General features: G+C 69.1%; 52 protein-coding genes, 1 tRNA gene and 2 pseudogenes (2 of these 55 running past the window's edge). 26 read left to right on the top strand and 29 right to left on the bottom strand.

The features are described 5' to 3' along the window. The 3 genes in view from IU450_RS16760 to IU450_RS16750 are tightly spaced (at most 3 nt apart) and all read right to left on the bottom strand, a layout consistent with a single transcriptional unit that may run on beyond the window. Positions 1–548: the 5' end (the start) of an NAD(P)(+) transhydrogenase (Re/Si-specific) subunit beta gene (locus tag IU450_RS16760; RefSeq protein ID WP_195150695.1), read on the bottom strand. It extends 871 nt beyond the left edge of the window; 548 of the gene's 1419 nt are visible here — the first part of the coding sequence; the start codon lies at positions 546–548; the stop codon falls past the left edge of the window. 3 nt (positions 549–551) lie between these two features. Then, entirely contained in the window at positions 552–878 is a 327-nt protein-coding gene (locus IU450_RS16755) for an NAD(P) transhydrogenase subunit alpha (RefSeq protein ID WP_195150694.1), read from the bottom strand. After that, positions 878–2155 carry a Re/Si-specific NAD(P)(+) transhydrogenase subunit alpha gene (locus IU450_RS16750; protein WP_324197701.1) on the bottom strand — a complete coding sequence of 426 codons (1278 nt, stop codon included), beginning with the start codon at positions 2153–2155 and terminating at the stop codon, positions 878–880. The genes IU450_RS16755 and IU450_RS16750 overlap by 1 nt, the downstream gene beginning before the upstream one ends. A 419-nt stretch (positions 2156–2574) precedes the next feature. Here IU450_RS16750 and IU450_RS16745 point away from each other — a divergent pair, with 419 nt between their 5' ends. Genes IU450_RS16745 through IU450_RS16735 form a run of 3 tightly spaced genes read left to right on the top strand, consistent with a single transcriptional unit; the run spans position 2575 to position 4525 of the window. Beyond that, positions 2575–3036 carry an HIT family protein gene (locus IU450_RS16745; protein WP_195150693.1) on the top strand — a complete coding sequence of 154 codons (462 nt, stop codon included), beginning with the start codon at positions 2575–2577 and terminating at the stop codon, positions 3034–3036. Beyond that, positions 3033–3869, top strand: coding sequence for a maleylpyruvate isomerase family mycothiol-dependent enzyme (locus IU450_RS16740; protein ID WP_195150692.1), 837 nt, complete (start codon positions 3033–3035; stop codon positions 3867–3869). The genes IU450_RS16745 and IU450_RS16740 overlap by 4 nt, the downstream gene beginning before the upstream one ends. Positions 3870–3874: 5 nt before the next feature. Beyond that, positions 3875–4525, top strand: a complete 651-nt coding sequence (locus tag IU450_RS16735) for a Type 1 glutamine amidotransferase-like domain-containing protein (RefSeq protein ID WP_195150691.1) — start codon at positions 3875–3877, stop codon at positions 4523–4525. Positions 4526–4567: 42 nt separating this feature from the next. Here the strand turns inward: IU450_RS16735 and IU450_RS16730 are convergent, their stop codons facing one another. Continuing rightward, entirely contained in the window at positions 4568–5077 is a 510-nt protein-coding gene (locus tag IU450_RS16730; RefSeq protein WP_195150690.1) for a GtrA family protein, read from the bottom strand. A 60-nt stretch (positions 5078–5137) separates the two neighbouring features. After that, entirely contained in the window at positions 5138–5458 is a 321-nt protein-coding gene (locus IU450_RS16725) for a hypothetical protein (RefSeq protein ID WP_195150689.1), read from the bottom strand. Positions 5459–5665: 207 nt separating this feature from the next. Here IU450_RS16725 and IU450_RS16720 point away from each other — a divergent pair, with 207 nt between their 5' ends. Together IU450_RS16720 and IU450_RS16715 are read left to right on the top strand one after the other, a co-directional pair. Beyond that, a complete protein-coding gene (locus IU450_RS16720) occupies positions 5666–7024 on the top strand; it encodes an FAD-binding oxidoreductase (RefSeq protein ID WP_324197700.1) in 1359 nt (452 codons plus the stop codon). Between the two features lie 37 nt (positions 7025–7061). Continuing rightward, a pseudogene (locus IU450_RS16715) lies at positions 7062–7355 on the top strand (GNAT family N-acetyltransferase); the annotation flags it as partial. Positions 7356–7459: 104 nt separating this feature from the next. Here IU450_RS16715 and IU450_RS16710 read toward each other — a convergent pair. The 4 genes and pseudogenes from IU450_RS16710 to IU450_RS40935 form a co-directional block, all read right to left on the bottom strand. Then, a complete protein-coding gene (locus IU450_RS16710) occupies positions 7460–7666 on the bottom strand; it encodes a DUF397 domain-containing protein (RefSeq protein WP_195150686.1) in 207 nt (68 codons plus the stop codon). Positions 7667–7741: 75 nt separating this feature from the next. Beyond that, positions 7742–7948: a DUF397 domain-containing protein gene (locus tag IU450_RS16705; protein WP_195150685.1), complete on the bottom strand. Its 207-nt coding sequence runs from the start codon at positions 7946–7948 to the stop codon at positions 7742–7744. After that, positions 7938–8168, bottom strand: a complete 231-nt coding sequence (locus tag IU450_RS40940) for a Scr1 family TA system antitoxin-like transcriptional regulator (RefSeq protein ID WP_324197699.1) — start codon at positions 8166–8168, stop codon at positions 7938–7940. The genes IU450_RS16705 and IU450_RS40940 overlap by 11 nt, the downstream gene beginning before the upstream one ends. Then, positions 8153–8491, bottom strand: a pseudogene (locus IU450_RS40935) (DUF5753 domain-containing protein). The gene IU450_RS40940 and the pseudogene IU450_RS40935 overlap by 16 nt, the downstream one beginning before the upstream one ends. Before the next feature lie 746 nt (positions 8492–9237). Between IU450_RS40935 and IU450_RS16695 the strand changes: the two are divergent. Together IU450_RS16695 and IU450_RS16690 are read left to right on the top strand one after the other, a co-directional pair. Next, positions 9238–9594, top strand: coding sequence for a hypothetical protein (locus IU450_RS16695; RefSeq protein WP_228834656.1), 357 nt, complete (start codon positions 9238–9240; stop codon positions 9592–9594). Continuing rightward, positions 9587–9808 (top strand): hypothetical protein, encoded by a 222-nt coding sequence (locus IU450_RS16690; protein ID WP_195150683.1) that lies wholly within the window; start codon positions 9587–9589, stop codon positions 9806–9808. Before IU450_RS16695 ends, IU450_RS16690 begins: the two co-directional genes overlap by 8 nt. Positions 9809–10044: 236 nt before the next feature. Here the strand turns inward: IU450_RS16690 and IU450_RS16685 are convergent, their stop codons facing one another. The 4 genes from IU450_RS16685 to IU450_RS16670 form a co-directional block, all read right to left on the bottom strand. Next, positions 10045–11202 carry an acyl-CoA dehydrogenase gene (locus tag IU450_RS16685; RefSeq protein WP_195150682.1) on the bottom strand — a complete coding sequence of 386 codons (1158 nt, stop codon included), beginning with the start codon at positions 11200–11202 and terminating at the stop codon, positions 10045–10047. A gap of 164 nt (positions 11203–11366) precedes the next feature. Continuing rightward, entirely contained in the window at positions 11367–12053 is a 687-nt protein-coding gene (locus tag IU450_RS16680) for a TetR family transcriptional regulator (RefSeq protein ID WP_195150681.1), read from the bottom strand. Between the two features lie 208 nt (positions 12054–12261). Then, the gene (gene purE / locus IU450_RS16675) at positions 12262–12777 is read right to left on the bottom strand and encodes a 5-(carboxyamino)imidazole ribonucleotide mutase (RefSeq protein WP_195150680.1); all 516 of its coding nucleotides are present in this window, start codon (positions 12775–12777) and stop codon (positions 12262–12264) included. Further along, positions 12770–13990: a 5-(carboxyamino)imidazole ribonucleotide synthase gene (locus IU450_RS16670; protein ID WP_416382874.1), complete on the bottom strand. Its 1221-nt coding sequence runs from the start codon at positions 13988–13990 to the stop codon at positions 12770–12772. The genes purE and IU450_RS16670 overlap by 8 nt, the downstream gene beginning before the upstream one ends. 39 nt (positions 13991–14029) lie before the next feature. Here IU450_RS16670 and IU450_RS16665 point away from each other — a divergent pair, with 39 nt between their 5' ends. Further along, positions 14030–14569 carry a GtrA family protein gene (locus tag IU450_RS16665; RefSeq protein ID WP_195150679.1) on the top strand — a complete coding sequence of 180 codons (540 nt, stop codon included), beginning with the start codon at positions 14030–14032 and terminating at the stop codon, positions 14567–14569. Between the two features lies 1 nt (position 14570). Here the strand turns inward: IU450_RS16665 and IU450_RS16660 are convergent, their stop codons facing one another. From IU450_RS16660 to IU450_RS16650, 3 genes are read right to left on the bottom strand one after another with little or no spacing between them, the layout of a single operon-like run. Further along, positions 14571–15875 carry a sensor histidine kinase gene (locus IU450_RS16660; RefSeq protein ID WP_195150678.1) on the bottom strand — a complete coding sequence of 435 codons (1305 nt, stop codon included), beginning with the start codon at positions 15873–15875 and terminating at the stop codon, positions 14571–14573. 1 nt (position 15876) lies between these two features. Next, complete coding sequence (locus tag IU450_RS16655) at positions 15877–16554, bottom strand: response regulator transcription factor (protein ID WP_043688083.1); 678 nt, start codon at positions 16552–16554, stop codon at positions 15877–15879. Positions 16555–16571: 17 nt separating this feature from the next. Further along, positions 16572–17117: a PH domain-containing protein gene (locus tag IU450_RS16650; RefSeq protein WP_195150677.1), complete on the bottom strand. Its 546-nt coding sequence runs from the start codon at positions 17115–17117 to the stop codon at positions 16572–16574. A 161-nt stretch (positions 17118–17278) separates the two neighbouring features. Between IU450_RS16650 and IU450_RS16645 the strand changes: the two genes are divergently transcribed. Then, positions 17279–18232, top strand: coding sequence for an acyl-ACP desaturase (locus IU450_RS16645; protein ID WP_195150676.1), 954 nt, complete (start codon positions 17279–17281; stop codon positions 18230–18232). Between the two features lie 66 nt (positions 18233–18298). Here IU450_RS16645 and IU450_RS16640 read toward each other — a convergent pair whose 3' ends face one another. Both IU450_RS16640 and IU450_RS16635 read right to left on the bottom strand, forming a co-directional pair. Further along, positions 18299–19105 carry a biotin--[acetyl-CoA-carboxylase] ligase gene (locus IU450_RS16640; protein WP_324197698.1) on the bottom strand — a complete coding sequence of 269 codons (807 nt, stop codon included), beginning with the start codon at positions 19103–19105 and terminating at the stop codon, positions 18299–18301. A 28-nt stretch (positions 19106–19133) separates the two neighbouring features. Beyond that, on the bottom strand, positions 19134–19325 hold the full coding sequence (locus IU450_RS16635) for a hypothetical protein (protein WP_195150675.1): 192 nt from the start codon (positions 19323–19325) through the stop codon (positions 19134–19136). Between the two features lie 215 nt (positions 19326–19540). On the opposite strand from IU450_RS16635, the gene IU450_RS16630 reads away from it, so the two are divergent. From IU450_RS16630 to IU450_RS16620, 3 genes are all read left to right on the top strand, one after another. After that, positions 19541–21181 carry an acyl-CoA carboxylase subunit beta gene (locus IU450_RS16630; RefSeq protein WP_195150674.1) on the top strand — a complete coding sequence of 547 codons (1641 nt, stop codon included), beginning with the start codon at positions 19541–19543 and terminating at the stop codon, positions 21179–21181. A 201-nt stretch (positions 21182–21382) separates the two neighbouring features. After that, entirely contained in the window at positions 21383–21706 is a 324-nt protein-coding gene (locus tag IU450_RS16625) for an acyl-CoA carboxylase subunit epsilon (protein WP_416382873.1), read from the top strand. Further along, positions 21703–22335 carry a nucleoside triphosphate pyrophosphatase gene (locus IU450_RS16620; RefSeq protein WP_195150672.1) on the top strand — a complete coding sequence of 211 codons (633 nt, stop codon included), beginning with the start codon at positions 21703–21705 and terminating at the stop codon, positions 22333–22335. Before IU450_RS16625 ends, IU450_RS16620 begins: the two co-directional genes overlap by 4 nt. On the opposite strand, the gene IU450_RS16615 is transcribed toward IU450_RS16620, so the two are convergent. After that, entirely contained in the window at positions 22264–23040 is a 777-nt protein-coding gene (locus tag IU450_RS16615) for a helix-turn-helix transcriptional regulator (protein WP_195150671.1), read from the bottom strand. The genes IU450_RS16620 and IU450_RS16615 overlap by 72 nt on opposite strands. A 169-nt stretch (positions 23041–23209) precedes the next feature. Here IU450_RS16615 and IU450_RS16610 point away from each other — a divergent pair, with 169 nt between their 5' ends. From IU450_RS16610 to IU450_RS16600, 3 genes are all read left to right on the top strand, one after another. Then, positions 23210–24127 (top strand): sulfurtransferase, encoded by a 918-nt coding sequence (locus IU450_RS16610; RefSeq protein WP_195150766.1) that lies wholly within the window; start codon positions 23210–23212, stop codon positions 24125–24127. Between the two features lie 197 nt (positions 24128–24324). Beyond that, entirely contained in the window at positions 24325–26130 is a 1806-nt protein-coding gene (locus IU450_RS16605) for an acetyl/propionyl/methylcrotonyl-CoA carboxylase subunit alpha (protein WP_195150670.1), read from the top strand. Positions 26131–26273: 143 nt separating this feature from the next. After that, on the top strand, positions 26274–27212 hold the full coding sequence (locus IU450_RS16600) for a patatin-like phospholipase family protein (RefSeq protein ID WP_195150669.1): 939 nt from the start codon (positions 26274–26276) through the stop codon (positions 27210–27212). Between the two features lie 57 nt (positions 27213–27269). Here IU450_RS16600 and IU450_RS16595 read toward each other — a convergent pair whose 3' ends face one another. Together IU450_RS16595 and IU450_RS16590 are read right to left on the bottom strand one after the other, a co-directional pair. Beyond that, complete coding sequence (locus tag IU450_RS16595) at positions 27270–29345, bottom strand: serine/threonine-protein kinase (protein WP_195150668.1); 2076 nt, start codon at positions 29343–29345, stop codon at positions 27270–27272. A gap of 174 nt (positions 29346–29519) precedes the next feature. Continuing rightward, entirely contained in the window at positions 29520–30905 is a 1386-nt protein-coding gene (locus tag IU450_RS16590) for a serine/threonine-protein kinase (RefSeq protein WP_195150667.1), read from the bottom strand. 189 nt (positions 30906–31094) lie between these two features. On the opposite strand from IU450_RS16590, the gene IU450_RS16585 reads away from it, so the two are divergent. Then, positions 31095–31439, top strand: a complete 345-nt coding sequence (locus tag IU450_RS16585; RefSeq protein WP_195150765.1) for a hypothetical protein — start codon at positions 31095–31097, stop codon at positions 31437–31439. Positions 31440–31473: 34 nt separating this feature from the next. Here the strand turns inward: IU450_RS16585 and IU450_RS16580 are convergent, their stop codons facing one another. The 3 genes from IU450_RS16580 to IU450_RS16570 all read right to left on the bottom strand — a co-directional run bounded on the left by IU450_RS16580 (position 31474) and on the right by IU450_RS16570 (position 34676). Beyond that, positions 31474–32697 (bottom strand): YncE family protein, encoded by a 1224-nt coding sequence (locus tag IU450_RS16580; protein ID WP_324197697.1) that lies wholly within the window; start codon positions 32695–32697, stop codon positions 31474–31476. A gap of 126 nt (positions 32698–32823) precedes the next feature. After that, entirely contained in the window at positions 32824–34158 is a 1335-nt protein-coding gene (lat, locus tag IU450_RS16575) for an L-lysine 6-transaminase (protein WP_195150666.1), read from the bottom strand. Between the two features lie 65 nt (positions 34159–34223). Next, positions 34224–34676 carry an Lrp/AsnC family transcriptional regulator gene (locus tag IU450_RS16570; protein ID WP_039796222.1) on the bottom strand — a complete coding sequence of 151 codons (453 nt, stop codon included), beginning with the start codon at positions 34674–34676 and terminating at the stop codon, positions 34224–34226. 112 nt (positions 34677–34788) lie between these two features. Between IU450_RS16570 and IU450_RS16565 the strand changes: the two genes are divergently transcribed. From IU450_RS16565 to IU450_RS16555, 3 genes are all read left to right on the top strand, one after another. Further along, the gene (locus tag IU450_RS16565) at positions 34789–36318 is read left to right on the top strand and encodes an aldehyde dehydrogenase family protein (protein WP_195150665.1); all 1530 of its coding nucleotides are present in this window, start codon (positions 34789–34791) and stop codon (positions 36316–36318) included. 63 nt (positions 36319–36381) lie between these two features. Then, positions 36382–36458: transfer RNA gene (locus tag IU450_RS16560), tRNA-Met, on the top strand. 390 nt (positions 36459–36848) lie between these two features. Beyond that, positions 36849–38315, top strand: coding sequence for a subtype B tannase (locus tag IU450_RS16555; RefSeq protein ID WP_324197696.1), 1467 nt, complete (start codon positions 36849–36851; stop codon positions 38313–38315). A 180-nt stretch (positions 38316–38495) separates the two neighbouring features. On the opposite strand, the gene IU450_RS16550 is transcribed toward IU450_RS16555, so the two are convergent. Next, positions 38496–41969, bottom strand: coding sequence for an indolepyruvate ferredoxin oxidoreductase family protein (locus IU450_RS16550; protein ID WP_195150664.1), 3474 nt, complete (start codon positions 41967–41969; stop codon positions 38496–38498). A 282-nt stretch (positions 41970–42251) separates the two neighbouring features. Between IU450_RS16550 and IU450_RS16545 the strand changes: the two genes are divergently transcribed. Continuing rightward, positions 42252–42731, top strand: coding sequence for a hypothetical protein (locus tag IU450_RS16545; protein WP_195150663.1), 480 nt, complete (start codon positions 42252–42254; stop codon positions 42729–42731). Positions 42732–43133: 402 nt separating this feature from the next. Beyond that, entirely contained in the window at positions 43134–44294 is a 1161-nt protein-coding gene (locus IU450_RS16540; RefSeq protein ID WP_416382878.1) for a lipase family protein, read from the top strand. 53 nt (positions 44295–44347) lie between these two features. Here the strand turns inward: IU450_RS16540 and IU450_RS16535 are convergent, their stop codons facing one another. Genes IU450_RS16535 through IU450_RS16525 form a run of 3 tightly spaced genes read right to left on the bottom strand, consistent with a single transcriptional unit; the run spans position 44348 to position 46280 of the window. Next, positions 44348–45184, bottom strand: coding sequence for an SDR family NAD(P)-dependent oxidoreductase (locus IU450_RS16535; protein WP_195150661.1), 837 nt, complete (start codon positions 45182–45184; stop codon positions 44348–44350). Continuing rightward, positions 45181–45684: a hypothetical protein gene (locus IU450_RS16530; RefSeq protein ID WP_195150660.1), complete on the bottom strand. Its 504-nt coding sequence runs from the start codon at positions 45682–45684 to the stop codon at positions 45181–45183. The genes IU450_RS16535 and IU450_RS16530 overlap by 4 nt, the downstream gene beginning before the upstream one ends. 50 nt (positions 45685–45734) lie before the next feature. Beyond that, the gene (locus IU450_RS16525) at positions 45735–46280 is read right to left on the bottom strand and encodes a histidine phosphatase family protein (protein ID WP_233065199.1); all 546 of its coding nucleotides are present in this window, start codon (positions 46278–46280) and stop codon (positions 45735–45737) included. Positions 46281–46387: 107 nt separating this feature from the next. Here IU450_RS16525 and IU450_RS16520 point away from each other — a divergent pair, with 107 nt between their 5' ends. The 4 genes from IU450_RS16520 to IU450_RS16505 all read left to right on the top strand — a co-directional run bounded on the left by IU450_RS16520 (position 46388) and on the right by IU450_RS16505 (position 54244). Beyond that, positions 46388–51295, top strand: a complete 4908-nt coding sequence (locus tag IU450_RS16520) for an ATP-dependent helicase (protein WP_195150659.1) — start codon at positions 46388–46390, stop codon at positions 51293–51295. Positions 51296–51361: 66 nt separating this feature from the next. Next, positions 51362–52144: an Fpg/Nei family DNA glycosylase gene (locus IU450_RS16515; protein ID WP_195150658.1), complete on the top strand. Its 783-nt coding sequence runs from the start codon at positions 51362–51364 to the stop codon at positions 52142–52144. 73 nt (positions 52145–52217) lie between these two features. Next, entirely contained in the window at positions 52218–53594 is a 1377-nt protein-coding gene (hpnE, locus tag IU450_RS16510; RefSeq protein WP_228834654.1) for a hydroxysqualene dehydroxylase HpnE, read from the top strand. Between the two features lie 74 nt (positions 53595–53668). Continuing rightward, positions 53669–54244: a TetR/AcrR family transcriptional regulator gene (locus tag IU450_RS16505; RefSeq protein ID WP_195150761.1), complete on the top strand. Its 576-nt coding sequence runs from the start codon at positions 53669–53671 to the stop codon at positions 54242–54244. Between the two features lie 85 nt (positions 54245–54329). Here IU450_RS16505 and IU450_RS16500 read toward each other — a convergent pair whose 3' ends face one another. Beyond that, entirely contained in the window at positions 54330–56063 is a 1734-nt protein-coding gene (locus tag IU450_RS16500; RefSeq protein ID WP_195150657.1) for a glycerol-3-phosphate dehydrogenase/oxidase, read from the bottom strand. A gap of 561 nt (positions 56064–56624) precedes the next feature. Here IU450_RS16500 and glpK point away from each other — a divergent pair. After that, positions 56625–57405 carry the 5' portion of a glycerol kinase GlpK gene (gene glpK, locus IU450_RS16495; protein WP_195150656.1) on the top strand. Its footprint extends 719 nt past the window's final position, so 781 of the gene's 1500 nt are visible here — the first part of the coding sequence; it begins with the start codon at positions 56625–56627; its stop codon lies off the right edge, out of view.

The following is a 57405-nucleotide window of genomic DNA, read 5'->3' as shown; positions in this document are numbered from 1 at the left end:
ATCACCACCGCGGCGACGACCGCGACGACCAGCAGCAGCAGGTTCAACGGTTGCTGAAGCTTCCCGACCCCGATCGGTTTGCCGGGCAGGATCTCCTGCAGCTTGCCGAACGCGATCAGCGAGCCCCAGAACGACACCGAACCGATGATCGCGGCGAACAACGACCCGACGATGATGTGCACGGTGGGTTCCTCACCGTGCTCGAACGCGGAGAAGCCGGTGGTGTCGAGGAACTCCGCCCAGGCGATCAACGCGACCGTGCCGCCGCCGACGCCGTTGAACGCGGCCACCAGCTGCGGCATCGCGGTCATCTTCGTGTAGCGGGCGGGCGGCACTCCGAGCACGACACCGATCGCGAGCCCGGCGACGATCAGGATCCAGTTCGACGTGTCGCGTACCGCGATCAACGTCGCCACCACCGCCAGGCCCATGCCGACCGCGGCGATCCAGTTGCCGCGCACCGCGGTCTTCGGGCCGGTCAGGCCCATCAGACCGTAGATGAACATCGCGAACGCGATGATGTAGAGGATATTGACGAGGTTGTCCATGGCTTACTTCCCCGCCTTCTCGGCGTCACCGGCCGCGACCGGCTTCTTACCCTTGAACATGCCCAGCATGCGGTCGGTGACCACGAAACCACCGATGACGTTCAGGGTTCCGAAGACCACCGCGACGAACAGGATGATCTGGATGCCGATCGACGGGTCTTCCATCTTGCCCAGGGTGACCAGCGCGCCCAGCACGACGATGCCGTGAATGGCGTTGGTGCCCGACATCAGCGGCGTGTGCAGCGTGTTCGGGACTTTGGAGATCACAGCGAAACCGACGAACCCGGACAGCACCAGGATCGCGATGTTCGCCAGAAGTTCGGTATACATCAGTTCTCCACCTTCGCCTCGGTCGCGTCCTGCACCTCAGCCGACTCCACCGACTCGGTGGCATCGACCGACCCGGTCGACTCAGCCGACTCGGTGGCCTCAGCCGACCCGGTCGCGTCGGCCGACTCGGTCGCCTCAGCGGACCCCGCCGTCTCGGGCGCGTCGGCCGCGTCACGGGTGACGCAAGAATCCGCCAGCACCTGATCGCTGAAGTCGGGCGCGAGCTTGCCGTCGACCAGCATCAACTCCAGCAGCGCCGCGATGTTCTTGGAGTACAACTCCGAGGCGTGCTCGGGCATGGTCGCGGGCAGATTCAACGGCGAGGCGATGGTCACCTCGTGCTTGACCACGGTCTGACCGGGCTCGGTCAGCTCGCAGTTGCCGCCGGTCTCACCGGCCAGATCCACGATCACGCTGCCGGGCTTCATACCCTCCACCGCCGCCGCGGTCACCAACCTGGGCGCGGGACGCCCCGGCACCAACGCGGTCGTGATCACCACGTCGAAGCCCTTGATCGCGTCCTCCAAAGCCTGCTGCTGCTTGGCCTTCTCCTCGTCGGTGAGTTCGCGGGCATACCCGCCCTCACCGGCGGCATCGATCCCCAGATCCAGCCACTGCGCACCCACCGACCGCACCTGATCGGCCACCTCGGGACGCACGTCGTACCCGGTGGTCCGCCCGCCCAGACGCTTGGCGGTAGCGAGAGCCTGCAAACCGGCGACACCGACACCGAGCACCAGCACGGTCGCGGGCTTCACAGTGCCCGCGGCGGTGGTGAGCATGGGGAAGAAGCGGGTCGATTCGGAAGCGGCCAGCAGCACGGCCTTATAACCGGCCACGTTCGCCTGCGAGGACAGCGCGTCCATCACCTGCGCACGCGAGATCCGCGGAATCGCCTCCACCGCGAACGCTTGCACCCCCGCCGACTTCAACGCACCGATCTGATTCTCGGCGTTACGCGGAGCCAGGAAACCGATCAGCGTCTGCCCCGACGACAGCTTGCCCACCTCGGCGTCACTGGGCGGGGCCACCTTCACGACCACATCCGCCGACCACGGATCACCGATCGACGCGCCCGCCTCCACATACGCTTCATCCGGAATCAGCGCGCCTTGCCCGGCACCGGCCTCGACGACGACATCCACGCCCTGCTTCACCAGGCTCGGAATGATCTTCGGCACCAAAGCGACACGTCGCTCGCCCGCGTTCGATTCGCGAACGACACCGACACGCGCGCCGCGCGGCGATGGATCGCCTACGCTCTGCGTTGTCTCCACTTGTCAGACTTCCTTCTCTTACCGGGCTTCAGGCAACGGGTAGACGCTCAGACGATGTTACTGTCGAGTAAGTTCGCCCAAATCCTCGCAACTGTACCTGGCCCGCGGTGAGCGTAGCTGAGATGCCCGTCACACACGCCGGACGAGTCGCGCCGATCCGCCGGATGCCCTCCGGTCGCCGCGGAGCGAGTTCGTACGCCGCCGAGTCACTGTTTGCCCGGTCTGCCCGTTTTCCCTTGTCGATCTGTGATCGTCGTCTCTGCAGGTGAACACGGCAAGACCGTACGGAGAAGTTCGTTACCAACCTCGAGGTTCGACACCTGGTCACGGCATCAGCCGGCCGCGCAGGCGTGACGGGCGTCATGCGGATCGGCGCTCCGGGGTGTTCGGCCCGGCTCGTACGCCGTATGGTCCAGCGTGTGAACGACTGCGTCTTCTGCCGCATCGTGGCAGGCGAGGCACCGGCGGCGAAAGTGTACGAGGACGACACGCTCTGCGCGTTCCTCGACATCCGGCCGGTGGCCCGCGGGCACACGCTGGTCATACCGAAACGGCACGCCGCCGAGTTGGAGGATCTCGATGCCGAGCTCGGCGCGCAGATCTTCCGTGCGGGGCATCGGCTCGCGCTGGCGATCCGGCGCAGCAGCCTCGCCGCCGACGGCGCCAACTTGGTGCTCAACGACGGCACCGCGGCGTTCCAGACCGTCCCGCACGTCCACCTGCACGTGATCCCGCGCAGGCACGGCGACACGCTGCGGTTCGCCAAGGGATTCCTGCTGCGGCGTCCGCACGACCCGCTCGGCACCGCCGCGGCCATCCGGGCCGGCATCGCGGCATTGGACAACGAGGGCGAAAGCTCGGAAAAGGAAATCGACGGATGACCGAGACGTTGGACCGGGCCACGCTGATCGGCCTGCTGTCGCGCCAATGGGACGCGATCGACGCGCTGGTCGCCGCACTGGATGAGGACCGCTGGCGCACGTCGTCGTCGCTGCCGGGCTGGACCGTGTTCGACCTGGTCGCCCACATCATCGGCACCGAATCCTGGCTACTGGGCGATCGGCCGCCCGCGCACGACCCGACCAGGGCCAAGACCGATGTGCGCACACTGCCCTACGTGCGCAACGAGACCGCGGTGCTCAACGAGATCTGGGTGGACCGGCTGCGCCCGCTGCCCGGCGCCCGGCTGCTCGAGCTCTATCGCGAGGTCGTGGACCGCAGGCGCGCGGCGCTCGCGGCGATGGGCGACGCCGAATGGGAGAAGGAGACGGTCTCGCCGATCGGGCAGGTGACCTATGGCAGGTTCATGCGGGTGCGGTTGTTCGACTGCTGGATGCACGAACTCGACGTCGCCGACGCGCTCGGCGTGACGGTCGAGGAGGGCGGGCCGCGCGGCAAGCTGGCGTTCGACGAGTTCGCGGGCAGCATCCCGCGGGTGGTGGTCAAGAAGGGCGGCGCGCCGGACGGCGCGCGGATCACCTTCGCGCTGAGTGGTCCGCTGGCCAGGACCTTGCGCATCCAGGTGGCGGGCCGGGCGAGCTATGTGGAGGCGTTCGACGAACCGGCCACCGTCGAGATCGGCTTGGACTCGCGTCTTTTCGTGCGGCTCGGCGGCGGCCGGACGACCGCCGAGGAGCACTTGGACGAGGTCACCATCCACGGCGACGGCGAACTCGGGCAGCGCCTGATCCGTCACTTGGCCTTCACCATCTGACCGCGGTGCGACTCTTCCTGTCCAGCTACCGCTTCGGGGCGCACTACGACCGGCTCGTCGCCCTCGCGGGCCCGCCCGGCCGGGTCGCGTTGATACCGAATGCCTGCGACGCCTGGCCGGAAGCGTGGGCCGGCGCGGTGACCAGTGACATGACGCCACTGCGCAAGCTCGGCTACACCCCGGAGGTGCTCGACCTGCGCGAGTTCGTCGGCCAGGAAGCCGAGTTGGAACGGACGCTGGCCGAATTCCCGCTGGTGTGGGTGCGCGGCGGCAACACGTTCGTGTTGCGCGCCCAGTTCGCCCGCAGCGGCGCTGACCGGGTCCTGCCCCGCCTGCTCGCCGCCGATGCGCTGGTCTACGCCGGATACAGCGCCGGGGCCTGCGTGCTGACCCCGGACCTGCACGGCCTCGAGTCGGCGGACGACCCTGCCGAGGTCGCACCCGCCTGCGGCGTCGAACCGCGTTGGGACGGGCTGGGATTGGTCGACCGCCGCATCGTGCCGCACATCGATTCGGCCACCGACCCCGACGGTCACTGCACTCGGCTCGCGGCCCGTTACCGCGCCGAAGGCGTCGAGCACTGGGCGCTGACCGACGACGACGCGATCGTTGTCGACGGTTCACGCACCGAAGTGCTGATCAATCCTGTGACGTGAGGAAAGTCCTGCGCGGGTGAGCGGCGCTCGAGCCCCTGCACCTCAGTTCGCGCCGGGTATCAGTTCCGGTCTCGGCTCGACCGAGCGGCGGAAGACCACCCAGCGCATCGCGCTGTACATATAGACGGCCTCGCACGCGCCCGCCAGCAAGCGGGACACGTGGTACTGCAGGCCGAGCGCGGCCAGTCCGCTGCCGACGCCGAGGATGAACGCGAGATAGTTCACGATGACCACCACGACGTACACCGCGGCCTGCCTGCCGACCGGCGCGTGCGAATGGAAATTGAACGTGCGGTTGAGCACGAAGCTGAGTCCGAACGCGCACACGTAGGCCACGGTCACCGACAACCAGATCGGCAGCTCGAACCAGCCGTGCAAGACGGTGAGCAGCGCCAGGTCGACAGCGAAGGTGCCGCTGTTGATCAGCGCGAAGCCGAGGAAGGTGGGCGGGACAAGACGATTCAGCCCGAACGGCAAGCGGCCGACCACGGCTTCGCACCAGTGGGTGAACCGATCGGCGATCGTGTCGGCGGTCTCGGACAGCTCGTGCACGCGATCAGCGTGCCAGCGGTAGGTGTCCGTCAGATGAGCGGGCGGCGACCGGCCGGTGGCTCAGCTGATCTGTGCCTGACCGGGGCCGTCGGCGCTGTGGTCCAAGCCGGACCAAGCCGCGAGGCAGCGTCGCCGCGCGACGTCGTCCGCCTCCGCCAGCAGCGCCTCCAGCAACTCACGGGGGTCGCGGCGCCAGGTGTCGGCCAGCTCGGCCAGCGCCTCCTTGCCGAAGACGCCCGAGCGGTCCAGCGCGTTCAGCCACTCCTCGTGCTCGCCCGCGTGCACCCGGCGCAGCACGTCGGGATCGATGCCGCCGTCGACGAACTCGCTGGAGAACATCGCGGCGACCAATTCCCGGCGACTCGGTTGTTCGCCCTGCATCCGTTCCATCCCTCCAAGTGGTACGCGGCGAGCCGCGTGGACTGCAGGCGCCATGGCATGGCGGCAAGCCCCTGTCGGCATTCTGGTCGTCCGAAGGCGGTAATACCACTGTGGCGGGTGACATCACATTCCGGGGCTTTCGTTTGCCACACGCGCAGGGGTCGGCCGATCAGCAAATTTCGGGCGCCGGAGGCTAGCGTGAAGGTTGTGGACCTGCATGACCTGATCGCCGCCCTCCCCGACGGCACGGTGCTCACCGACGCCGACCTGCTCGCCGGTTACCGGCAGGACTGGGCGCGCGATCCCGACGCGGGCACCGCCCTGGCCGTGGTGCGCGCCACCAGCACCGACGACGTGGCCGCCACCCTTCGGTGGGCCGCCGCGCACCGCGTCCCGGTGATCCCACGCGGAGCCGGTTCCGGGCTGTCCGGCGGCGCGACCGCCGTCGACGGGGCGATCGTGCTGACCACCGAGCGGATGCGCGAAATCTCCGTCGATCCGGTGACGCGCACCGCGGTGGTCCAGCCGGGACTGCTGAACGCCGAGGTCAAGCGCGCGGTCGCGGAGCACGGCCTGTGGTATCCGCCCGACCCGTCCTCGTTCGAGATCTGCTCGATCGGCGGCAACGCCGCGACCAACGCGGGCGGGCTGTGCTGCGTCAAGTACGGCGTGACCACCGATTACGTGCTCGGAATGCAGGTCGTGCTCGCCGACGGCGCCGTGGTGCGGCTCGGCGGCCCTCGACTGAAGGACTCGGCCGGGTTGTCGCTGACCAAACTGTTCGTCGGCAGCGAGGGCACGCTGGGCGTGATCACGGAGCTCACCCTGCGCCTGCTGCCCGCGCAACCGCCGCAGAGCACGGTCGTCGCGAGCTTCGCCACGCTCACCGCGGCCACCGAGGCGATCCTGACGATCACCGGTGAACTGCGGCCGTCGATGCTCGAGTTCATGGATTCGGTGTCGATCAACGCCGTGGAGGACGAGTTGCGCATGGGTCTGGACCGGCAGGCGGCCGCGCTGCTGGTCGCGCGTTCCGACGCACCCGGCGAATTCGCCCGGCGCGAGGCCGAGATCATGGCGGCGGCCTGCGAGAAGGCGGGCGCCACAGAGGTTTTCCACACCGAGGACCCCGGCGAGGGCGAGGCCTTCGCGGCCGCACGGCGTTTCGCGATTCCGGCCGTGGAGAAACTCGGGCCGCTGCTGCTCGAGGACGTCGGGGTGCCGCTGCCCCGGCTGGGCGAACTGGTCACCGGCATCGCCGAGATCGCCGAGCGCAACGCGGTGACGGTGTCGGTGATCGCGCACGCGGGCGACGGCAACACCCATCCGTTGATCGTGCACGACCCGGCCGACGCGGACCTAACCGCACGAGCGCACCGCGCTTTCGGCGAGATCATGGATCTAGCCATCGCCCTCGGCGGCACCATTACCGGTGAGCACGGCGTCGGACGTTTGAAGAAGGCGTGGCTGCCCGATCAGCTCGGCCCCGACGTGATGGCCCTGACCCGGCGCATCAAGGACGCGCTCGATCCCGACGGCATCCTCAACCCCGGCGCGATCCTGTGACCGCCGCAACGGAACATACCCCGCCGACAAGGAGTTCTACCCGAACATGACGACCAGGCTCGAGCACAACGCCGCCGACACCCGTTTCGAGATCTACATCGACGACACCCTCGCCGGGTACGCCGACTACGCCGAACGCGAAGAACCCAAGGTCCGCGACTTCCACCACACCATGACCTTCCCCGAATTCCGGGGCCGTGGAGTAGCCGCCCAAGTCGTCGAATACGGCCTCGACGACTCCCGCGCCGCCGGGTTCTCCGTCATCCCCACCTGCTGGTACGTGGAGAAGTACATCGCCGAACACCGGGAGTACGCGGACCTGGTCTCCTGACCGGCCCCGGCCAGAACCCCTCCCCCGGAAGCGATCCTTCCTCGAGCTACGGTCGGGCGATCGATTGGCGCGGCGTGCGCGCTTCTCCCGGACTCCTGATTGCTTCAGGAGCGCTCGAACTCGCCGTCAGCTATGTCAGCGGTGAAGGTATCCCACGTGTCCGGCGTGAACATCAACGCCGGCCCGCTCGGGTTCTTCGAATCCCGCACGCCGACATGGCCTCCCTCGAGGAAAGCGACCTCGACGCATGCTTTGTCGCCCCCGCTAAGGCTGCTCTTGAACCACTTTGCCCCGGACAGGTCGATATTCACGATGCATACTCCCTTGCTGTCTGCCGGAGCAGGTTCTTGCTCTGATCCGGGTCCAGCGCCGCACTCCCGATCGCTTCAAGAGCACTTGAACTCACCATCCACCACGCCAGCGGTGAAGGCATCCCAACCGCCGGGCGTGAACACCAGTGCCGGACCGGTCGGGTTCTTCGAGTCCCGCACGCCGACCATGCCCTCACCGAGAAACGCAACCTCAACACACTCCTTACCGGACTGGCTTCGGCTGCTCTTGAACCATTGTGCCCCCGATAGGTCAACGTCCACGCTGCTCATGCTCCCTTGCGATCTGCCTCAGCAGGTTTCTGCTCGAGTTCGCATCCAAGGCGGCTTCCCTGATGCTGTCGTACCTCTGAGTGTAGAGACGCACGTCGGCGGCATCTTCGAGGTACATATCGCCAACCGCGCCTTCGAGATAGACCACTGGCGGCTCGACCTGGTTCACAGGAACGCTTTCCCCGAACGCCATAATTACGAACGGCGGCATGGACACGCCTCCGGGAACCCCGCATGGAACGGCAGGACGCGAATCGTTACGTTGTCCCTGGTAGACATATTCGCCAGGTGCCGGTTTTGAGCGGCCATGATCGCGCTGCTGCCAGCCACGCGCCATAGAGCGGCTTCACCGATAACCATGTCGAGCACGACCGGCTGTGTCCTGCGGGTCACGATGTTCTGCCGCTGCAACTTGATCTCTACTCGTTGCTACCACTGTTGGGGCGTTTCGTCCGGCCACGCAAGCGGTGCGAGTGCGCGGTCGTAATCGGCGGTTTGCAGCAGACCCGGTATCAGATCCGGTTGGTACGACACCAATTTCACTGCCGCAGCTTCTAGTCGGACGTACACGTCGAACGTCTTGGGGATGAGATCACCGTACTGGTGCCACCAGCTTTTCACGTTGGCCTGCTTGGCTAGTCCGACGAGCGCCACCGTCAGCTCCTCCGGGACGCCGTACAGATCGCAAGCTGCCTGGATATCGCGAGACCTGATTCGCGAATTCTGTCCTTTCTCCCCCGTTGAAGACTGCTGGCTCCGATCTCCAACAGATGTGCGGCCTTCGCCTGGGTCATCCCGGCCCGCGTGCGCGACTCGGTCAAGTACCTCCCGAGCTGACGACGCGGCAGAGTCGAACCGGTATCTGGCAAGTCGACCTCCCCTTCCCCGTCACGGGTGCATCGAATTACCCGTCTCGCGTACATCTTCACACCGCTTGCGGTGCGTGTGCTGGGCTTCCGAGGGTCTTTTTTCGGTGCACCCGATTCGGGGTGCCCGCGCCCACGAGTCGTTGTCTGATGACGATGCGCACCCGGCCGAGGTCGAGATGGCAACGGCCACAGATCAGTTCATTCCCATCCGTCTACATGCCGGGGGATAGCGGCCGGGCGCACCTTCTACCCGTCGATGCGACTCGAGGTCTTCTGATGGATGAGCCGATAGCTTTCGGAGACACACCACTGTCTCGATGCCACTACTACCGACGAGTGTGCAACCTACCCGCGATCGTGGACCCGCCCCAGATCGGTCGAATCGTCGTCCGAACCGGAATGGTCTGGGCCGTGACCATGCCCGCCGTGCCGGGACAGCACGTGAAGGTGTGGATGCGCCACCACGGCCACGAGCTGGGGCTGATTCTGTCCCACCCACGGTCGAAACGGTGGACATTCATCATCCGGCCGGATCTGCCGGACGACGTGCCGCTGTTCGCCGAGATGTTCCGCTTGAACGTGTCGATCATCCGCTACGGCGGGATCATCGCGCTGCTGAGCCCCGCGGATCGAGGAACCAAGTTCCGTGCATGGATATCGCGCCCTCACACGGCATTTCGCCCCTCCGGCCGAGTAGTCGTCGCGGCGATCCGCAGTTGTGTGGCCGCGAAGGTCGCGCGCCGCCGACGGGTGATCACGAATGCCTGACCGCGCAACGTCCCCGATCCCGTCCGAACCGGATGTCCACCTGTCGGTCTTCTGGCACGGCGCCCGCCTCGACTACGTCGCCTGCGTCACGGCCGCATACCTGTTCGACCAGGAATGGCGCACTCGGCACTGGCACGACGCGGTGGAAGTATCCACAGACGATACCGACGGCTACCCGAGATTGCCGTGCGAACGGCTCTATCTGCACCCCTGACATCGACTTGCCCACATTCTGTGGAGACGAGCCGGAGTCGCCCGATTCAGTGTCATACATCCCATGACCCAACACCGGATTCGGAGAACCGGATGGCAGCGTTCGGTGCCGTCGAGCTACAAACGCACGCGTCGGGCGATCGACAGGTGTTCGGGCGGCCTGTGCACCTCGACGGCCTGAAAGGGCCTGAGATGCGTTGCCAGGCACGCCCGAACATCCGGCGACCTAGAAAAACATCACTTGAGCAGGGCGCGGCTCATGACCAGACGCTGGATCTGGTTGGTGCCCTCGTAGATCTGGGTGATCTTGGCGTCGCGCATCATGCGCTCGACCGGGAAGTCGGTGGTGTAGCCGGCGCCGCCGAACAACTGGACGGCGTTGGTGGTGACTTCCATGGCGACGTCGGAGGCGAAGCACTTGGCGGCGGCGGAAATGAAGCCGAGGTTCTGCTCGCCGCGCTCGGCGCGGGCGGCCGAGGTGTACACCATCAGGCGGGCGGCCTCGACCTTCATCGCCATGTCGGCGAGCATGAACTGGGTGTTCTGGAAGTCGGCGATCGACTTGCCGAACTGCTTGCGGTCCTTGGTGTAGGCGATGGCCGCGTCCAGCGCGCCCTGGGCGAGGCCGACGGCCTGCGCGCCGATGGTGGGGCGGGTGTGGTCGAGGGTCTGCAGCGCGGTCTTGAAGCCGGTGCCCGGCTCGCCGACGATGCGGTCACCCGGCACCCGGCAGTTCTCGAAGTACAGCTCGGCGGTGGGCGAGCCCTTGATGCCGAGCTTGTGCTCCAGCGGGCCGACCACGAAGCCCTCGTCGTCCTTGTGCACCAGGAACGCCGAGATGCCGTTGGCGCCCTTCTCCGCGTCCGTCACCGCCATCACGGTGTACCAGGAGGACTTGCCGCCGTTGGTGATCCAGCACTTGGAGCCGTTGATGACCCAGTCGTCACCCTCCTGCTTGGCCCGGGTGCGCATGCTCGCCGCGTCGGAGCCGGCCTCGCGCTCGGACAGCGCGTAGGAGGCCATCTCGCCGTTGACGATGTCCGGCAGGACCTTCTGCTTCAGCTCCTCGGAGCCGTTCAGGATCAGGCCCATGGTGCCGAGCTTGTTCACCGCGGGGATCAGCGACGACGAGCCGCAGACCCGGGCGACCTCTTCGATCACGATGCAGGTGGCCACCGAGTCGGCGCCCTGGCCGCCGTAGGCCTCGGGCACGTGCACGGCGTTGAACCCGGAGGCGTTGAGGGCGGTCAGCGCCTCCTCGGGGAAGCGGGAGTTGCCGTCGACGTCCTTGGCGTGCGGGGCGATCTCCTTCTCCGCGAGAGCACGGATCGCGGCGCGCAGCTCGTCGTGGAAGTCCTCGAGCTTGAACAGGTCGAAATCGGGGTTTCCCGCCATCGGGCTCACTCCTGGTCGTCGGTGGTGATCGCTGATTTCCGCCGAGCGAAGTCAGCGCATCGGCACTCAGTGCCACATTTTGCTCCAGTATAGCCACATGGACGCCATCCACATGCGTATACAGCGTGGCACTCAGTGTCAGATCGGTCGCACTTAGATCCAGGTCACAGGGTACCGAGCTTGCGGACCAGCAGGTCCGCGATCTGCCTGGGTGGTGCGTCCCGAGGGAACACGGCGACCACCAGCTCGTCGGCGTTCGCGGCACGCCCGGCGCCGCGCGGAATCGCGGACAGCTCCACCCGCAGGTCCGCGGCGCCCGCGTCCGACTCGCCGCGCACCATCCGCCGCAGCAGATAGTTGTGCGTCGCCGTCACCGCGGCGGTGAACTGCACCCGTGCCAGATCGGGGACGTCGGGCAGCCGCTCGCGCAGGTACTCGGTGAACAACCGCTCGTAGCGGAACACCGTGACGATCTCCCGCTCCCGCAGCGCGGGCACCCGGCGCACCACCTGATACCGGCGCGCCGCGATCTCCCGCCACTGCGTGAATCGCTCGAACACCAGCACCACCGCCGCGCACACCGCCTCCCACGGATCCTCGCGCGAGGCGGATAGGAACTCCGCCGCCTGCGCCAGCTGTGACTCGTGATCGGCGAAGATCACGTCCTCTTTCGACCGGAACTGCCGGAAGAACGTCCGCCGGGAGATCCCCGCCGCCTCCGCGATCTCGTCCACGGTCGTCGCCTCGTACCCCTTCTCGGCGAACAACCGCAACGCCTGATCCACCACCGTGAGCCGAAAATGCGCGGTGTCGTCGCCTCCCCGCGTCCGAGCGATATCCCCTGTAGTCACGCACCCACCGTAGTCAGGGGCCGAAGGCACAAGTTCCCCCCTGGTGAAGTTCCAGCGCCCCGAGCATCACAACGCGGCTTCGAGTTCGGCTCGGCGCTCGGTGCTCGGTGACCCACCGATACTCGGCCCGGATGCGGGCGGGCACACCATCCGCTCGAAGACGCGGCACCGCGGGTCACCTACTGCGGCGGCGGCTTCGATTCCGCGCTCAGCCCAGGAGCTTGGTGCGCAGGGCGTCGTCCTTCTCCAGGACCATCTGCTCGAGTCCGGCCTGGAACTGTTCCATGCGGGTGCGCAGGGCTGGGTCGTGGGCGGCGAGGATGCGGGCGGCGAGCAGGCCCGCGTTGCGGGCCCCGCCGATCGAGACGGTGGCGACGGGGACGCCCGCGGGCATCTGGACGATGGACAGCAGGGAGTCCATGCCGTCGAGGTACTTGAGCGGAACCGGCACGCCGATCACCGGCAGCGGGGTGGCGGAGGCGACCATGCCGGGCAGGTGGGCCGCGCCGCCCGCACCGGCGATGATGACCTTCAACCCGCGGCCGGCGGCGTCGCGCGCGTAGTCGAGCATGCGCTGCGGGGTGCGGTGCGCCGAGACGACGCCCACCTCGAAGCGGATACCGAACTCCGCCAGCGCTTCCGCGGCCGCCTCCATGGTCGGCCAGTCGGAGTCGCTGCCCATGATCAGGCCGACCGCCGGGGTCACAGCCCCTGCTTCACTCATGCGGATCCCATCCATCGGTCCATACCGCGTGCGACATCCAGTGCGCCGCCCGCTCGGCCTTCTCCCGTACCTCGGCCACGTCGTCGCCGAGGATGTTGACATGCCCGATCTTGCGGTCGGGACGCTCGCCCTTCCCGTACAGGTGCACCTTCGCCTCGGGAATCCGGGCGAACAGGTGGTGCAGCCGCTCGTCCATCGACATCGCAGGGGCCTGCGGCGCGCCGAGGATATTCGCCATCACGGTGACCGGCGCCAGCGGCGCGGTGTCGCCCAGCGGATAGTCGAGCACCGCGCGCAGATGCTGTTCGAACTGCCCGGTGCGCGCGCCGTCCATCCCCCAGTGCCCGGAGTTGTGCGGGCGCATCGCCAGCTCGTTCACCAGCAGCTTCCCGTCGGCGGTCTCGAACAGCTCCACCGCCATGACGCCGACCACACCGAGTGCCCGGGCGAGGTTCAACGCCATGGTCTCCGCCGCGGCGGCCGTGTCCTCCGGCAGGTCGGGCGCGGGCGCGATCACCACGGCGCACTGTCCCTTGCGCTGCACGGTCTCCACCACCGGCCAGGTCGCCGCCTGCCCGAACGGTGAACGGGCCACCATGGCCGACAGCTCTCGTTTCAGGTCGATCTTCACCTCGGCGAGCAGCTCGACGCCGTGCGCGAGCTGGTCGGTGACGATCGCCTCGGCGGCCTCGGCGGACTCGGGCATCCAGACGCCACGCCCGTCGTAGCCGCCGCGCACCGCCTTCAGCACGATCCGCCAGCCGTGCTCCTCGCCGAACCGCACCGCGTCGTCGACCGAGGTCACCGGCGTGAACGCGGGCACGGGCAGCCCGAGCGCACTCAGCTTGGTGCGCATGGCCAGCTTGTCCTGCGCGTAGACCAGCGCTTGCGGCGGCGGCTGCACGTTCACGCCCTCCGCGACCAGCGCCTCCAGGTGCTCGGTCGGCACGTGCTCGTGATCGAAGGTCAGCGCGTGCGAACCGACCGCCGCCTTGCGCAGGGCGGCCAGGTCGGTGTGGCTGCCGAGCACCACCTCCGGACTCACCTGGGCGGCCGGGTCCTCGGGGTTCTCGGCGAGCACGCGCAGCCGCTGGCCCAGCGCGATCGCCGCCTGGTGGGTCATGCGCGCCAATTGGCCGCCACCGATCATGGTGACGGTGGGCATGGCCGATGGATCGAAGGAACGTGCGCTCACGTCGGACAATATTGTCATGTCCGGCGGGAATGATCGGTACCGGTACACTCCGGTCTTGTGTCATTCGTCGACGACGTGGTCAGCGTCCTCCCCAAGCCGCTGCAGGATATCGCGTACCGGCATCGGGAACTGATCAAGTTCGCGATCGTCGGCGCGACCACGTTCGTGATCGACAGCGGCATCTTCTACGCGCTGAAGTGGACGGTGCTCGCGGAGAAACCGGTGACGGCAAAGATCATCTCCGGCGTCATCGCGGTCATCGCCTCCTACATCCTGAACCGGGAATGGTCGTTCAAGAATCGCGGTGGGCGGGAACGTCATCACGAAGCGCTGCTGTTCTTCGGCGTCAGCGGTGTCGGCGTAGTGCTGGCCTTCACGCCACTGTGGATTTCCAGCTACGTCTTCGACCTGCGCCAGCCCAACGTGAGCTTCACGGTCGAGAACATCGCCGACTTCATCAGCGCCTTCATCATCGGCAATCTGCTGCAGATGGCGTTCCGTTTCTGGTCGATGCGCCGCTGGGTCTTCCCGGACGAGATGAGCGAACTGGAAGCCGAATTCGTGGATCTCGTGGAAGAGGAACTCGGCCGCAACTGAGTCACCGCGGCTCGGGCGCCACCGAGTTGGCCGGCCTGACCTTCGAGGACCCGAGGAACACCGCGAACAGCGCGGGCCTGCGCCGCTGCAATTCCAGCCGCCCGCCGTCCGCCTCGACCAGCGCTCGCGCCAGCGCCAGCCCCACACCGGTGGAACCGCCCGCGGAGAAGCCCCGATCGAAGATGTGCGGCGCCAGCTCGTCGCGCACCCCGTGGCCTTCGTCGGCCACCTCCACGCACACCAGCGGCTCACGGCCGACCCCCGGCCGCACCGTGCGCACCGACACCGTGCAGGTCCCGCCGCCGTGCATGAGGGCGTTGTCCACCAGCACCGCCACCGCCTCGCGCAATCGCGACCCCGTGATCGGGGCACGCAGCGACTCGTCGCCGGTGAGGGTCAGCGTCCGGCCCGCCTCGGTGAACGGGTGGGTCCATTCGGCGACCACACCGCGCAACTCGGCCATCACCGGCACCGGATCGCGATCGGCCGCGTCTTCGTCGCGGGAGGCGCGGACCAGGTCGTCGATCGCGTCGGTGAGCCGATCGACCTGGGCCATCGCCTCCTCGGCCTCGTGCACCACCTCCGGATCGGCATGCGCGGACAGCTCGTCCAGCCGCAGCCGCACGGCGGTCAGCCTGCTGCGCAACTGATGTGAGACGTCCGCCACCAGCGCGTGCTCGCGCTGCAACCGTCCGGCGATCTCCACGGTCGCGGAGTCGAGCACGTCGGAGACGCGATCGAGTTCCGCGATGCCGTGCCTGCGCGGGTCGGGCCGGAAGTCACCCATCGCCAGCCGCGCCGCGCGCGCCGCCACGTCCCGCAGCGGATCGGCCACCCGCCGCGCGGTGACCACCGCGACCGAGACCGCCGCGCCGAGCGAGGCGAGCACCGCCAGCGCGACCACCGCGACCGCCTGGCGCTGCATGGCGTGCATCGGGGCCGAGGGCACCTCCAGGCGCAGCGACCCGGACGTGCCCATCGACAGCGACTCGACCAGCGGGTCCGCCACCTCGTCCACCCCGATGTCGCGGCGCGAGGCGTTGTCGGTCCGTGACGGATAGACGATGGTGAGCCTGCCGTTCTCCGGCACCAGCGGCGCCACCGAACGGATCTCCAGCTCGCCGGACACCATGCCATCGCGCTCCTGCGCGATGATCTCCGCTGCGATGCGGTCCAGCCGGTTCTGCAGGTCGTTGCGCGTGATGTCCTCCACCCACAGCCACGCCGTGTAGATCAGCGGCACACCGAGCACCACCGTGGTGAGGGTCAGCACGGTGAGCATCGAACGCAGGATGCGGCGGCGCACGTCAGTCGGTGTTCAGCCGGAATCCGACACCGCGGACGGTGACGATGCGGCGTTCCGCCATGGGCCCCTCGTCGCCGATCTTGCGGCGCAGCCAGGACATGTGCATGTCCAAGGTCTTGGAGCCGCGCAACTCCGCGTCGCCCCAGACCTCGCGCAGGATGGTCTCGCGCGCCACCACCTGACCCGCCCGGTCGATCAGCACCTTGAGCAGCTCGTATTCCTTGTTGGCCAAACCGATTTCGACCCCGTTGACCAGCACCCGGCGCGCGGCGGGTTCCAGACGGATGCCGCCGACCTCGACCGTGTCGTCGCCGATTCCGCTGCGCCGCAACAGTGCTCGCACCCGGGCGAGCAACTCGGCGAGCCGGAACGGCTTGCCGACGTAGTCGTCGGCGCCCGCGTCCAGCCCCACCACGAAGTCCACCTCGTCGGTGCGCGCGGTGAGCATCAGCACGGCCAGGTCCGCCCCGCGGGCGCGCACCTGGCGGCAGACCTCCAACCCGTCCATGCCGGGCAGGCCGAGATCGAGGATCAGCAGGTCGTGGCCGCCTTCCAGTGCCCGCTGCAGCACGGCGGGGCCGAAACTCTCGACGGTCACCGAGTAACCCTCGCGGCCGAGCGCGCGCGACAGCGGGGCGGCGATGGCCTCGTCGTCCTCGGCCAGCAGTACAGCGGTCATACGCCCAGGTTACGGGCTCACCGGTAGCTGCGACGGTCGTCCCAGCGCTCGTCGCGGCCGTCCCGGTGGCGCTCCACCTCGAACACCTGGTGGTACAGCAGCGCGTGCACCTGCTGGACGGCCGGGATGTCGTCGTACTCCAACGGCTCCGAGGAGGACGACTCGATGACCAGCGTGCCGGTGCCGAGCAACCGGTCGAACAGCCCGTGCCGGAACTGCACGCTGGAGACCCGGCTCATCGGGATGTCGATGCCGCTGTGGGTGATCACGCCCTGGCGCACCAGCACCCGCCGGTCGGTGACGATGAAATGTGTCGACTTCCAGCTGACAACCGGTGCGAGACAACGCCATAGCAGAATCGCCACATACACCACGAGCACCGTGATCAGCAGCACCGAACGTGTGGTGCCCTCGGCCTTCTGTGAGGCGAGCCCCCCTGCGAAACCGGCCAGCGCCGTGGCGACGATGAGCGTCACGATCGGCCAGAAAAGCATTTTCCAATGCGGATGGCGATGCAGCAGCAACTGTTCGTCGGGCGCCAGCACATCCTCCGGGTAACCCATGCCGAAAACCCTACCGCGTGAAGATCCCGGATCGGCTGACACCGCAGCGCGTCATACTGCACAATCAGCAGCCTGCGTGTGACGATTCCGCGCAGTGGCTCTCTGTGTATCGCGCAACGCCCGGATCACCATCATCACCGATTCCGACCGTGGAGGAACGCGTGACCAAGGACCTGACCCCGCTGCAAATCCTGACCGAACTCGAACCGGTCGCCGAGCAGAATCTGAATCGGCACCTTTCCATGGCGAAGGACTGGAATCCGCACGATTACGTTCCGTGGAGCCAGGGCCGCAATTTCGCCGCCCTGGGCGGCGTGGACTGGGCGCTGGAGCAATCCAAGCTCAGCGAGGTCGCCCGGGTCGCCATGATCACCAACCTGCTCACCGAGGACAACCTGCCCTCCTACCACCGGGAGATCGCGCAGAACTTCTCCGAGGACGGCCCGTGGGGCGTCTGGGTGGACCGCTGGACCGCGGAGGAGAACCGCCACGGCATCGCCATGCGGGACTACCTGGTGGTCACCCGAGCCGTCGATCCGGTCGCCCTGGAGGAGGCCAGGATGGTTCACATGAGCAACGGGGTCCAGTCGCCGGACGGCTGGGGCGGATTGCTGGCCAGCGTCGCCTACGTCACCTTCCAGGAACTCGCCACCCGTGTGTCGCACCGGAATACCGGCAAGGCGTGCAACGACGCCGTCGCCGATCGCATGCTGCAGCGCATCGCCGCCGACGAGAACTTGCACATGATCTTCTATCGCAACCTGTGCGGCGCGGCGCTGGACCTGGTGCCCGACCAGGCGCTGCCCGCGATCACCAGGATCCTGACGAACTTCCTGATGCCCGGCGCCGGGATGCCGAACTTCCGCCGCTACGGGGTGCTGATGGCCAAGCACGGCATCTACGATCTGCGCCAGCACCTGGAGGAGGTCGTCCAGCCGGTCCTCAAACAGTGGAATGTCTTCGACCGCACCGATCTCGGGCCGCGCGGCGAGCAGGCGCGCGAGGAACTGGGCGAGTTCGTGGAGAAGCTGGCCAAGGACGTGATCAAGTTCGAAGAGCAGCGCGACCGCTCGCTCGCCCGCGAGGCAGCCCGCGGCGTCGGCCAGTACACCTGAGGCACACCGCGCGCTGTCCGGCCGAGGAGCGATCCAGGGAGCGCGCCCCGGCGCGAATCCGCGCGCTCAGTACTGAGCGCGCAGATGAGTGACGTCGCCCGCGGACACCGCTTCGCCGCCGATGAGCAGGCGACCGTAGTCGTCCACGTCCGCGGCGACGCCGGTCAGTGCCCGGCCGCCGGGCAACTCGGCGCGGACCTCGGTGCCGATCGTGGCGCACCGCTCACGGTAGGCGGCGGCCAGTTCGTCGATCGCCCAGTCCGCGTCACGCCAGGCGGTGAAGCGACGGGCGAACTCGGTCAGCAGCGATCGCACGAGCACCGTGCGATCGGTCTGCCGCGCGCCGGCGAGGGTCAGCGAGGTGGCGTGCGGCACCGGCAGTTCTTCCTCGGTGAGACTGACGTTGAGCCCGAGGCCGATCACGACGGCGGGCGCGCCGCTGCCCGCGCCCGCCGCGACCTCGGCCAGGATGCCCGCGACCTTGCGGCCCTCGATCAGCACGTCGTTGGGCCATTTGAGTTCCGCGGCCACGCCGGCCGTGGTTCGCAGCGCGTCGACCACGGCGATGCCGGTCAGCAGCGCCAGCCAGGCGAGCGAGGCCGGGCCGATCCCGGGCAACCGCACCAGCAGTGACATCGCGAGCTGGGCACGGGGCGGGCTGACCCAGGTCCGCGCGTGCCTGCCGCGGCCCTGCACCTGGGTCTCGGCCAGCAGAACGACGTGGTGGGCGTCCGGATCGGCCGCCAGCGCGATCAGATCCGCGTTGGTGGACCCGGTCGACTCGACCACGTCGATCCGCGAGAAGAACGCCAGTTCGGGCGTCTCGACGGCACTGCGCCGCAACTGCTCTGCATCCAACGGTGGCCTCTGCACACCGGCAGGCTACTCGCAGTCGAGGGCACTACCCGGCCAGGTCGTACCCGGAGACGATCGGGTCGCGTGCCGCCATGTCCGCGCCGTCGCCCTCCCGCGGCTCGCCCTCGGCGGTCTCGGCCCAGTACTCCGGATCGCCGTACTTCGGCGCCGTCTCGGTGGTCTGCGTCCACGCCGCGGCGGCGGCGTATTCGGCGAACGCTCTACCCCATTCCCACATGACGCGCTCCTCCCCTGAGCCCGGAAATCCCAAAAATCACTCGCCCCCAGGCTATCCGGGGCCACCCGGCGAGCGATACTCATTTTCCGCCTTCCCAACCCTGCTACCGACCAGGAAGTTTGTCCGGGAAATCTGATCTAGCTGCGGTTTTCTACTCGCCGGTAGCACCGTCTGGGTTAGTAAGGACGCACTGGTACTGGTTACACTCCGAAGCCATGACGAGTGTCCAGCAGCAGCCCGCGTCAGGTCCGGCGGGCTCCCCCGATATCCACACCACCGCCGGGAAGCTGGCTGACCTGCGGAATCGGCTGGAAGAGGCCAAGCACCCGATGGGTGAGGCCGCGGTCGACAAGGTGCACGCGAAGGGCAAGATGACCGCCCGCGAGCGCATCCTCGCCCTGCTGGACGAAGGCTCCTTCGTCGAACTCGACGCACTGGCCCGCCACCGCAGCGTGAACTTCGGACTGGAGAACAACCGTCCGCTCGGCGACGGCGTGGTGACCGGTTACGGCACCATCGACGGCCGCGACGTCTGCATCTTCAGCCAGGACGTCACGGTGTTCGGCGGCAGCCTCGGCGAGGTCTACGGCGAGAAGATCGTCAAGGTGATGGACCTGGCGCTCAAGACCGGCCGCCCGCTGATCGGCATCAACGAGGGCGCGGGCGCGCGCATCCAGGAAGGCGTGGTCTCGCTCGGCCTCTACGGCGAGATCTTCCACCGCAACATCCAGGCCTCCGGCGTGATCCCGCAGATCTCGCTGATCATGGGCCCGGCCGCCGGTGGTCACGTCTACTCCCCCGCGCTGACCGACTTCGTCGTGATGGTCGACGGCACCAGCCAGATGTTCGTCACCGGCCCGGACGTCATCAAGACGGTCACCGGCGAGGACGTCACCATGGAGGACCTGGGCGGCGCGAACACGCACATGACCAAGTCCGGCGTCGCGCACTACGTCGCCTCCGGCGAGCAGGACGCGCTGGACTACGTCAAGGACCTGCTGTCCTACCTGCCGAGCAACAACCGCGCCGAGGCGCCGCGGTTCCCGGCCACCGACCCGATTCCCGGTGCGATCGAGGACTCGCTCACCGACGAGGACCTCGAGCTCGACTCGATCATCCCGGACTCGCCGAACCAGCCCTACGACATGCACGAGGTGATCCGTCGCCTGCTCGACGACGACGAGTTCCTCGAGGTGCAGGCCGAGCGCGCGATGAACGTCATCGTCGGCTTCGGCCGGATCGACGGCCGCAGCGTCGGCATCGTCGCCAACCAGCCCACCCAGTTCGCGGGCTGCCTGGACATCGACGCCTCGGAGAAGGCCGCGCGTTTCGTGCGCACCTGCGACGCGTTCAATGTCCCGATCATCACTCTGGTCGACGTGCCCGGGTTCCTGCCCGGCACCGGGCAGGAGTACAACGGCATCATCCGGCGCGGCGCGAAGCTGCTCTACGCCTACGGTGAGGCCACTGTGGGCAAAATCACGATCATCACTCGCAAGGCCTACGGCGGCGCCTACGACGTCATGGGTTCCAAGCACATGGGCGCCGATGTGAACCTCGCCTGGCCGACCGCCCAGATCGCCGTCATGGGCGCTTCCGGGGCCGTCGGATTCGTCTACCGCAAGCAGCTCCAGGAGGCCGCCAAAGAGGGCGGAGACGTCGATGCGCTGCGGCTCGAGCTCCAGAACGAGTACGAGGACACGCTCGTGAACCCGTACGTCGCCGCCGAGCGCGGCTACGTGGACGCGGTGATCCCGCCGTCGCACACGCGCGGCCAGATCGTGTCCGCGCTGCGACTGCTCGAGCGCAAGATGGTGACCCTTCCGCCGAAGAAACACGGCAACATCCCGCTGTGATCTAGCGATACCCTCGATAGGCCGCGCACAAAGGGTGGCATCAGACTCGGTACCACTTACCCTGGCGTGTACCGCCTTGTTGCAAAGAGGCAACAAGTGAATCCGAGGATGATCGCTTCATCCATAGCTTGTCGGAAAACGGGAACAGCCTGATCAGTTCACCTGATCGAGGCGAAGAGAGGACCTGGCACTGTGACGACCGTGGCAGAAGAAGATGTGTTGAGCGCCGTCGAACTGGATCTCACAGTCGACCCCATCGCGGACGAGGACGGTGCGTCCACCTCGAACGCGGCCGCGCTACCCGCCGAGGCCACCGCTGAGCCGTTCTTCCGTGTCGTGAAGGGCTCGCCCACCGATGAGGAGCTCGCCGCGCTGGTGTGCGTGCTGTCCGCAGCCGCGAACGGCGCCGCGCCGACCGGCCCCGCGGGCCCGCCCGACATGTGGGGCCGTCCCACCCTGATGCACCGCGGCTCTTCGCCGTTCTCCCCGTACGCCTTCCCACAGTTGTCCCACCTGCGCGGGTGACCCGCCTCATCCTGGCTTCCGCGTCCCCGGCCCGCCGGGAGGTTCTCCGCTCGGCGGGCATCGACCCGATCGTCCGGGTCTCCGCCGTGGACGAGGACGCGGTCGCCGCCGCCCTTCCGGAGGGCACGCCACCCCAAACGGTGGTGGTGGAACTGGCCCGCGCCAAAGCGGCCGCCGTAGCCGCCGACATCCCCGAACTGGCCGCCGATTGCGTTGTGGTGGCCTGCGATTCGATGCTGCTCGTCGACGGCGAGCTGCAGGGCAAGCCGCACACACCGGAGGTCGCCCGCGCTCGGTGGGGTGACATGGCCGGGCGCAGCGCGGATCTGGTCACCGGTCACTGCGTGCTGCGGATGCGGGACGGCCAGATCACCGCGGAAGCGGTCGACTGCAGCAGCACCACCGTGCATTTCGCCAAGCCGGAACCGGACGAGCTGGACGCCTACATCGCGACCGGCGAACCGCTCCAGGTGGCAGGCGCGTTCACCCTCGACGGACTCGGCGGCTGGTTCGTCGATCGCATCGATGGCGATCCCTCCAGCGTCATCGGCATCGGGCTACCACTGCTGCGCCGACTGCTTGGCGATATTGGGATCGGCGTTACGCAGCTGTGGGGCCACACGGCCTGACGGCGCGGTCAACGCCTCGGCGTCACCGCCCGTGGGCATCGTCGCCGCCTCCGCGGTTTCCGCGCGCCGCGCGGCGATGAGTTCCAGTCGAGCCACGCACAACTCCGGCTCGACGAAAGGATGCAGCCGCACGTCGATCGCGCCGCGCGAACCGCCCCGGTCGAGCACCTCTTCGATCAGGCCCAGGTGCACGCCGCAGACCACCTCGGAGTGCGTCCGCGCGAGTTCGCGCAGCGGACACGCCGTCAGCCGGATCAGCACCTTGCCCTCGGTCTCGGCGGACGGGTCACGCTCGGGCGCGAAGCCGAGTTCCGACATCAGCGTGATGGTCAGGTCCTTGGCGTCTTCCAGCGAATCCACCCGATGGTCGCCGACGTCGAGTCTGGAGCCCCACGCGCGGCCCGCCGCGACCGCGGCTTCCGATCTGCGCCGCGGATCCGGACCGAGCTGATCGGCGAGCACCTGCGCCAGATCCTGGTAGCCGACCGATCGCTGCACCGCGCTGTACCCGATGCGCGGCCGCCCGCGGCCGCGCGGCGGCTGCTGGAACTGCCGGACCAGGGATTCTCTGGTGAGTACATCGAGGTGGAACCGGACCGTGGTGACGTGCTGTCCGGTGATTCTGGCCAGTTCCTGGGCGTCGAGAGGCTCGCTGGCGCCACGTAGGATCGCGAGCAGTCGCCGCCGCGGCCAAGAATCGGACATAGCTCACCCCTCCTCCCGGGAGACTTTATCGGATGTAGGTGCCCTTTATTCGGCCCTCATCCGATTTGTGATCTGAAACGAGAGTCACTGTCGACTCACACCTACCATCGCTGTGAGACCCCGAACCGCTGCCACCACCGTCCACCCATGCGTGAAGGACCCAGACACCGTGCCCGTCGCCCCGGACCCTCATCCCTCACTCGGTTCCTACGCACATCCTCACCGACTAGTAACCACGGAGTGGCTGTCGGCAAACATAGGCGCGCGGGGACTCAAGATCATCGAGGCCAACGAGGACACGCTGCTCTACGACATCGGGCACGTTCCGGGCGCCACCAAACTGGATTGGCGAAGCGATCTGAACGATCCGGTCACGCGCGACTATATCGACGGAACCCGCTTCACCGAACTGATGCGCGCCAAAGGGATAGAACGTGACGACACAGTCGTGATCTACGGGGATCGGGACAACACGCAAGCGGCGCACACGGCGTGGGTGTTCACCCTGTTCGGACACGAGGATGTGCGGCTGCTCGACGGCGGGCGCGCGGCCTGGATCTCCGAGGCCCGCGACACGACCTTCGAGCCCGGCTACCCGGTGCGCAGCGGCTACCCGGCCGTGCGCCGCGACGACAGCACCTTCCGCGCCTTTCGCGAGGACGTGCTCGCCCACCTCGGCAAGCCGGTGATCGACGTGCGCTCGGCCGAGGAGTACTGCGGCGCGCGCACCATGGCGCCGGGCACCCCCGAGGACGCGGCGCTGCGCGGCGGCCATATCCCCAGCGCGTCCAATATTCCGTGGACCGAGGCGCTCACCGCCGATGGGCGATTCCGATCGCGCGCCGAACTCGGCGAGGTCTACGGCGAATCGACCGGTCCGGACGAGGTGATGGTCTACAGTCGAGTCGGCGTGCGATCCAGTCACAGCTGGTTCGTGCTGACCTATCTGCTCGGGCGTCCGGGCGTGCGCAACTACGACGGTTCCTGGACCGAGTGGGGCAATTCCGTGCGCATGCCGATCGCCAAGGGGAACGAACCGGGCGAGGTACCCCCGCGGAGTGGCACGCGACGCATGCGGAGCAGGTAGGGCAGGGTGAGGTCCCAAACACAGCCCGGAGACGTTGTGATCCGCGACCTACTGCTCAGTAGGTCTAGCCGAGTGCGGCGTCTGTTGGCAGACTGCCTACACTCGCCCGAGACGTAAGTTTGTCGATTACGGGAGCGGAGCCTGCGCAGCAACCATCCCCCGGCGAAGCGACCAAAAGAATGCACACAGGAGGCTCAGTGCCCAGCCATGCCAGCGCGCGGATCACGAAGGTACTCGTAGCTAACCGAGGCGAGATCGCCGTGCGCGTGATCCGGGCGGCCAAGGACGCCGGCATCGGCAGCGTCGCGGTCTACGCCGAGCCGGACGCCGATGCCCCGTTCGTCAAGCTCGCCGACGAGGCCTTCGCCCTGGGCGGACAGACCTCGGCGGAGTCGTACCTCGTGTTCGACAAGATCCTCGACGCCGCCGCCAAGTCCGGCGCCGACGCCATCCACCCGGGCTACGGCTTCCTCTCCGAGAACGCCGACTTCGCCCAGGCCGTCATCGACGCCGGGCTGATCTGGATCGGCCCCTCGCCGCAGTCCATCCGCGACCTGGGCGACAAGGTCACCGCGCGGCACATCGCCGAGCGCGCGAAGGCGCCGATGGCCGCGGGCACCAAGGACCCGGTCAAGGACGCGACCGAGGTCGTGAAGTTCGCCGAGAAGTACGGCGTGCCGGTCGCCATCAAGGCGGCGTTCGGCGGTGGCGGCCGCGGCATGAAGGTCGCGCACTCCATCGAGGAGATCCCGGAGCTGTACGACTCGGCAGTGCGCGAGGCGACCGCCGCCTTCGGTCGCGGCGAGTGCTTCGTCGAGCAGTACCTGGACAAGGCCCGCCACGTCGAGGCGCAGGTCATCGCCGACAAGCACGGCAACGTCGTGGTCGCGGGCACCCGCGACTGCTCGCTGCAGCGGCGCTTCCAGAAGCTCGTCGAGGAGGCCCCGGCGCCGTTCCTGTCCGACGAGGTCCGCGCGAAGATCCACGCATCGGCCAAGGCCATCTGCAAGGAAGCCGGCTACTACGGCGCGGGCACCGTCGAGTACCTGGTGCAGGGCGAGACGGTCTCCTTCCTCGAGGTGAACACCCGCCTGCAGGTGGAGCACCCGGTCACCGAGGAGACCGCGGGCATCGACCTGGTTCGCCAGCAGTTCCGCATCGCCAACGGCGAGAAGCTGGAGATCACCGAGGACCCGACGCCGCGCGGCCACTCCTTCGAGTTCCGCATCAACGGCGAGGACGCGGGCCGCGGCTTCCTGCCCGCCCCCGGCCCGGTCACCGTGTACCGGGAGCCCTCCGGCCCCGGCGTGCGCGTCGACTCCGGCGTGGTGGAGGGCAGCGTGATCGGCGGACAGTTCGACTCGATGCTGGCCAAGCTGATCGTCACCGGCGAGAACCGGACCCAGGCGCTGGAGCGGGCGCGGCGCGCGCTGGCCGAGTTCGAGGTCGACGGCCTGGCCACGGTCATCCCGTTCCACCGGGCGGTCGTCGAGGACCCGGCGTTCGTGGGTGACGGCGAGAAGTTCGAGGTCTACACCAAGTGGATCGAGAACGAGTGGGTCAACACCATCGAGCCGTTCGCGGGCGCGGGCGCCCCGGCCGAGGAGGACGAGGATCTGCCCCGGCAGAAGGTCGTCGTCGAGGTCGGCGGACGCCGGGTCGAGGTTTCGCTGCCCGGCAACTTCACCGTCGGCGCGGGCGCGGCAGGCGCGGCGGGCAACGGCGCGGGTGTGATCCGCAAGAAGCCCAAGCCGCGCAAGCGTGGCGGCGCGGGCGGCGGCGCGGCCTCCGGTGACGCGGTCACCGCTCCTATGCAGGGCACCGTCGTCAAGGTCGCCGTGGAAGAGGGCCAGTCGGTCGAGGCAGGCGATCTGATCGTGGTGCTCGAGGCCATGAAGATGGAAAACCCGGTCAACGCCCATAAGGCGGGTGTGGTCACCGGCCTGTCCGTCGAGGCGGGCGCGGCGATCACCCAGGGCACGGTTCTCGCAGAGATCAAGTAGTACCCGGCGAAGACCGCACGGAGCGGGCGCGCGACGACGGAGTCCGCGCCCGCTCCAACTGTTTACGAGGTGGCCCTTCCCTGGTCACGTGCGCTGCCTCCGCCGGACCCGATCCGCACACTGTGGTGTCGTATCGTGATCCGGTGACCAGCTCGACAAGCGTCTCCCCCGTCGCGGAGCTGCTCCGCGCGCGCCGTGCCACCTCCAGCCGGGCCGACGGTCACCGCTTGGCGCTGGTGGTGGAGGGCGGCGGCAGCCGGGGCGTGTACTCCAGCGGCATGGTGTCCGCGCTGGAGGAGCTCGGACTGGCCGGGGTTTTCGACGCGGTGTACGGCACGTCGGCGGGCGCGATCAACGGCGCCTGGCTGCTGTGTGGGCGCGCGATTCCCGGCATGCGCGCCTGGACCGATCCGGTGATCATGCGCCGCGCCATCGACCCGGCCCGCCTCCTGCGCGGACGTCCGGCGTTCGATCTGCGGTATCTCGTGCACCAGGTGTACGACGGCATCGAACCGATGGATTTCGAGGCGATCCTGGCCAACGCCACCACGTTCCATCCGATCGCCACCGATATCCGCACCGGGCAACCGGTCGACCTGCATCCGCACATCACCGACAAGCGGACGCTCATGCGCGCGTTGCGCGCGTCGGCGGGCCTGCCCATCCTGGCCGGCCCACCGGTCGCCCTGGGCGACTCGGCCTACTTCGACGGCGGCCTCTCCGAAACCGTCCCGATCCGCACCGCGGTCCGGGCGGGCGCCACCCACGCCGTGGTCCTGCGCACCCGGCGGGTGGACGAAAGGCGTCCGCCCGCTTCGCGCCTGCACCAGATCGTCGGCGGCGGCTATCTGCGCGCGGTGGCGCCCGGCGCGTACCGTGCCTGGCTCGAACGCCCGCGCCAGCAGGACATCGAGGACCGGGCGCTCGCCGGACTGGGCGACTCGGTCCTGCAGATCCACCCGCCCGTCGGCTCTCCCGATATCGACAGCGCCGCCCGCGACACCACCCTGCTGGCCGCTGCCCTGCAGATCGGCCGCCGAGCCGTCCTCAGCGCGCTCTCCGCCGTCCTGCCTGCCGTCTGACGCGTCCGCTCGCGCCCTGCTTCGCAGGGCGTCGCGAACACAGCAGTGCGAAAGCGGTCAGTCGAGGCGGACTCGGACGCCGTTGGACAGCACGAAGTCGTGGAGTTCGAGGTGGCCGGGAGTGACGGTCGCGGGGAGGTCGAAGACGAGCTGCGTGGTCGCGGATTGCCCGGGGCGCAGCTCGAAGGAGTAGCCGAGGCGCTGCTGGGTGTTCTGCCATATCGTGGCGGTGGCGTTGTGGTCGAAGGCAGTGCTCTGCGTGTCCAGCAGGCGCTGGCCAAGGGGAAGGAACCACTTCGTCTCGTCGGAGATGTTGCGCACGGCCAGTGTGACGATCAGGAACGAGCCTGCGGCCGTCTGCAGTCCGACCCGTGACACGCCCGCGTCGACCTTCGTCACGACGAACTCGAACTTGCCGTCGCGAACGGGTGTGCCCACGGCCGGGTCGGGCACTCGATCGTCTCCGGGCGGTCCCGGGTGCTCCACGGCCACCGCCGAAGGCGGCAACGAAGGCCCTGGCGTGCCCGCGTCGCCGGTTCTGCTGCCCGCCGCGATCAACGCGACGCACCCTGCCGCGAAAGCGAAGGGGGCAAGGAAGACGACGACAAGCGCGCCGATCATCTTCGACAGCAAGCTGCGGCGACGCCGCGGCCGTCGGCGCGGGACCGGGACGCGCGGCCGCCGCTGTGCGGACTGCGGATAGCCCGGCCGCTGTACCGCCGGGAAAACCTTCCGCGCCGGTAGACCCGGACTCCGATACGGCGGTACGACCGGACCCGGCTTCGGGGTGAGCACGCGCGACTGCAGCGCGAGAAACCGGCCCTGCCAGCCCGGCTGTCCGCGCCGGGCACTTCCAGCGGCATACGACCCGTTCTGATACCACCGCCGGGGCGCTGAATACGGCTGCCCGGCAAACGGATAACCATTGCCTACCGCACGCTGCGGATCGGAGTATCCCCGCACCGCCGAGCCCGGCTTCGAAACGTGCCCGCCCGGTGCGTAGTTCGGGCTGGGCGCGACCGAAGACCAGTCGAGCTCGGTCGCCACGAGGGTCGGCGTCGGTCCTGGCTGCGGCAACACTTTGGTCGGGTTGGGCGTTTGCCGTGGTTCCGGCTCCGGGTCGAAATGTTCCGGCGTGCCGCCTTCCGCGACAGCGGATTTCGAGTCCGACGGCGAATGCTGCCCCGGTGCGGCTGGATTCGCCGGAACACCGCCGTCGGGCCGATGCGCGTCGCCCCTCTGCGGTGGCACGGCCGCCCCTGTCACCGGCTTTGTCGGCGGACGGAGCGGCATCGGCGGCACCGCTCGCGAGTCAGGCGCGGAAGCGCCGATCGCGGCGCGCGCGGCCGCCGCGAATGCTCCTGCCGTGGAGTACCTTTCGTTCGGCTCCTTCGCCAGTCCGCGCGCGATGACGGCGTCCAGCGCGGCGGGGACGGCGGCGCACACCGCACCGGCTCGTGGCGGCGCCGCCATCAGGTGAGCGTGCATCTGCTGCGCGGGATCGGTGTCGCCGTAGAGCCGGGAGCCGGTGAGGCATTCGTAGAGCACGCAGGCCAGCGAGTAGACGTCGGCGCGCCCGTCCACCGTTCCGCCGAACCGTTCCGGCGCCATGTACGCGAGGGTTCCGATCGCCATGCCGGTGGTGGTCACGGCCGTCCGGCCGAGGGCGTGCGCGATACCGAAGTCGATCAGGTAGGTGAAGCCGCTGGGATGGACGACGATGTTCGACGGTTTGACGTCGCGGTGCACCAGTCCGGCCCGATGCGCCACGTCGAGCGCGGCGGCGACGTGCCCGATGATGCCGACCGCCACGGCCGGTGGCATCGGCCCCTCGGCCGCCAGCTTGCCCGCCAGGTCGTCGCCCTCGACGAATTGCATGTCGATGTAGAGCCGCCCGTCGATCTCGCCGAATCGGTGGATTCTGGGTACATGCGGGTCGCGCAACCGCGCCACCGCCTCGGCCTCGCGCTCGAATCGCTTGCGGTATCCACCGCCGGCCGCCAGGTCGGCGGGCAAGAGTTTCAACGCCACCCGCCGTGCCGCCACCGTGTCGTACGCCAGCCACACCTGGCCCATGCCGCCCTTGCCGAGCAGCCGTTCCAGCCGGTAACCCGCGAATCGCACCTCCCCCATCGCGAACCTCCAGTCACCGTCGACGTCTGGTCGGCCCGGCCTCCACCGCGGAGCGGACAACGCGAATCAGCAGATCACCGCGGGAATACCGAAGACGTGGCCTCTTTCGGAGCGTAACCCCACCCCGCGTCACGCACCACTGTGTGCTGGGCGACAGTCACGCGACGGTCCGGCCTACTTGTTCGGTTTGGGCTTGTCCCTGCCGTTGCCCTGGTTCGAATGGCCGGGCTTGCCCCGGTCGCGCTTGTCGTCCGAGCCCTGCTGCCCGGAGTCGTTCGCGTCGCCTTCGGCGCTCCCCGTTGCGACGCCGGTGGAGGCCGCCACCGCGGGCAGCCAGCTCGCCCGGCCCGCCACCAACGGCGTACAGGTCAGCACGAGGCCGTCGACGGTGACGCTGTGCACGTCCACCGCCGGGTCGCACGGCTGCCCCGCGCCGGGCAGGACCAGCAGAGGCGCGGAGATGGGCACCGGTGGGGCCGGGGCATGCGACGGCAGCACCGGTTGCGCGGCGGCTTCCTGCTTCGAAGACGGAATCGGCGAGTCGTCCGGGCCCGCGACGGCCACCTCGGGCCTGCCGAGCCACAGTGTCCCGGCGACCGCCACGGCGAGCGTTCCGAAAGCCGCCAGCGCGAGGCGCGGGCCGATGGACGCCCGCGCCCGGGGCGGGCCACCGGTGCGGGCCCTCCAGCGCGGTGGCGGCAGCACGGCGGTCGGCACCGACGACGACAGCTCGACCGTCGTCGCGTCACGGCCGGTCACGGCCGCGTACCCCACGGACGCCAGCTCCCCCGCACTGGACCACCGCCGAGCGGGGTCTTTCGCCATGCCGCGCGCGATCACCGCGTCCAGTTCCGGCGGCACGGCCGGATTCAGCGCGGACGCGAGCGGCGGGGTTTGCATCAGGTGGGCGCGCAACAGGCGCGGCGGATCGCCGCCGTCGAACGGCCTGCGCCCGGTGAGGCACTCGTACAGGACGCAGGCCAGCGAGTACTGATCGGACCGAGGTCCCGCCGTGCCGTCGAACCGCTCCGGCGCCATGTAGGCCAGCGTGCCCACCACGTTGCCGGTGGCGGTGATCGAGGGCTGGTCGCTGCGGTGCGCGGTGCCGAAGTCGATCAGGTAGACCGTGCCGTCCGGCGTCACCATGATGTTGGAGGGCTTGACGTCGCGGTGTACCAGGCCCGCGCGATGCGCGATATCGAGGGCGGTGGCCGTCTGCGACACGATCTCGATCGCGCGCTCGGGCGCCAGCCGCCCCTCGCGACGCAGCAGTGCGGCCACGTCCGAGCCTTCGATGTATTCCATATCGATGTACAGGCGGCCGTCGAGTTCACCGAAGGAATGGATCGACACCAGGTGCGGCCCGCGTACCTGGGCGGCGAGCCGAGCCTCTCTGGTGAATCGCTGCCGGAATCTCGTATCCGCCGCGTACCCGGCGGCCAGTACCTTCAGTGCGACGGTACGGCCGGCTGTGGTGTCGTGCGCGAGCCAGACTTCGCCTGTGCCGCCGCTGCCCAGCAACCGGTCGAGGCGGTAGTGGCCGAACCATAGCTCGTCCATATCGATAGAACCTCCCGCTAGCCTTTTCCGCATGATCGAGCTACCCGAAATTCACGTCCGCACCGCGGAAAGCGCAAAAGCGACGTCGCGGCCATCCGATCATGTCGCAGCGAGGCCGCTCGGCGTCGGGGAATTCGCGGGTGCGCTGGTCGCGGTACCGGGCAGCGAACACGGAACGGGCGAGTGCTGATGGAACCGATCGAGATCAATGCGGGCGCCTGGTATCTGCGCGCCCTGCGCGCCGACGATCGCATCGATGACCGCCCCGCCCTGGCGGCGGGCGGCATCACCGAACCGGACTACGTGGCCCGGCGCACTGCGGGCTGGGCGGAGGAGACGCACTTCTCCTGGGCGGTCTGCGAACCGACTACCGCAGAACTGGTCGCCGAGATCGGGGTGACGCCCGCAGGTGACGGCACCGCGAACGTGCGCGGATGGGCACGCCCGGGCTACGAAGCCGCTCTGGACGCCGGGCTGGGATCCGTACGCCGCTTCGTCGAAGGCGGTTTGGGGCTGCGCCCGGTCACGTCCTGACCGGCGCGCAGGGGTTGCGGTGGCACCGGCGGGTTCAGCGCATGACGCCGGTGTGCCCGGTCGAGTAGCGTCCGGGCTGCGGCCAGATGGTGAGTCCGTGCGGTCCTCTGCCGACGGGGATGCGCGCCAAGAGTTGCCAATTGACGATGTCGATGGCGTACACCTCGCCGTGATGACGGCCGGACGCCCAGAAGACGCGCCCGTCGGCGGAGATGTTGCCCATGTCGGGACTGCCGCCGCCCGGCACGAACCACTTGTACACCAGCCCCTTCGCCGCGAAATCCCACACCGAGACGCTGCCTTCGTGCCGGTTGGTGATGAGCATCCGGGTGGAGTCGCGAGTGACGTAGAGCCCGTGGGTCCCCTTGCCGGTCGGCACGAATCCGGTGTTGTCGAAGGTGTGCGCGTCGAAGAGGTAGACGCCGTCGGCGGCCATGTCGGCGACGAAGAAGGTGTGCCCGTCCGGCGACAGCTTCACATCCTGCGGCTTGCCCGAGCGGCCGCCGGGCAGGTCGATCATCTTGACGATCCTGCGTTCGGCCACGTCGAAAGCCAGCATCCGGCCGATGAATTCGCACGAGGCCAGGGCGAAGCGACCGTCGGCGGTGAAGTCCATGTGGTCGACGCCCGCGCAATCGGGCACCGCCAGGGCGTGCGTCTTCTGCCAGGTGCGCGGGTCGTAGAAGTCCAGCGACTTGTCCGCCTCCGCGACGACCAGCGCGTACCGGCCGTCCGGCGTGTAATACATGTTGTACGGATCGCGGACGGGAAAGGGTTCGCCCGGCTTGCCGGTCCGCGGATCGATCGGAAGCAGGCTGCCGCCGCCCAGCGGCATGTCGTTGGTGACGTAGAGCGTCTGCATGTCGTAGGACGGCACGACGTGCTGCGGCTCGAACCCGCCCGCGGGGAAGGTGTCGATCACCCGGAAGGTGTCCGGATCGATCACCGAGACCGTGTTCGACTGGCTGTTGGGCACGTAGACCAGCGGGCGGTGGTCGGCCACGGTGGGGCTGAACTCGCGGTTGGCCGCGTACACGTCGGTCGGTGAGAGCGGCGGCGGCATCCCGGGCAACAGATCGGTCATGTGCGGCGGGAACACATCGGTGGTCGGTGCGGCCACGGTGGTCGCGGCGGCCTGGCTTCCCTCGGTGTCCACCGTGCCTGCGTCACTGGCGGCGCAGCCCACCACGGCGGACAGCACGACGAGCGGGACCACGAGGTGCGGCGCGCAGCATCGGTACGTGCGCTGTCGGTTCACGCGCCGCACCTGCTCGGGGAGTGGTGAAGACGAGAGGACATGGCTGCGAAGCCTAGGAGGTGGATCCGGGATTCCGGTGGACCCCGCGCCGGGGGCCACCGGAATGCCCGGATCATCCTGTTCGGGCTATTCGAGGCTGGTCAGCACCCTATCGAGCGCGTCGACGGCCTCGTCCAGCTCGGCGCCGGTGACCGTGAGCGGGGGACGGAACCGGATGCCTCGCTCACCGGTGCCGAGGATCAGCACGTGCTCGCGCTCGCGCAGCGCGGTGAGCACCTCGTCGCGCAGCCGGGACGACGACAGCGTGATCGCGCACATCAGTCCGCGCCCGCGCGGCTCGCTGACATCGAGGCGGCGGGCGGCGAGCGCGCCCAGCCGGTCGAGCAGGTGCGCACCCAGCGGGCGGGACCGTTCGATCAGCTCGTCCCGCTCGAGCACCTCCAGGATGCGCCTGCTGCGCACCATGTCGGCGAGGTTGCCGCCCCAGGTCGAGTTGAGCCGGGAGCTGACCGCGAAGACGTTGCCGGGCACCTCGTCCACGCGCCCGCCCGCCATGACGCCACACACCTGAGTTCGCTTACCGAAAGCGACGACGTCCGGCTCCAGGCCGAGTTGCTGGTAGGCCCAGGTGGTTCCGGTCATGCCCACGCCGGTCTGCACCTCGTCCAGCACGAACAGCGCGTCGTTCTCGTGACACAGCTGCTGCACGGCTTGCAGGAACCGCGGGCGCAGATGCCGGTCGCCGCCCTCGCCCTGGATCGGCTCGGCGATGAAACACGCTATGTCGTGCGGACTTTCCTCGAATGCCCGCCGCGCTTGGGCGAGCGCGCACGCCTCCGCCTCCTCGACGTCGAAGGCGTCGGTGAGGTAGGGCGACTTGATGCGGGGCCAGTCGAACTTCGGGAAACGCGCGGTCTTCACCGGATCGGTGTTGGTGAGCGACATCGTGTAACCGGTGCGGCCGTGGAACGCCCCGGTCAGGTGCAGCACCTTGGTGCCGAGTTCCGTTTCGCGGCCGTGTGATTCGTTGTGCCTGCTCTTCCAGTCGAATGCGACCTTGAGGGCGTTCTCCACCGCGAGGCCGCCGCCGTCGATGAAGAACAGGTGCGGCAGCCGCGGATCACCGAGCACCCGCACGAACGTCTCGACGAAGCGGGCCATCTCGACGGTGTAGATGTCGGAATTGCTGGGCTTGTTCAGTGCCGCGGTGAGCAGTTCGGCACGGAACTGCGCGTCCTCGGCCAGGGCGGGATGGTTCATGCCCAGCGCGTTGGAGGCGAAGAAGCCGAACATGTCGAGGTAGGAGCTGCCGTCTCGTTCGTCGACGAGACGGCAGCCGCGGGACCGGTTGAGGTCGAGAACCAAGTCGAAGCCGTCGGCCAGGATGCTCGCCGACAAGATCTCACGAACCCGGGCAGCGGGGGTGACCGCCGGGCGGGTGCGTTCCAGTTCGATGGTCACGCCCCTGAGGGTACGTAAAAATTTACGGAACCTCTACAACAAAACGGATTAATTACGAGCAAACCCTACCTGTCATAGAATGTCTGCAAGATGATGGTGCTTCGGGTTCGCACGTTGGCGGTGGCTCTGATCTCCTGGAGCAACTGCTCGAGGTGCCGCGGGGACGCCACTCGCACCAGCAGGATGTAGCTCTCCTCGCCGGCCACCGAGTGGCACGCCTCGATGCCGGGGATGTGCTGCAGGACCGCGGGAGCGTCATCGGGTTGCGACGGGTCGAGAGGAGTGATCGCGACGAATGCCGACAGCAGTTGGCCGAGCGCTTCGGGATCGACGTGCGCGGTATACCCGCGGATCACACCGCGTGCCTCTAATCGGCGGACCCGGGACTGCACCGCGGACACCGACAGACTCGCCTTCTCCGCCAGGTTCGACAGGGTGGCCCGTCCATCGGCCATCAGTTCACGAATCAGCAGGCGATCGATGTCATCGAGTACGGGTCTTGCCGGTGTATCCGCCATCAGCGAAGGCTAACTCAGCCGACCCGCCTCGTGTCCGAAACCTGACCTCCATCCTCCCGCTATGTGGGACAGACACGCCGCGACGCGGCCGAAAGGTACGGCGGAACAACACATGACCGAGGTACTCGACGACCAGACCACCCAGCGCCTCGCCGCCCGCGCGGAGGCGGCGCTGCGCGAATTCGCCGCGGGTCCACCGGAACCCGGCGACCTGCCCGCGCGCACTCCGATCACCGGAGGGCAGCTGATGACCCTGCGGTCCAGCTCGCTCACCGAGGTCGACGCCGCGATCGGACGGGCCGCCACCGCGTTCCGAGCCTGGCGCGGCGTTCCGGCGCCCGTCCGGGCCGCGGTCGTGCGCAGGCTGGGGCAGCTGCTCACCGCGCACAAGAGCGACCTGGCCGAGCTGGTCACGCTGGAGGCGGGCAAGATCCCCGCCGAGGCCGCGGGCGAGGTGCAGGAGATGATCGACATCTGCGAATTCGCCGTCGGCCTGTCCCGCCAGCTGTACGGCCACACCATGCCCTCGGAGCGCCCTGGCCACCGGCTGATGGAGACCTGGCATCCCCTCGGCGTGGTCGGGGTCATTTCCGCGTTCAACTTCCCGGTCGCGGTCTGGGCGTGGAACACGGCGATCGCGCTGGTCTGCGGCGACACCGTGGTGTGGAAGCCCTCCGAGACGACGCCGCTGACCGCGCTGGCCTGCCACGCGCTGCTGCGGCGCGCGGCAGGCGAAGCCGGCGCGGATCCCGAAGTGCATCAACTGATCCAGGGCGGCAGCGACGTCGGGGCGCGACTGGTCGACGACGAACGAGTGCCGTTGGTCAGCGCGACCGGCTCGGTGCGGATGGGGCGGCTGGTCGCACCGCGGGTGGCCGAGCGGCTCGGGCGCTGCCTGCTGGAACTCGGCGGCAACAACGGCGCGATCGTCACCGCGTCCGCCGACCTGGATCTCGCGGCGCGGGCCATCGTGTTCGCGGCGGCGGGCACGGCCGGGCAGCGGTGCACCACGCTGCGGCGGCTGATCGCGCATCGTGACGTCGTCGGCCCGCTGCTGGATCGGCTGGAGCGGGCGTACCGGCAACTGTCCGTAGGCAATCCGCTCGACGAGGGGGTGCTGGTGGGGCCCCTGATCGACGGGAAGGCCTACACCGGGATGCGCGCCGCGCTGGACAAGGCGGTGACCGACGGCGGCGAACTGGTCTGCGGCGGCGAGCGAGTCGAAGGGTTCGGCGACGACGCCTACTACGTGCGGCCCGCCATCGTGCGCATGCCCGCGCAGACCGCCGTGGTGCGGGAGGAGACCTTCGCACCGATCCTCTACGTGCTCACCTACGACGACTTCGACCGCGCGATCGCCCTGCACAACGAAGTGCCGCAGGGCCTGTCGTCGGCGATCTTCACCACCGACCAACGCGAGGCCGAACGCTTCCTCGCCGCCGACGGGTCCGATTGCGGCATCGCCAACGTCAATATCGGCACCTCCGGCGCCGAGATCGGCGGCGCCTTCGGTGGCGAGAAGCAGACCGGCGGCGGACGCGAATCCGGCTCGGACTCCTGGAAGGCCTACATGCGGCGAGCCACCAACACCGTCAACTACTCCACCGAACTGCCCCTCGCCCAGGGCATCGAATTCGGCTGAGCCACCCCGCCCCACCAGGCGATTCGGTGTTCGCACCCACCCTGTGTAGTGTTATCCGTACGACGCGGGGTGGAGCAGCTCGGTAGCTCGCTGGGCTCATAACCCAGAGGTCGCAGGTTCAAATCCTGTCCCCGCTACCAGAGGGCCCGGGTCGGCGGTTCACACCGCCGACCCGGGCTATTTCTTTTGCCGCCGTCGCGATCGCCCGGTGCGACACCCGCGCTGCCCGCCCGGCGGCCGTCACGCGGTGCCGGCGTTCGACCCATGATCGGCAGTTCCTTCGGCGCGCTCGACCCACGCCCGGTTGCCTCCGAGGCCCCTCCCGCACACCGGCACGGTAGCCAGCAAGTGGCTGATTTGGTCTCTCACCGCTTCGCGCAGCCGGAGATATGCGCGAATGAGTGACTCCGCGCCGCTATTCTTCGATATCGGCTGACTGATCGCCAGATGAGACGTTTCGACGCAAGTTCCAGCGACGCCGTCGCGGCCCGCGATGCCCGCGGTTTGCCACGAACGCGAAGGAGAGAGCCGTGCAGCGCAGAGCGATGCTCAAGGGATGTGCGGCGGCCGTCGCCGTGCCGATGTTTGCCACGGCCTGCGGCGTGCTGGACGGCGATGCGAAGGCGGTGGACGAGCTGGCCTTCGACCCCGACGCGTTCACAACGGAGAAGAAGACGGTCGCCACCTTCGATCGCGACAAAGAGGTGACATATCGCCGCTACGCGGAGGTTGTCTATGTCGCGAAACCGGTCGACAAGGCGTACCAGAGTCTGAACGTCAGCGTGCCCGTCGAGATCGATGGCCGCTCCGTCGACGCGAGCAAGGCGCCCATCCTCTTCAGCAACTCCGTCGCGGGATATCTGTCGTCGTCGGTGACGAACGGCGAACCGGAGGACGGGGGTGATCGGACCAGGAACCAGGATCTCGCCTTGGCGGCGGGTTACGTCGTCGTCGACTCCGGCGCTCGCGGCCGCGACCTGGTCGACCCGGACGGCACATACTACGGCGTGGCGCCGGCCGCCATCGTGGATCTGAAGGCCGCGGTCCGGTACCTGCGGCACAACTCCAGCCGCGTGCCGGGGAACACCGACCGGATCGTGGCCACCGGGGTCAGCGCGGGCGGAGCGCTGGCCGCCTTGCTCGCCGTGTCCGGGGACAGCCGGATGTACGACCGGTATCTCGCCGAACTCGGCGCGGCGGACGCCGGCGATGTCGTCTTCGCCGCGGCCCCTTACTGCCCCATCACGGATCTCGAACACGCGGACATGGCCTACGAGTGGAATTGGGGCGCGAACCCGTTGCGCTCGGGGGCACTCGACGCCGTGGCCTCACGCGACCTGAGCGCGGCGTTCACCGGCTACCAGGCTTCGCTGGAACTACAGGGCCGGAACGGATTCGGGCGCCTCACTGCCGCAAACTACGGCGACTATCTCGTGCGGACCTACCTGGAACCGGCGGCGACCGAGTACTTGACCGCGCTGCCGGACGCCGACCGCTCGAGCTACCTGGCGGACAACACGTGGATCACGTGGGCGGGTGATCGGGCGGAGTTCACCTGGCCGGACTGCCTCGCGCACGTCGGTGAGCGAAAGAAGGGCGTGCCCGCGTTCGATGCCTTCGACCTGTCCTCGGGCGAGAACAACGAGTTCGGTGGCGGAACCGTCAAGGCCAGGCACTTCACCCTGTTCAGCCTGCGGCGAGCGACCGGCGACCCCGGCGCGCGACTCGACAGCGACCTGCCCGAGAAGATCAGCATGATGAACCCCATGTTCTTTCTCCGACAGCGCAATCCCGCCCGAGCGAAGCACTGGTGGATCCGCGTCGGCACCAAGGACACCGATACGTCGCTGACGATCGTGGGCAATCTCGCCGCGAGCCTGGAGAATCTGGGCGCCGACGTCGACGCCGCGATGTACTGGGACGCGGGGCACGGCAGCAACGAGGACGCCGCGGATTTCATCGCGTGGATCGGCAAGGTGACCGGTTACGCCGGGTGAGTCGTTCGCGAACCGGCCATCACACACGCGGGCCGATGGGCCACCACGCGGCATCGAGATCGGATCACGAGCCCGAGGACTGGCGGCCACGCCGGTATCGCCTGCCCGGGCCGTGCTTCTCGTCTGCGACGGCGACCAGTGACCGACCGGCGTCCGGGCGACGCGGCGTGCGGTACCCCGTCACCATCGCGGCGGCTCGATACCGAGTTCCCGCAGGCGTTCGGCGTACAGCGCGACGTTGGCGAGCTTGATGTCCTCGTATCCGCGCACCACGTCGGCGAGAGCCGCCGCCTGTACGGCGCGGTCGTAGCCCGATCGGTCCAGCATGTCGGCCAGGTTCGTCACCATCCCGGTGTAGTGCGCGCGCAGATCGCGTTCCACGCGTCGCACGTGCGCGTAGCCGAACGGATCGAACGCGGTGCCGCGCAGTAGCTTTCCCTTGGCCAGCAAGCGGAGGGCGAAGTGGCTGCCCGGCCGCATGCCGATCTTCTTCTTCCGTCCCATCGCGCGCAGGAGCGGCGGGTGCAGCCGGTAGGTGAGGTTCGCCCCCTCGGGGACCTGTGCGGCGACCTCGGCCAGGAAGGCCGGGTCGGTGAGTCGTCGCGCCACCTCGTACTCGTCTTTGTAGGCCGTGAACTTGTACAGTCCGCGCGCCACCTGCTCGCTGAACTCGGTACGGTCGGTCACCCGGCGCTCGGCCTCCCAGATACGTTGCACCGTGGCGACGTAGTCGCGCGCCACCGCCGCGCTCTGGAAACCGATCAGCTCGACAGCCCGCAGTTCGGTCAGGCGCCGCGTCTCTCCCGTCGCGGTCAACCCCTCGAACAGGTCCGCGGGTATCTTCACCGCAGCTGCGGCCGCCGGGCGGCGCGTGGTCGCGGCGGCGAACTCCTCCGGCCGGGCGATCGCCACCCGACCCCAGCGGAAGGCCGCGAGGTTGGCCTCCACGGCCACTCCGTTGATCGCGATGGCCTCTTCGATCGCGGTACCCGGCAACCGCAGGCCGCCGAGCTGGTAGGCGGCGCCCACCAGCAGGAAGTTCGCGGCGGCGGTGTTGCCGAAGAGGGCCTGCGCGGCGGCCAGGGCGTCGAAGGACCGCACCGAGCGCGAGACCTTCGCCAAGCGCTCCAGCAGCATCGCCTCGTCGGGATGGACGACCGACTTGTCGTAGACCATGTCGCCGGTCGGGGTCCTGCTGGTGGAGGCGACCGACACGGTGGTCGTGACGCGGCCGTAGGCCAGGTTCTTGTTGTCGGTGGCGGCCAGCAGGTCGAAGGCCACGATGCAGTCGGCGGAGGCGGGGGCCAGCCGGTTGGCGGGCTCCAGCGCGTGCACGGCGAAACGCAGGTGCGAGACCACGGGTCCGGCCTTCTGGCTCATGCCGATCTGGTCCAGGCTCGCCACCTCGTACCCGGCTCGCATCGCGGCGGTCGCCAGCACCTGGTTCACGGTGACGATGCCGGTGCCGCCGATGCCCGCGAGGAAGACGTTCTGCGTGGTGGTCGGCGGTTCGTGCACGAGTTCGGGCACTTGCGGCGGTTGCGGCCTGCGCTGCGCCTGGCGCGGCTTCCGCTTCGCCGGGTCGGGGAGCTCCACCGTGACGAACGAGGGGCAGTCGCCGGCGAGGCAGCTGTAGTCGGTGTTGCACGAGGTCTGGTCGATCCGGGTCTTGCGCCCGAATTCGGTGTCCACCGGCTGCACCGACAGGCAATTGCTCTGGACGCCGCAATCACCGCAGCCTTCGCACACCGCCTCGTTGATGACCACCCGAGTGCGGCGCACCGGAAGGGCGCCCCGCTTGCGCTGCCGCCGTGCGTCGGCCGCACAGTGCTGGTCGTAGATCAGCACTGTGACGCCGGGGATCTCGCGCAGCGCGCGCTGCGCTTCGTCGAGGCGGTCGCGATGCCACAGCAGGGTGCCGGGAGCGAGATCGCGCTTGCGGTAGCGCTGCGGCTCGTCGGCGCAGACGATGATCCGGCGGACGCCTTCGACGGTGAGCTTGTGGGTGAGCATCGGCACCGTGAGCGCGCCCTCCGCGTGCTGCGCGCCCGTCATCGCGACGACGTCGTTGTGCAGCAGCTTGAACGTGATGTTCACCCCCGCCGCGACGCACGCCTGCACGGCGAGCTGACCGGAGTGGAAATACGTGCCGTCGCCGATGTTCTGGAACAGATGCGGTACGTCGGTGAACGGGGCCTGGCCGATCCACTGCGCGCCCTCGCCGCCCATCTGGGTCAGCCCGGTGACCTTGCTGTCGGCGCGGCCGGACATGGTCACCAAGGTGTGACAGCCGATGCCACCGCCCGCCAGTGAGCCGTCCGGGACAGCGGTGGAGCGGTTGTGCGGACAGCCGCTGCAGAAGTAGGCCGCGCGCTTGGCGGGCAGCACCGACAGCGAGAGCGGCTGCGGCAGGGCGCGTTTCAGCGCGACGTGACCGTCGAGCACGCGGCGCAGCGGTGCGGCGATCCGCCCGGAGGTGAGTTCGCCGTCGCTGCCGAACAGCGAGCGGCCCGCGCCGTCGCGCTTGCCGACGATCTCGGGCGCGCCCGGGGCGCCGTACAGGATGTCGCGGATCTGGGTCTCGAGGAAGGCGGTCTTGTCCTCCACGACGATCAGACGCGTGAGTCCGGCGGCGAACTGCCGGACCCGTTCGGGCGCCACCGGATACGGCATCCCGATGCGCAGCAGGCGGATGCCCGCCTCGTGCAGCGCGTCGTCATCCACGCCGAGGTCGATCAGCGCTTGACGGACCGCGTCGAAGGTGGTTCCGGCGGCGGCGATGCCGATCGTGGCGCGCGCCGGGTTCACCTCGATCACGTCCAGCCCGTTACGCGTGCTGTAGGCCCGCACCAGCTCCCAGCGCGGACCGTAGAGATCCGCCTCGGCGAGCAGGCTGTCGGCCGGAGCGGCCATCGGACGCTGCCGGTAGCGGAAGGGCGCGCCCTCCCAGTCGATCTCGGGGACGACGATGTCGATGTCACCCACCGAACCGTCGACGGTCCATGCGCCGTCGGCGACGTCGGCCACGATCTTCAGCGCCACGAGACAGCCGGAGGCGCGCGACAGGGCCACGCCGTGCAGGCCCATGGTGATGATCTCGCGGGCGTTGCGCGGGAACAGCACCGGGATGTTCAGCGCCGCCAGCGAGCGCTCGCTCACCGCGGGCACGGTGGAGGACTTCGACGCCGGATCGTCGCCGACCAGCAGCAGGACGCCGCCGCGCGGGTTCGCGCCGTACATGTTGGCGTGGCGCAGGGCATCGGTCGCGCGGTCCAGGCCGGGGCCTTTGCCGTACCAGACACCGACAACGCCGTCGTGGGTCGCGGCGCCCGCGGGCAGCACCGCCTGACTACCCCACACCGAGGTCGCGGCCAGTTCCTCGTTCAACCCCGGCACGAACGAGATGTCGTGCTCGGCGAGGACGTCCGGCATTCCGGCCAGCATCTTGTCGACACCGCCGAGCGGACTGCCCTGGTATCCGGAGACGAACGTGCCGACCCGCGAACCGGCGCGCAGATCGCGAACGTGCTGCTCGACCAGCTGCCGGGCGATGGCCTGGACGCCGGTGAGGACGACGGTCCGCGAACCGACGCGGTAACGGTCGGCAAGGTCGTAGGGGGCTGCGATCAGATCGCGGTCGGCGAGCTCGGTCATACAGATCCACCCGTCCCTCGGCGCCGGTCCGGCGCTTCGCCTCGTTGAGCACTTGTTGCCGATATCGTGTCCCTGAAGAACTGAACGCACAACCTTGATGTGTGAAGTTGAGCAATCTGCGCAATCAAAAAGCCTTCCAATGGGCACGACCTACGCAGAGTGCGAGGTCTGTGTGACGGCGCGCACACCAGCGCGTCGAGCGATCGGCATCCGGCGAGCCGGTCCCGTGCCACACCGCGATACCTCCGCCGCACCCGCACCCAGCTGTGTGAAGGTGGAGGGATGGCATTGCTCAGGAGGGGCACGGCGATCCTCGCCGCCATCGCGTTCGGGGCGCTGTCCGCGTGCGGGCAGCAGGCGGACCCGGCCGACCCCTCCACGCCGGATCAGGCCGCGGGAGCGGCGCCCGGGACGCGGGCCGACCCTGGCCCCCGGCGCTACGCGGGCGGAACGATGGTCGTCATCCCGCAGGCGGCGGATCTGGAACCCAGTTCGGCGATGCCCTTCTCGGAGTACGACGTCGAAGACGGCACCGACAAGCTCGCGATCCACATACCGGGGCCGGTCGGCTGCCCGAGCATCGGGTTCACCGCGCGGGTGGAGGAATCCGCCGACCTGGTGAACGTGCGGCTGATCCGCGGCCTGCATCGGGGCATGCCGCCGTGCCAGGGCGCGAACCCGGAGCAGAAGCGCGAGTATGGTGTGGTGGTCGTCGATCTGGAACGCCCGCTGGGCGATCGGACGGTGCTCAGCTTCGCATGAGCCGCGCGGCACGGGGGCGAACCGGTGGGCGGCCGGGCAGGCCACCGCCTTTAGTGATCTTGTCGAATCGCGGGCAACGGGCTTTGTGAATTGTCCTGTTCGCGAGCATCGATGCGGCGTTCCGCCCGGTCAGGCGTTATCTTCGCAGCGGATGGTGCCGCCTTCGCGGCTACCGGCGGTCCCGGAGTCGAAGGAGGTGCGCCAGTCCGCCGCGATCGGCTCCGGCCGCTCCGGCGGCGGTTCCTTCTGCTCTGTCCCGCAGTGAACGACGTTCGCTGCGGCTTTCCGTGTAGTGCCGGTCTGTCCGGTGCGTCGACGCCGCGGCGGGCCCGCCAGGCCGGTGCGCCGGTGACGGCTGACTTTCGAAGGAAAACCGTGTCCAGAGTTCCGTTCAGGTTTGCGATCTTGCTGGTGAGTATCGTCTCGCTCGGCCTGCTCGGCCTGCCGGCAACGGCTCAGCCGTTGTATCCCACCCCCGATCCTGATTTGTTCTACTCCGCGCCGTCCGACCTGGCGGCGTTCGCACCCGGCGACGTCGTGCGGACCCGCAAGATCGACACCGGTCTCTACGTAGGGACCGAGGGCTGGCAGGTGGCGTTCCGGTCCACCAACTCCCAGGGCAATCCCGTCATGGGCATCACGACGGTCCTGCTACCCGCCGGGGTCAAGAACCCGCCGCTGGTCTCCTACCAGGCGCTGATCAATTCGCTGGGCACCCAGTGCAACCCGTCGCGCTCGCTGTTCAACGGTGAACTGCAGGACGCGGTCGGCGCGATGCTGCCCATCGGACGCGGATGGGCGATCTCACTGCCCGACTACCTGGGCCCGACTTCCGCCTACGGCGCCGCGCGCCTGGCCGGCATGATGACGCTGGACAGCGTGAAGGCCGTGCGCAAGGTCGCCGAACTCGGCCTGTCCCGGTCTCCCGTCGCCATCGCGGGCTATTCCGGCGGCGGCATGGCCACCGCGTGGGCCGCCGCGATGCAACCCACCTATGCGCCGGATCTGCAGCTCGCGGCCGCCGTGGCCGGTGGCATTCCCGCCGACATGGAGGAGATGGCGATGTCGCTGGGCTTCGACCCGCATCCCGGGTTCGGCCTCGCCTTCGCCGCGGCCATGGGACTGGAGCGGGAATACCCGGACCGGCTGCCGATCTCGGATCAGCTCAACGAGAACGGCTTGTGGTTCCGGGAATTCACGCACGACGCGTGCAGGCGATTCCTGCTGTTCCACGGCGCCTTCCGCAGCGCCGAGCAGATGGCGGCGACCAAGAGCCTGATGGACAGCCCGGAGGCGCACGCCGTTCTGCGGGAGAACAGCCTGCGGTACTTCGACGGCGTACCGACCGTGCCGACCTATCTGTGGCAGGGCCGCTTCGACACGCTCACCTTCTACCGGCCCGTCGCCGAAGTCGCCGACCGGTACTGCAAGGCAGGCGCGCCGGTGCAGTTCCACACCGTCGACATCTCCGAGCACATGACCGCGGCGGTCGCCGGATTCGCCGACGCGTGGAACTACGTCGAGGCCAGGTTCCGCGGCGAACCCGCCTCGACGACCTGCTGATCGCACACCCAACGCGGCCCGGGAGATGTTCTCCCGGGCCGCTTTTCGTTCGGTCAGTCGATGGAGCGCACTTCTCGCTCGTACGCCGCGCGAGTCCGCTCGTCGGCCGGGCGCAAGGCGCGATCACCGTCGAAGAGGCTGCGGACCAGGCGCACCGCGCGTTCCGGCGCGGCGGCCAGCGCGATGTCCACCGGGCCGAGGTAGCTCGGCACGGCCACTTCGGCTCTGCGGGTGGCGCAGGTGCGCAGGATGGCGGCGGCGACGTCCTCCGGGTCGACCGTCGGCATGCCGTGGCCGAGCCGCAATCCCGAGGAGAGGCGGGTCCGCACGGCCGACGGCAGAACGCAGCTGACGCTGACGCCCTGCCCGGCGAATTCCAGACGGGTCGCCGCCGAGAGACCGACAGCCGCGAACTTGCTCGCGTTGTAGACGGCCAAACCGGGGATGGGGACCTTGCCCGCCAGGGAAGCGACGTTGACGATATGGCCGCGGCCGCGCTCGATCATCCCCGGTGCGACGGCCCGCATGCCGTGGATGAGACCCCAGACGTTGATGTCCAGCGTTGCCCGGCCGACCGCGTCCGGCTCCTCCAGGAACGCCCCGGCGGGCATGACACCCGCGTTGTTGATCAGGACGTCGACTCCGCCCACGGCCGCGACGACCGCGTCCCACTGGTCGCGCGAACGCACGTCGAGCTCGAACGCGCTCGCCCCGATCTCGGCGGCGGCCGCTTCGGCGGCGGGTTTGTCCACGTCCGCGAGCACGACCTGCGCTCCTTTCGCGGCGAACGCCGCCGCGGTGGCCCGGCCGATGCCGCGGCCGCCGCCGGTGATCAAAACTCTGGCCTCGCGCAGGTCGATGCCGGGGTAGCCGGATCCGGTGATTCTCATACGAAGGCTCCTCGTTCGAGTGCGCGCCGGGTACTGCGCAGGCTGTGTTCGAAAGTGGCGAGACGACGGCGGCCGTCCATGAAGTTGGGGCCCATCACCGCGAGATCGTCGGCCGTGGCGCCCCGGAAGGGCAGTCCGCTCGCGGCGGCCAGGAGCGCCTGCCCCGGTTCTCGGCTCCGCAGCGACAGCCGGGGCGAGCCGAGTCGCGGGCGCGGCAGCGGCGGAAAGCGGCCGGGCTCGCAGGCCCGGTGTTCGCGCAGGATGGGATCGGCCGACGCGCCACGCTGCGCGGCCACCAGGTCGTCGACCGAGACGCCGCTGCCGAGCAGCGTCACCGTCTCCGCCCCCGCCGAGGTGCCGAGCAGCACGTCCGCTTCGCGCGGATCCCAGTCCAGCACGTCGCGGGCGGCGGCGCGCGCGGCGACGATCCACGCGGCTCCCACGGTGCCACCGCATCCGATGGCCAGGCCGCGCCGTTGCGACCCATTGTTGTTACCCATAGTCTCAGACACTAGCCCGACTCGGCGCGACCGCGCGATGCGCCGGAGCGTCAGGCCGTGAAGTGCAACGTCCATTCGCCGCGATAGTGCAGGCGGGTGACGCTGCCGGGCGGGATATCGATGCGCCAGAAGGATTTCGGCGGCGCGTCCAGCGTCACCAGCAGCGCGGCCCTGATGATCGCCGGGTGGGTCACCGCGATGGTGGAGACGGCCTGCGCGGCGACCTCGGCCATCCAGGACCTGGTCCGTCCGATCACGTCCACCACCGACTCGCCGCCGTGCCCGCGGAAGGCCGGGTCGGTGAGCCAGGCGTACAGCTCGTCCTGGGGCACCGACATCAGTTCACCGCCGCGCCAGGCGCCCGCGTCCAGGTCGCGCAGCCGGTTGTCCTCCTCGCCCGGCAAACCCAGCAGCGCGGCGGTCTCCACCGTCCGGCGCTCCGGCCCGGTGAGCACCCGGGGAGCGGTGAGTGGTCCACACCCTGCCATCGCACGCCGGCCTGCCTCGGTGAGCGATTCGTCCACCGGGAAACGTGCCTTCCGCATCGCCTCGGTCATCCCATGGCTGACCAGGTCGAGTCTGAGCACTTTTTGCACCTGTGGAAGCGTACGGCCCGGCGTCGGCGGCTGTCGTTCGATTGCTCCGGCTTCGCTCGCGAAACGGTACGGGCGTGCTTGTCGGTGGGCCGGTGCACACTGAATCCATGGCCCAGTTCTCCCGCGCCACCCAGGAGTGGTTCGACGGCGCGTTCCCCGCGCCGACCTCCGCTCAACTCGGAGCGTGGCGGGCGATCGCGGCGGGCGAGCACACGCTCGTCGTCGCCCCGACCGGGTCCGGGAAGACGCTCTCGGCGTTCCTCTGGGCGATAGACCAGCTGGCCGCCCGGGAGCAGCGGCCCGAACAGGCCGGTACCTCCGTGCTGTACGTGTCCCCGCTGAAGGCGCTCGCGGTGGACGTGGAACGCAACCTGCGGGCGCCGCTGGTCGGCGTCACGCAAACCGCCAAGCGCCTGGGGCTGGAGCCGCCGGAGATCACCGTGGGCGTCCGTTCCGGCGACACCAGCGCGTCCGATCGGCGGTCCCTGCTGCGCACCCCGCCGGACATCTTGATCACCACCCCCGAGTCGCTGTTCCTCATGCTCACCTCGGCGGCCAGGGAGACGCTGCGGAACGTGCGCACGGTGATCGTGGACGAGGTGCACGCGATCGCCGGTTCCAAACGCGGTTCGCACCTGGCGCTGTCGCTGGCCCGGCTCGACCTGCTGACCGAGCGGCCCGTTCAGCGCATCGGGCTGTCGGCCACCGTCCGGCCACCGGAGGAAGTCGGGCGATTCCTGGTCGGCAACGCGCCGATCACTCTGGTCGCACCGCCCGCACCGAAGACGTTCGACCTCTCGGTGCGGGTGCCGGTGGCGGACATGACCGAGCCGGGCGAGTCCGATCAGCCGGGGTCGATCTGGCCGCACGTGGACGAGGCCATCGTGGACCTGGTGCTCGAGCACCGGTCCTCGATCGTGTTCGCGAATTCCCGCAGGCTGGCCGAGCGTCTCACCGCACGGCTGAACGAGGCCTACGCCGCGCGGCTCGGCGAGCCGGTGGAGGTCGAGCACAAGCCGCCCGCCCAGCTCGGCGCGTCCACCGAGGTGATCCACGGCGCCGGGCCCCTGCTGGCGCGAGCGCACCACGGTTCGGTCAGCAAGGAGCAGCGCGCGCTGATCGAAGACGATCTCAAGAGCGGGCGGCTGCGCTGCGTCGTCGCGACCAGCAGCCTGGAACTCGGCATCGACATGGGCGCGGTCGACCTGGTGGTCCAGGTGGAGGCGCCGCCCTCGGTGGCCAGCGGATTGCAGCGGATCGGGCGGGCCGGGCACCAGGTCGGCGAGATCTCGCGCGGGGTGATCTTCCCGAAACATCGCACCGACGTCGTCCACTGCGCGGTGGCCTCGCAGCGGATGACAGCGGGACAGATCGAGGCGATCCAGATCCCGGCGCACCCGCTGGACATCCTCGCGCAGCAAACCGTCGCCGCGTGCGCGCTGGACCCGGTCGAAGTCGACGCGTGGTTCGAGGTGGTGCGCGGCACCGGGAGTTACGCGGCACTGCCGCGCTCGGCCTACGAGTCGGTGCTGGATCTGCTGTCCGGGCGCTATCCGTCCGACGAGTTCGCCGAGTTGCGTCCCCGGCTGGTCTGGGACCGCGACGCGGGGACGCTCACCGGACGGCCCGGCGCGCAACGCCTTGCCGTCACCTCGGGCGGCGCGATTCCCGATCGCGGCATGTTCGCGGTGTACATGGTGGGCGAGAAGGCGTCCCGGGTCGGGGAGCTCGACGAGGAGATGGTCTACGAATCGCGAGTCGGCGACGTGTTCGCGCTCGGGGCGACGAGCTGGCGGATCGAGGAGATCACCTTCGACCGCGTGCTGGTGACGCCCGCGTTCGGGCAGCCGGGCCGGTTGCCGTTCTGGCACGGCGACGGGCTCGGGCGGCCTGCCGAACTCGGCGCGGCACTGGGCGAGTTCGTGCGCACCGTCGCACAGGACCGGGCCGCCGAAACGGCCGCTCCGGCGAGCAGGAAGACGTCCCGGCGCGACGGCGGTGCGCCGTCGAAAACGTCACGCGCGCAGCGACATGACGGGGCCGAAACGGCCGTCGAGCGCGGATCGCGCGATGTTCCGGTCCCGGAGCGCGTCGCGGGACTCCTGCGCTCCGCGGGCCTGGACGACAACGCGACCGCCAATTTGCTCACCCTGCTGGACGAACAGCGCACCGCGACGGGGCATCTGCCCACCGATCGCACCCTCGTGGTGGAGCGGTTCCGCGACGAACTCGGCGACTGGCGGCTGGTGCTGCACTCGCCCTACGGCCTCCCGGTGCACGCGCCATGGGCGCTGGCCGTCGGAGCGCGGCTGCGCGAGCGGTTCGGCGTGGACGCCGCGCCGAACGCTTCCGACGACGGCATCGTCGTGCGCCTGCCCGACACCACCGACTACCCGCCCGGCGCCGAACTGTTCGTCTTCGAGTCCGACGAGATCGATGACGTCGTCACCGAGCAGGTGGGCGGCTCGGCGCTGTTCGCCTCCCGGTTCCGCGAATGCGCCGCGCGCGCACTGCTGCTGCCGCGCCGCGATCCCGGCAAGCGCGCTCCGCTGTGGCAGCAGCGCCAGCGCTCGGCCCAGCTGCTCGACGTGGCGCGCAAGTTCCCCGCGTTCCCGATTCTGCTGGAGACGGTGCGCGAGTGCCTGCGCGACGTCTACGACCTGCCGTCGCTGCGCGAGCTGCTCGGCCGGGTGGGGCGGCGCCAGGTACGGCTGGTCGAGGTGGAGACGGCGACGCCGTCACCCTTCGCGAACGCCCTGCTGTTCGACTACATCGGGCAGTTCATGTACGACGGCGACAGCCCGCTGGCCGAGCGGCGCGCCGCCGCGCTCTCGCTCGACTCGGGGCTGCTCGCCGAGTTGCTCGGCCGGGTCGAGCTGCGCGAACTGCTCGACGCCGCGGTCATCGAGCAGACCGAGCGGGAGCTGCAACGGCTCACCCCCGAGCGGCACGCGCGCGACGCCGAGGGTTTGGCGGACCTGCTGCGGCTGCTCGGCCCGCTCACCGCCGCCGAGGCCGCCGAACGCAGCGACGAAGACCCCACCGCCTGGTTCGAGAGCCTGGTAACCACACGGCGGGCACTCCACGTTTCCTTCGCGAACCGCTCCTGGTGGGTCGCGGTGGAGGACGCGGCCCGGCTGCGTGACGCGCTGGGAGTACCGCTGCCGATCGGCACGCCCTCGGCGTTCATCGAGCCGGTGGCCGATCCGCTCGGCGATCTGATCGGCCGCTACGCCCGCACGCACGGCCCGTTCGGCACGGAGGCGGTAGCGGCTCGGTTCGGTCTCGGCACCGCGGTCGCCGCGACCGCGCTGCACCGGCTCGTAGCCGAGAAACGCGTGGTGGAAGGTGAATTCACCCCTGGAGCAGCCGGGTCGGAATGGTGTGACGCGCAGGTGCTGCGCCGGCTGCGCCGCCGGTCGCTCGCCGCCGCCAGGCACGAGGTCGAGCCGGTCTCGACCGCCGCGTTCGGACGCTTCCTGCCGTCCTGGCAGCACATCGGCAGCGGCGAGCTGCGCGGCGTCGACGGCGTGGCGACCGTCGTGGAACAGCTTGCCGGCGTGCCGATTCCGGCCTCCGCCTGGGAATCGCTCGTCCTGCCCGCGCGGGTGCGGGACTACACCCCCGCCATGCTCGACGAACTCATGGCGACCGGCGAGGTGATCTGGTCCGGGCACGGCGCCATCACCGCCAAGGACGGCTGGATCGCGCTGCACCCGGCCGAGCAGGCGCCGTTCACGCTGGCGCCGCCGGACCGGATCGACCTCACGGACGTGCAGCTTCGGCTGCTCACCGCACTCGGCGCGACCTTCGTGCCGTGGACGCCGCCCGGCCCAGAGCAGACCGTGCCGGATCGAGCGCCGGTGCCGTTGGACGAGCCGGATCCGCCGCCCGGCAGCGCGGTCGACGGTCACGGCACGCACCGGCGATCCGCCGAGGCAGCCGGTCACACCGGCGGGGCTGCCACTCCCAACGGATCCGGGCCGGATGGCGGCCGACGGTCACCGGTCGACTCGGAATCAACGGCCGCCGTGGGACATCCGATCTCCGGCACCCCGCCGGAACGGCTGATCCCGGTGCCCCAGAGCGGCGGGGCCTACTTCTTCCGGCAGCTCTCGGACGCCACCGGCCTGCTCGATGACGCCGCGGTGGCCTCCGCACTGTGGGAATTGGCCTGGGCGGGCATGGTCGCCGGGGACACGTTCGCACCGGTGCGGGCGCTGCTGTCCGGCACGACCCGGACCACCACGGCCCATCGCACTCCCCGGCGCGCCCCCCGGGGCCGCGCCTACCTGCCCCGCCCGAGCATGCCCACCCGTTCCGGTCCGCCCTCGGTCGCCGGGCGATGGTCGCTGCTGCCCGAGCGGGTGTCGGACAACACGGTGCGCGCACACGCCACCGCCGATCTGCTGCTGGAGCGATACGGGGTGCTGACCAGGGGCTCGGTGCAGAACGAGGGCGTCCCCGGCGGGTTCGCGCTGATGTACCGGGTACTCACCGAGTTCGAGGACCGCGGTCGTTGCCGCAGGGGATATTTCGTCGACTCGCTCGGTGGCGCCCAGTTCTCCACCACCGACGTGGTGGACCGTTTGCGTTCCTTCGATACCGAACGCGCCCGTCCCGAGTCCAGGCAGCCGACCGGCACCGTGCTGGCGCTGGCCGCGTGCGATCCCGCGAACCCGTACGGCGCCGCGCTCGCCTGGCCGAAGAGCGACGTCGAGGGCGGGCATCGCCCCGGCCGCAAAGCCGGGGCGCTGGTGGTGCTCGTCGACGGCGAACTCGTCCTCTATCTGGAACGGGGCGGCAAGACCCTGCTCACCTTCACCGAGGACCCAGAGGCCCGCCGCGCCGCCGCCGCGGCGCTCGCCGATCTGGTCCGCCGCCGCCGGGTGGACTCGCTGGTGATCGACCGCGTCAACGGAGACACCGTGCACGGCAACACCTTCGCCGTATTCCTCACCGAAGCGGGCTTCTCCGCCACGCCGCGCGGACTCCGTCTGCGGAGCCGCCCGTGAGTACCGACCTCGGGGGCCTCCGGCGCGGACGAGGCCGGGAAGCGAATGGGGCGCCGGGGCTGCCGTATGCCTGAGGGAGACACCGTCTTTCTGGCCGCCAAGCGGCTCCGCGCCGCGCTGGAAGGCAAAGAGCTGACGCGCAGTGATTTTCGGGTACCTCGCTATGCGACGGTGGACCTGCGCGGACAGGTGGTCGAGAGCGTCGGCAGCTACGGCAAGCACTTGTTCATCCGGACGCCGATCGTGAGCGTCCACACTCATCTGAAGATGGAGGGTAGCTGGCGCGTGTTCCATTGCGGACAGCGCTGGACCAAGCCCCGCGTCGCCGCCCGGGTCGTCTTGAGCACTGCGGACGTCGAGGCAGTCGGGTTCTCCCTCGGCACCGTCGAAGTGGTGCGCGTGCGCGACGAACACCGGGTCGTCGACCATCTCGGGCCCGATCTACTGGGGCCGAATTGGGATGCCGCGGAGGCCGTACGGCGATTGGAGCGCTACCCCGACCAGACCATCGGCGTTGCCCTGCTCGACCAGCGCAACCTCGCCGGGATCGGCAATGTCTTCCGCAGCGAGGTGTGTTTCCTGCGCCGCGTCCACCCCGCGACGAAGGTCGGCGACGTCCCCGACCTGCTGGCACTGGTGAACGAGGCGCACCGCATTCTGACCGAAGCGGCCGCGAAACCACCGCGACGACCTCTGGCCTACGGCCGCACCCACCGTCCGTGCCCGCGCTGCGGCACGCCGCTCGCCGCCGACCTGCTCGGTGACACCGCGCCCGATTACGACCGCGTGGTGCAACGAGAACGCGGCATCTTCTTCTGCCCCCGGTGCCAGCCGGTCCCCGCCGGCTGACCCGCGACGAGCCAAAAGCCGCTCCGCCCTTGACGAGTCACTCCCGCCCCACCTAACTTACAACTTGTCAGTTATGACGGGAGGCACCATGGGCGACCCACGGCGATACGTGGTAATCGGAGGCGGCCTGGCCGGGCTCGCCTCGGCGGTCTGGCTGGCGGAGGCGGGCAAGCAGGTCACCTTGCTGGAGCGCAGAGGCCGGCTCGGTGGCCGCGCCCACGCCATGCGCGCCGAGGCGGTGGACGATACGCCGGACAACGGTCAGCACGTGATCGCCAGTGGTTACGACCACTTGTTCCGCTATCTCACGAGCGTCGGCACGCGGCAATACGTCGCTTTTCCGCACGGCGGCACACTGCGCTGGCCCGATGGCCGCAGCGTCACCATGCGCACCAAGGGAATCGCCGCGCTGCGCACGCTGTCCGGCGCGCATCCCGACGCGAACCCACTGGAACGCGTGCGTGCGGCGGTCGCCACGCTCCGGCTCGGCTGGCAGTGCCTGCACCAGCCCACCGACCTGCCCGACCTCACCACCGAGCAATGGTTCGACCGGGTCGGCATGCCCGCGAAAGCTCGTGAGGCGCTGTGGGATTGGCTGGCGCTCGGCATCGCGGCGGAGCCGGTGCAGCGGGAATCGGCGAAGGTGTTCGCCGATGTGCTGGCCACCGGCATCCGGCTGGGCCTGCGGCACCGGAAGGCCGTCGACATCGGCTACCCGACCACCGACCTGGACAGCCTGTATGTCACCGGGGCGCTGCGGATCTTCGACAAGCACGGCGTGCGGGTGCGCCATCGGGCCGTGGCCCGTCGCATTCACATCGCGGACGGCAGGGTCACCGGTGTCGCCTTGGCCGACGGCACCACGATCCCGGCCGACGCGGTGGTGTGCGCGGTGCCCAACTCCAGCATCGGCGGGCTGCTCGACGAACTGCCCGAGCACGCCGAGATCTACGCGGCCGCCGACAAACTGGGCTATACGCCGATCGTCAGCACCAACCTCTACCTCGACCGCCCGCTGGGCACCACGGCCGAGTTCGAGGCGCTGATCGGGGGCACCGGCGTCATCGATGAGGTCTTCGACCGTCAGCGGATGACCGGGCGCAGCACCGCGAAAGCCTGGCTGTACTGCCTGACCACCAGTGGCGCGTACGAACAGATCCACAAGTCCAGCGACGAGATCGTCGCCGAGCAGATGGCGCTGCTGCGCCGCTACTATCCCGAAGCACGAGCGGCGAACGTGGTGCAGGCGCAGGTCGTGCGCATGCCCAAAGCCACTTTCTCGCAGGTCGTCGGCACCCACGGGCTGCGACCGGACCAGCGGACCTCGGTGCCCACATTGGTGCTCGCGGGCGACTGGACCGCCACCGACTGGTCGGCGACGATGGAGAGCGCTGTGCAGAGTGCGGCACGGGCGGTGGATCTGCTGCTCGAGCTACCTTCGATGGCGTGACCACGGACCGCTCCACGTCCGAGCGCGGCACCGCCGAACTCCCGGATCCGCCTCGGGCGCGGCCCAAGCGCCGGATGTCCGCCGCAGACCGCCGTACTCAACTGTTGAACGTGGCGCGCGACATCGTCGCCACCGAGGGCTTCGGCGCGGTGAGCATCGACCGGGTGGCGCGCGAGGCGCGGGTGGCCCGCGCGCTGGTGTACCAGCAGTTCACCGATCTGTCCGGGCTGACTTCGGCGCTGCTGGATCGCGAGTCGGCCATCGCGTTCGCCGGTGTGCGCAGCGTGGACTGGTCTCACGGCGACGTGGACCGGGTCGGCCGAGGCATTCTCGCCTACCTGCACGCCGCGCCCACCAGCTGGCGCATCATGCTCAGCCCGTTCGACGGCGGGCCGCCCGAGCTCCGCGAGCGGCTCGCGCTCGGCCGCGCCTACGCCCGGGCGATCGGCGCGCGCCACCTGTCCCGCTACCTCGGGGTCACCGTGGACCCGAACGGCCCGACAGAACGAATCCTGTTGGCCGCCATGGAGGAACTAGCCCGCCTGCACCTGACCGACCCGACCGAGTACCCGGACGAACTGGTGCTGCGCTATCTGCGCTCACTGGTCGCCTGGGCTATGCGGATGGAAACACCGGTCGGCGAGGACTGATCAAGCCGTGCTGGGGCGGGCGGTACTTGACCGGTAGGCGCATGCGTCCACCGCTGCGGTCAGATCACGAGTGCTCGCCGGTTGCTCACCCTTCGGACGGCACCGGCTCCAAAATCTCCGGGCGTGGCTCCGGGGCCGCGATTCGCAGGGCGTCGGCGGAGGCGTCGTCCGGTTGGGTCTGCGAGTGGATCTCCGCGTCGACCCGCGCCTGATAGGTGCGAACCTCCCGGTCGATCTCCTCGTCGTCCCAGCCCAGGATGGGTGCGATCAGCTGAGCCACCTGCTCGGCGCAATTGGCCCCGCGATGCGGGTACTCGATCGAGATCCTCGTCCGCCGGGCCAGGACGTCGTCCAGGTGCAGGGCCCCCTCGGCCGCCGCCGCGTAGACCGCCTCGACCTGCAGATAGGACGGCGCGTCCGTGATCGGTTGCAGGAGTTCGGGTTTGTCCTCGGCGAAGGCCATGACCTCCTCGATGAGCGAACCGTACCGATCCAGCAGGTGCTTGATCCGGTAGGGATGCACACCGTAGGTCTCGGCCAGCTGGACCGTCTGGTTGACCAGCGCGAAATAGCCGTCCGCGCCGAGCAGCGGCACCTTTGCCGTGACCGAGGGCGAGACACGGGCCGGAATGTCTTCCGCCACTTCGTCCACCGCGTCGTAGGCCATCACGCGATACGTGGTGTACTTGCCACCCGCGATGCCGACCAGGCCGGGTGCCACCCGGGCGACCGCGTGCTCGCGCGACAGCTTGGACGTCTCGTCGCTCTCCCCCGCCAGCAGCGGGCGCAGGCCCGCGTACACGCCGTCGATGTCGTCGGGCGTGAGCGGCGTGACCAGCACCTCGTTCACCCGCCCCAGCAGGTAGTCGATGTCGGCCTTGGTGGCGGCCGGATGCGCGAGGTCGAGGTTCCACTCGGTGTCGGTGGTGCCGACGATCCAGTGCGCGCCCCACGGGATGACGAACAGCACCGAGGTCGCGGTGCGCAGGATGATCGCGGTGTCGCTGACGATCCGGTCCCTGGGCACCACGATGTGCACGCCTTTGGAAGCGCGCACGTGGAACCGGCCCCGCTGATGCGACAGGGCTTGGACTTCGTCGGTCCACACGCCGGTCGCGTTGATCACCACATGTCCACGGACCTCACCGGTACGCCCGTCCTCGGTGTCGCGCACCTTCACACCGACCACCCGGTCCGCCTCCCGCAGGAACCCGACCACCTGGGTGGACGTGCGGATCACCGCGCCGTAGTGCGCGGCTGTGCGCGCCACCATCATGGTGTGGCGCGCGTCGTCCACGACCGTGTCGTAGTAGGCGAGACCGCCGATCAGCGAGTCGCGCCGCAACCCCGGCGCCAGTCGCAGAGCGCCCGCGCGCGTGAGATGCTGTTGACCCGGTACGGATTTGGAGCCGCCCATGGTGTCGTAGAGGACCAGGCCGGCGGCTACATACGGACGCTCCCAGACACGGTGGGTCAGCGGGTACAGAAAGCGCAGCGGCTTCACCAGGTGCGGCGCCAGGGTGGACAGCGTGAGCTCGCGTTCACGCAGCGCCTCGCGCACCAATCCGAACTCCAGCTGTTCCAGATAGCGCAGCCCGCCGTGGAACATCTTCGACGACCGGCTGGACGTGCCGGACGCGAGATCGCGGGCCTCGACCAGCGCGACCTGCAAGCCCCTGGTCGCCGCGTCCAGCGCGATACCCGCGCCGACCACGCCACCGCCGACGACGACCACATCGAAATGATCCTTGCCGAAGCGCTCCCACGCCGTTCTGCGCTGCTCCGGGCCGAGGAACTGCGATTTCGGTTTCTTGACCATGCTCGACTCCTCCAGCCGACGCGGATGTGTCCGATCGAGCCTTCAGGTCCAGGCTAGGCGAATCGCCGCAAACCGACCGCCACGCCCGAATCCGTGTCGCCCCGACCTACTCACCAGTAACAAGACCCACCCTACCGACTCGCGCGCCCTCACCCACGCCCCAGTGAGACAGCGAACACCGAGCCGCGCCCGCCACGCCGCACACCGAGCGAAGCGAGACCGAGCGAGCTATTGCCGCAGACGCTGAAGAAACAACACAGCCCGACTCACACCCGAGCAGCCGCAGCGTAGGAGGTCGACCACGAGCAGCGGCCGACTCTACGATCAACCGCTTCAAGCCGCGTGCACTATGTCCAGCGCTCGACCACCAACGCGCCCGGCGCACCCCCACCCCAGGTTTCGAGCGAAGCGAGACCGAGCATGCGCCGTTCGCGGCCCGGCCCGCGTCCGAGCGGCCGTCGCGTAGGCGACGAAGGAGCAAGCGGCGGCCGCTCGGACGCGAGCCACAAGGGGGCCGCGAACCCGCAGCGCCGCAGGCGCTGCAAAAACTACACTGCACGGATGCGTCGCTATGTGGCCGCCATCGATCAGGGCACGACCTCGAGTCGGTGCATCGTCTTCGACCGGCAGGGGCGTGTCGTCGGCGTGGCCCAGCGGGAGCACGAGCAGATCTTCCCGCAGCCGGGCTGGGTCGAGCACGATGCCGACACCATCTGGCGCAATACCGAATTCGTCCTCGGCGAGGTTCTGGAGCGCAGCGGGCTCGGTGCCGACGACATCGCCGCGGTCGGCGTCACCAATCAGCGCGAGACCACGGTGGTGTGGGACCGCGAGACCGGACGGCCGGTGCACAACGCGATCGTCTGGCAAGACACCCGCACCGACCGGCTGTGCGCCGAACTGGGCGGCGACGCGGGACCGGCCCGCTACCAGGATCGCACCGGTCTCCCGTTGTCCACCTACTTCGCCGGGCCGAAGCTGCGCTGGATCCTGGACAACGTGCCGGGCGTGCGGGAGCGCGCGGAGGCGGGTGAGCTGTGCTTCGGCACCGTCGACAGTTGGGTGCTGTGGAACCTGACCGGGCGGCACATCACCGACGTGACCAATGCGTCCCGCACGATGTTGCTGGATCTACGTTCCTTGCAATGGGATTCGGAGATCTGCCGCGAGTTCGGGGTGCCCGAGTCGATGCTGCCGCAGGTGCACAGTTCCTCGGAGGTCTACGCGCCGATCAGTTCCGGCCCGCTGGCCGGGGTGCCGGTCGCGGGCATACTGGGCGACCAGCAGGCCGCCACCTTCGGCCAGGCCTGCCTGTCGCCCGGTGAAGCCAAGAACACCTACG

Source organism: Nocardia abscessus, assembly GCF_015477775.1.
GTDB classification, from domain to species: domain Bacteria; phylum Actinomycetota; class Actinomycetes; order Mycobacteriales; family Mycobacteriaceae; genus Nocardia; species Nocardia abscessus_A.
This window is presented reverse-complemented; position numbering and strand designations above follow the sequence as displayed.

What these genes read in the sequence shown, in the direction of transcription:
- IU450_RS16755 (WP_195150694.1), bottom strand. Translation starts at nt 878, where the DNA reads ATGTATACCGAACTTCTGGCGAACATCGCGATCCTGGTGCTGTCCGGG.
- IU450_RS16740 (WP_195150692.1), top strand. Translation starts at nt 3,033, where the DNA reads ATGACCGAGACGTTGGACCGGGCCACGCTGATCGGCCTGCTGTCGCGC.
- IU450_RS16725 (WP_195150689.1), bottom strand. Translation starts at nt 5,458, where the DNA reads ATGCAGGGCGAACAACCGAGTCGCCGGGAATTGGTCGCCGCGATGTTC.
- IU450_RS40940 (WP_324197699.1), bottom strand. Translation starts at nt 8,168, where the DNA reads ATGCCGCCGTTCGTAATTATGGCGTTCGGGGAAAGCGTTCCTGTGAAC.
- IU450_RS16690 (WP_195150683.1), top strand. Translation starts at nt 9,587, where the DNA reads ATGCCTGACCGCGCAACGTCCCCGATCCCGTCCGAACCGGATGTCCAC.
- IU450_RS16685 (WP_195150682.1), bottom strand. Translation starts at nt 11,202, where the DNA reads ATGGCGGGAAACCCCGATTTCGACCTGTTCAAGCTCGAGGACTTCCAC.
- purE (WP_195150680.1), bottom strand. Translation starts at nt 12,777, where the DNA reads ATGAGTGAAGCAGGGGCTGTGACCCCGGCGGTCGGCCTGATCATGGGC.
- IU450_RS16670 (WP_416382874.1), bottom strand. Translation starts at nt 13,990, where the DNA reads ATGACAATATTGTCCGACGTGAGCGCACGTTCCTTCGATCCATCGGCC.
- IU450_RS16655 (WP_043688083.1), bottom strand. Translation starts at nt 16,554, where the DNA reads ATGACCGCTGTACTGCTGGCCGAGGACGACGAGGCCATCGCCGCCCCG.
- IU450_RS16650 (WP_195150677.1), bottom strand. Translation starts at nt 17,117, where the DNA reads ATGGGTTACCCGGAGGATGTGCTGGCGCCCGACGAACAGTTGCTGCTG.
- IU450_RS16635 (WP_195150675.1), bottom strand. Translation starts at nt 19,325, where the DNA reads ATGTGGGAATGGGGTAGAGCGTTCGCCGAATACGCCGCCGCCGCGGCG.
- IU450_RS16630 (WP_195150674.1), top strand. Translation starts at nt 19,541, where the DNA reads ATGACGAGTGTCCAGCAGCAGCCCGCGTCAGGTCCGGCGGGCTCCCCC.
- IU450_RS16615 (WP_195150671.1), bottom strand. Translation starts at nt 23,040, where the DNA reads ATGTCCGATTCTTGGCCGCGGCGGCGACTGCTCGCGATCCTACGTGGC.
- IU450_RS16595 (WP_195150668.1), bottom strand. Translation starts at nt 29,345, where the DNA reads ATGGGGGAGGTGCGATTCGCGGGTTACCGGCTGGAACGGCTGCTCGGC.
- IU450_RS16590 (WP_195150667.1), bottom strand. Translation starts at nt 30,905, where the DNA reads ATGGACGAGCTATGGTTCGGCCACTACCGCCTCGACCGGTTGCTGGGC.
- IU450_RS16585 (WP_195150765.1), top strand. Translation starts at nt 31,095, where the DNA reads ATGGAACCGATCGAGATCAATGCGGGCGCCTGGTATCTGCGCGCCCTG.
- IU450_RS16570 (WP_039796222.1), bottom strand. Translation starts at nt 34,676, where the DNA reads ATGGCGGATACACCGGCAAGACCCGTACTCGATGACATCGATCGCCTG.
- IU450_RS16565 (WP_195150665.1), top strand. Translation starts at nt 34,789, where the DNA reads ATGACCGAGGTACTCGACGACCAGACCACCCAGCGCCTCGCCGCCCGC.
- IU450_RS16550 (WP_195150664.1), bottom strand. Translation starts at nt 41,969, where the DNA reads ATGACCGAGCTCGCCGACCGCGATCTGATCGCAGCCCCCTACGACCTT.
- IU450_RS16545 (WP_195150663.1), top strand. Translation starts at nt 42,252, where the DNA reads ATGGCATTGCTCAGGAGGGGCACGGCGATCCTCGCCGCCATCGCGTTC.
- IU450_RS16535 (WP_195150661.1), bottom strand. Translation starts at nt 45,184, where the DNA reads ATGAGAATCACCGGATCCGGCTACCCCGGCATCGACCTGCGCGAGGCC.
- IU450_RS16530 (WP_195150660.1), bottom strand. Translation starts at nt 45,684, where the DNA reads ATGGGTAACAACAATGGGTCGCAACGGCGCGGCCTGGCCATCGGATGC.
- IU450_RS16520 (WP_195150659.1), top strand. Translation starts at nt 46,388, where the DNA reads ATGGCCCAGTTCTCCCGCGCCACCCAGGAGTGGTTCGACGGCGCGTTC.
- IU450_RS16515 (WP_195150658.1), top strand. Translation starts at nt 51,362, where the DNA reads ATGCCTGAGGGAGACACCGTCTTTCTGGCCGCCAAGCGGCTCCGCGCC.
- hpnE (WP_228834654.1), top strand. Translation starts at nt 52,218, where the DNA reads ATGACGGGAGGCACCATGGGCGACCCACGGCGATACGTGGTAATCGGA.
- IU450_RS16505 (WP_195150761.1), top strand. Translation starts at nt 53,669, where the DNA reads ATGTCCGCCGCAGACCGCCGTACTCAACTGTTGAACGTGGCGCGCGAC.
- IU450_RS16500 (WP_195150657.1), bottom strand. Translation starts at nt 56,063, where the DNA reads ATGGTCAAGAAACCGAAATCGCAGTTCCTCGGCCCGGAGCAGCGCAGA.